This is a genomic window from Achromobacter sp. 18P8.1.1, from assembly GCF_057799415.1.
Genome location: NZ_JBYOKH010000004.1, coordinates 1 through 54,861 on the forward strand (window position 1 = coordinate 1; position 54,861 = coordinate 54,861).

Annotated in this window: 57 protein-coding genes (1 of these 57 only partly in view); 35 read left to right on the plus strand and 22 right to left on the minus strand. The window is 66.0% G+C overall.

Annotation, left to right across the window (positions count from 1 at the left end; all coding sequences use genetic code 11):
- The first annotated feature begins 66 nt into the window (after nt 1-66).
- The 5 genes from AC27VE_RS04315 to AC27VE_RS04335 all read left to right on the plus strand — a co-directional run bounded on the left by AC27VE_RS04315 (nt 67) and on the right by AC27VE_RS04335 (nt 4,956).
- Nucleotides 67-693 (plus strand): c-type cytochrome, encoded by a 627-nt coding sequence (locus AC27VE_RS04315; protein ID WP_427960121.1) that lies wholly within the window; start codon nt 67-69, stop codon nt 691-693.
- A 334-nt stretch (nt 694-1,027) separates the two neighbouring features.
- The gene (locus AC27VE_RS04320; protein ID WP_006222102.1) at nt 1,028-1,411 is read left to right on the plus strand and encodes a hypothetical protein; all 384 of its coding nucleotides are present in this window, start codon (nt 1,028-1,030) and stop codon (nt 1,409-1,411) included.
- Between the two features lie 197 nt (nt 1,412-1,608).
- Nucleotides 1,609-2,322 (plus strand): MgtC/SapB family protein, encoded by a 714-nt coding sequence (locus AC27VE_RS04325; protein ID WP_488703141.1) that lies wholly within the window; start codon nt 1,609-1,611, stop codon nt 2,320-2,322.
- Nucleotides 2,323-2,367: 45 nt separating this feature from the next.
- Complete coding sequence (locus AC27VE_RS04330) at nt 2,368-2,772, plus strand: DUF2946 family protein (protein ID WP_488703142.1); 405 nt, start codon at nt 2,368-2,370, stop codon at nt 2,770-2,772.
- 48 nt (nt 2,773-2,820) lie between these two features.
- Complete coding sequence (locus tag AC27VE_RS04335; RefSeq protein ID WP_488703143.1) at nt 2,821-4,956, plus strand: TonB-dependent receptor; 2,136 nt, start codon at nt 2,821-2,823, stop codon at nt 4,954-4,956.
- Nucleotides 4,957-4,968: 12 nt separating this feature from the next.
- Here AC27VE_RS04335 and AC27VE_RS04340 read toward each other — a convergent pair whose 3' ends face one another.
- The 3 genes from AC27VE_RS04340 to AC27VE_RS04350 form a co-directional block, all read right to left on the minus strand.
- Nucleotides 4,969-6,072: a DUF748 domain-containing protein gene (locus AC27VE_RS04340; RefSeq protein WP_488703144.1), complete on the minus strand. Its 1,104-nt coding sequence runs from the start codon at nt 6,070-6,072 to the stop codon at nt 4,969-4,971.
- 233 nt (nt 6,073-6,305) lie between these two features.
- Nucleotides 6,306-6,488: a hypothetical protein gene (locus AC27VE_RS04345; RefSeq protein ID WP_088587384.1), complete on the minus strand. Its 183-nt coding sequence runs from the start codon at nt 6,486-6,488 to the stop codon at nt 6,306-6,308.
- Nucleotides 6,489-6,663: 175 nt separating this feature from the next.
- Nucleotides 6,664-7,575 (minus strand): EAL domain-containing protein, encoded by a 912-nt coding sequence (locus tag AC27VE_RS04350; RefSeq protein WP_488703145.1) that lies wholly within the window; start codon nt 7,573-7,575, stop codon nt 6,664-6,666.
- Between the two features lie 349 nt (nt 7,576-7,924).
- Here AC27VE_RS04350 and AC27VE_RS04355 point away from each other — a divergent pair, with 349 nt between their 5' ends.
- The gene (locus AC27VE_RS04355) at nt 7,925-10,054 is read left to right on the plus strand and encodes an FUSC family protein (RefSeq protein ID WP_488703146.1); all 2,130 of its coding nucleotides are present in this window, start codon (nt 7,925-7,927) and stop codon (nt 10,052-10,054) included.
- A gap of 132 nt (nt 10,055-10,186) precedes the next feature.
- On the plus strand, nt 10,187-11,023 hold the full coding sequence (locus AC27VE_RS04360; RefSeq protein ID WP_488703147.1) for a universal stress protein: 837 nt from the start codon (nt 10,187-10,189) through the stop codon (nt 11,021-11,023).
- Nucleotides 11,024-11,031: 8 nt separating this feature from the next.
- Here the strand turns inward: AC27VE_RS04360 and AC27VE_RS04365 are convergent, their stop codons facing one another.
- The 3 genes from AC27VE_RS04365 to AC27VE_RS04375 form a co-directional block, all read right to left on the minus strand.
- Nucleotides 11,032-11,988: a 2-hydroxyacid dehydrogenase gene (locus AC27VE_RS04365; RefSeq protein WP_488703148.1), complete on the minus strand. Its 957-nt coding sequence runs from the start codon at nt 11,986-11,988 to the stop codon at nt 11,032-11,034.
- 153 nt (nt 11,989-12,141) lie between these two features.
- Nucleotides 12,142-12,294 (minus strand): DUF3309 domain-containing protein, encoded by a 153-nt coding sequence (locus tag AC27VE_RS04370; RefSeq protein WP_006222114.1) that lies wholly within the window; start codon nt 12,292-12,294, stop codon nt 12,142-12,144.
- Nucleotides 12,295-12,343: 49 nt separating this feature from the next.
- On the minus strand, nt 12,344-12,505 hold the full coding sequence (locus AC27VE_RS04375) for a hypothetical protein (RefSeq protein WP_167389996.1): 162 nt from the start codon (nt 12,503-12,505) through the stop codon (nt 12,344-12,346).
- A gap of 187 nt (nt 12,506-12,692) precedes the next feature.
- Here AC27VE_RS04375 and AC27VE_RS04380 point away from each other — a divergent pair, with 187 nt between their 5' ends.
- Complete coding sequence (locus tag AC27VE_RS04380) at nt 12,693-13,760, plus strand: DNA topoisomerase IB (protein ID WP_488703149.1); 1,068 nt, start codon at nt 12,693-12,695, stop codon at nt 13,758-13,760.
- On the opposite strand, the gene AC27VE_RS04385 is transcribed toward AC27VE_RS04380, so the two are convergent.
- Nucleotides 13,746-14,009 carry a hypothetical protein gene (locus AC27VE_RS04385; RefSeq protein ID WP_488703150.1) on the minus strand — a complete coding sequence of 88 codons (264 nt, stop codon included), beginning with the start codon at nt 14,007-14,009 and terminating at the stop codon, nt 13,746-13,748. The genes AC27VE_RS04380 and AC27VE_RS04385 overlap by 15 nt on opposite strands.
- A gap of 147 nt (nt 14,010-14,156) precedes the next feature.
- Between AC27VE_RS04385 and AC27VE_RS04390 the strand changes: the two genes are divergently transcribed.
- On the plus strand, nt 14,157-14,489 hold the full coding sequence (locus AC27VE_RS04390) for a four-helix bundle copper-binding protein (RefSeq protein ID WP_006222115.1): 333 nt from the start codon (nt 14,157-14,159) through the stop codon (nt 14,487-14,489).
- Between the two features lie 76 nt (nt 14,490-14,565).
- Nucleotides 14,566-14,907 (plus strand): ElaB/YgaM/YqjD family protein, encoded by a 342-nt coding sequence (locus AC27VE_RS04395; protein ID WP_315129925.1) that lies wholly within the window; start codon nt 14,566-14,568, stop codon nt 14,905-14,907.
- Between the two features lie 26 nt (nt 14,908-14,933).
- On the opposite strand, the gene AC27VE_RS04400 is transcribed toward AC27VE_RS04395, so the two are convergent.
- Nucleotides 14,934-15,110 (minus strand): CsbD family protein, encoded by a 177-nt coding sequence (locus AC27VE_RS04400; RefSeq protein WP_006222117.1) that lies wholly within the window; start codon nt 15,108-15,110, stop codon nt 14,934-14,936.
- Between the two features lie 178 nt (nt 15,111-15,288).
- Between AC27VE_RS04400 and AC27VE_RS04405 the strand changes: the two genes are divergently transcribed.
- Nucleotides 15,289-16,176 (plus strand): SDR family oxidoreductase, encoded by an 888-nt coding sequence (locus tag AC27VE_RS04405; RefSeq protein WP_488703151.1) that lies wholly within the window; start codon nt 15,289-15,291, stop codon nt 16,174-16,176.
- Between the two features lie 4 nt (nt 16,177-16,180).
- Here AC27VE_RS04405 and AC27VE_RS04410 read toward each other — a convergent pair whose 3' ends face one another.
- Nucleotides 16,181-16,771, minus strand: a complete 591-nt coding sequence (locus AC27VE_RS04410) for a hypothetical protein (protein ID WP_315129923.1) — start codon at nt 16,769-16,771, stop codon at nt 16,181-16,183.
- A gap of 131 nt (nt 16,772-16,902) precedes the next feature.
- Between AC27VE_RS04410 and AC27VE_RS04415 the strand changes: the two genes are divergently transcribed.
- Both AC27VE_RS04415 and AC27VE_RS04420 read left to right on the plus strand, forming a co-directional pair.
- Nucleotides 16,903-17,184, plus strand: a complete 282-nt coding sequence (locus AC27VE_RS04415) for a hypothetical protein (protein ID WP_488703152.1) — start codon at nt 16,903-16,905, stop codon at nt 17,182-17,184.
- Between the two features lie 58 nt (nt 17,185-17,242).
- Complete coding sequence (locus AC27VE_RS04420) at nt 17,243-17,548, plus strand: DUF378 domain-containing protein (RefSeq protein ID WP_488703153.1); 306 nt, start codon at nt 17,243-17,245, stop codon at nt 17,546-17,548.
- 15 nt (nt 17,549-17,563) lie between these two features.
- On the opposite strand, the gene AC27VE_RS04425 is transcribed toward AC27VE_RS04420, so the two are convergent.
- Nucleotides 17,564-17,782: a hypothetical protein gene (locus AC27VE_RS04425; RefSeq protein WP_427957810.1), complete on the minus strand. Its 219-nt coding sequence runs from the start codon at nt 17,780-17,782 to the stop codon at nt 17,564-17,566.
- Nucleotides 17,783-17,913: 131 nt separating this feature from the next.
- Here AC27VE_RS04425 and AC27VE_RS04430 point away from each other — a divergent pair, with 131 nt between their 5' ends.
- The gene (locus AC27VE_RS04430; protein WP_427957808.1) at nt 17,914-18,282 is read left to right on the plus strand and encodes a hypothetical protein; all 369 of its coding nucleotides are present in this window, start codon (nt 17,914-17,916) and stop codon (nt 18,280-18,282) included.
- 50 nt (nt 18,283-18,332) lie between these two features.
- Here AC27VE_RS04430 and AC27VE_RS04435 read toward each other — a convergent pair whose 3' ends face one another.
- Nucleotides 18,333-19,712, minus strand: coding sequence for a sigma-54-dependent transcriptional regulator (locus tag AC27VE_RS04435; protein WP_488703154.1), 1,380 nt, complete (start codon nt 19,710-19,712; stop codon nt 18,333-18,335).
- Between the two features lie 208 nt (nt 19,713-19,920).
- Here AC27VE_RS04435 and AC27VE_RS04440 point away from each other — a divergent pair, with 208 nt between their 5' ends.
- A complete protein-coding gene (locus AC27VE_RS04440) occupies nt 19,921-20,922 on the plus strand; it encodes a sigma-54 interaction domain-containing protein (protein ID WP_488703155.1) in 1,002 nt (333 codons plus the stop codon).
- Between the two features lie 144 nt (nt 20,923-21,066).
- A complete protein-coding gene (locus tag AC27VE_RS04445) occupies nt 21,067-22,521 on the plus strand; it encodes an RNA polymerase factor sigma-54 (protein ID WP_488703156.1) in 1,455 nt (484 codons plus the stop codon).
- Nucleotides 22,522-22,615: 94 nt separating this feature from the next.
- Here AC27VE_RS04445 and AC27VE_RS04450 read toward each other — a convergent pair whose 3' ends face one another.
- The 3 genes from AC27VE_RS04450 to AC27VE_RS04460 all read right to left on the minus strand — a co-directional run bounded on the left by AC27VE_RS04450 (nt 22,616) and on the right by AC27VE_RS04460 (nt 26,935).
- Nucleotides 22,616-22,972, minus strand: a complete 357-nt coding sequence (locus tag AC27VE_RS04450; protein ID WP_488703157.1) for a hypothetical protein — start codon at nt 22,970-22,972, stop codon at nt 22,616-22,618.
- 162 nt (nt 22,973-23,134) lie between these two features.
- Complete coding sequence (locus AC27VE_RS04455; protein WP_488703158.1) at nt 23,135-26,146, minus strand: PAS domain-containing protein; 3,012 nt, start codon at nt 26,144-26,146, stop codon at nt 23,135-23,137.
- Nucleotides 26,147-26,218: 72 nt separating this feature from the next.
- Nucleotides 26,219-26,935: a DUF2325 domain-containing protein gene (locus AC27VE_RS04460; protein WP_315129916.1), complete on the minus strand. Its 717-nt coding sequence runs from the start codon at nt 26,933-26,935 to the stop codon at nt 26,219-26,221.
- 300 nt (nt 26,936-27,235) lie between these two features.
- Between AC27VE_RS04460 and AC27VE_RS04465 the strand changes: the two genes are divergently transcribed.
- Nucleotides 27,236-27,553 (plus strand): flagellar transcriptional regulator FlhD, encoded by a 318-nt coding sequence (locus AC27VE_RS04465; RefSeq protein WP_315129915.1) that lies wholly within the window; start codon nt 27,236-27,238, stop codon nt 27,551-27,553.
- 5 nt (nt 27,554-27,558) lie between these two features.
- Here AC27VE_RS04465 and AC27VE_RS04470 read toward each other — a convergent pair whose 3' ends face one another.
- Nucleotides 27,559-28,836 carry an MFS transporter gene (locus tag AC27VE_RS04470; RefSeq protein ID WP_488703159.1) on the minus strand — a complete coding sequence of 426 codons (1,278 nt, stop codon included), beginning with the start codon at nt 28,834-28,836 and terminating at the stop codon, nt 27,559-27,561.
- A 105-nt stretch (nt 28,837-28,941) separates the two neighbouring features.
- On the opposite strand from AC27VE_RS04470, the gene AC27VE_RS04475 reads away from it, so the two are divergent.
- Nucleotides 28,942-29,841: a LysR family transcriptional regulator gene (locus tag AC27VE_RS04475; RefSeq protein ID WP_424625312.1), complete on the plus strand. Its 900-nt coding sequence runs from the start codon at nt 28,942-28,944 to the stop codon at nt 29,839-29,841.
- Nucleotides 29,842-29,997: 156 nt separating this feature from the next.
- The gene (locus AC27VE_RS04480; protein ID WP_427960104.1) at nt 29,998-31,653 is read left to right on the plus strand and encodes a mucoidy inhibitor MuiA family protein; all 1,656 of its coding nucleotides are present in this window, start codon (nt 29,998-30,000) and stop codon (nt 31,651-31,653) included.
- Between the two features lie 22 nt (nt 31,654-31,675).
- On the opposite strand, the gene AC27VE_RS04485 is transcribed toward AC27VE_RS04480, so the two are convergent.
- Nucleotides 31,676-32,896, minus strand: a complete 1,221-nt coding sequence (locus AC27VE_RS04485) for an EAL domain-containing response regulator (RefSeq protein WP_488703160.1) — start codon at nt 32,894-32,896, stop codon at nt 31,676-31,678.
- 285 nt (nt 32,897-33,181) lie between these two features.
- Here AC27VE_RS04485 and AC27VE_RS04490 point away from each other — a divergent pair, with 285 nt between their 5' ends.
- Complete coding sequence (locus AC27VE_RS04490) at nt 33,182-34,309, plus strand: 3-deoxy-7-phosphoheptulonate synthase (RefSeq protein WP_006222136.1); 1,128 nt, start codon at nt 33,182-33,184, stop codon at nt 34,307-34,309.
- A 7-nt stretch (nt 34,310-34,316) separates the two neighbouring features.
- Here the strand turns inward: AC27VE_RS04490 and AC27VE_RS04495 are convergent, their stop codons facing one another.
- A complete protein-coding gene (locus AC27VE_RS04495) occupies nt 34,317-35,555 on the minus strand; it encodes an NAD(P)/FAD-dependent oxidoreductase (RefSeq protein WP_488703161.1) in 1,239 nt (412 codons plus the stop codon).
- Nucleotides 35,556-35,645: 90 nt separating this feature from the next.
- On the opposite strand from AC27VE_RS04495, the gene AC27VE_RS04500 reads away from it, so the two are divergent.
- From AC27VE_RS04500 to AC27VE_RS04535, 8 genes are all read left to right on the plus strand, one after another.
- Entirely contained in the window at nt 35,646-36,245 is a 600-nt protein-coding gene (locus AC27VE_RS04500) for a GNAT family N-acetyltransferase (protein ID WP_488703162.1), read from the plus strand.
- 121 nt (nt 36,246-36,366) lie between these two features.
- Nucleotides 36,367-36,852, plus strand: coding sequence for a hypothetical protein (locus tag AC27VE_RS04505; protein ID WP_488703163.1), 486 nt, complete (start codon nt 36,367-36,369; stop codon nt 36,850-36,852).
- Nucleotides 36,853-37,199: 347 nt separating this feature from the next.
- A complete protein-coding gene (locus AC27VE_RS04510) occupies nt 37,200-37,919 on the plus strand; it encodes a response regulator transcription factor (RefSeq protein WP_488703216.1) in 720 nt (239 codons plus the stop codon).
- A gap of 10 nt (nt 37,920-37,929) precedes the next feature.
- On the plus strand, nt 37,930-38,799 hold the full coding sequence (locus AC27VE_RS04515; RefSeq protein WP_488703164.1) for an HpcH/HpaI aldolase/citrate lyase family protein: 870 nt from the start codon (nt 37,930-37,932) through the stop codon (nt 38,797-38,799).
- A 179-nt stretch (nt 38,800-38,978) separates the two neighbouring features.
- The gene (locus AC27VE_RS04520; protein ID WP_081533934.1) at nt 38,979-40,610 is read left to right on the plus strand and encodes an ATP-binding cassette domain-containing protein; all 1,632 of its coding nucleotides are present in this window, start codon (nt 38,979-38,981) and stop codon (nt 40,608-40,610) included.
- A 109-nt stretch (nt 40,611-40,719) separates the two neighbouring features.
- Nucleotides 40,720-41,589 (plus strand): archaetidylserine decarboxylase, encoded by an 870-nt coding sequence (gene asd, locus AC27VE_RS04525; protein ID WP_427961943.1) that lies wholly within the window; start codon nt 40,720-40,722, stop codon nt 41,587-41,589.
- Between the two features lie 135 nt (nt 41,590-41,724).
- Nucleotides 41,725-42,951 carry an alpha-hydroxy acid oxidase gene (locus tag AC27VE_RS04530; protein ID WP_488703165.1) on the plus strand — a complete coding sequence of 409 codons (1,227 nt, stop codon included), beginning with the start codon at nt 41,725-41,727 and terminating at the stop codon, nt 42,949-42,951.
- A gap of 98 nt (nt 42,952-43,049) precedes the next feature.
- Nucleotides 43,050-44,222, plus strand: coding sequence for a metallophosphoesterase (locus tag AC27VE_RS04535; RefSeq protein WP_488703166.1), 1,173 nt, complete (start codon nt 43,050-43,052; stop codon nt 44,220-44,222).
- 5 nt (nt 44,223-44,227) lie between these two features.
- Here AC27VE_RS04535 and AC27VE_RS04540 read toward each other — a convergent pair whose 3' ends face one another.
- Complete coding sequence (locus AC27VE_RS04540; protein ID WP_006222146.1) at nt 44,228-44,698, minus strand: Lrp/AsnC family transcriptional regulator; 471 nt, start codon at nt 44,696-44,698, stop codon at nt 44,228-44,230.
- 92 nt (nt 44,699-44,790) lie between these two features.
- Here AC27VE_RS04540 and AC27VE_RS04545 point away from each other — a divergent pair, with 92 nt between their 5' ends.
- Complete coding sequence (locus AC27VE_RS04545) at nt 44,791-45,987, plus strand: MFS transporter (protein ID WP_488703167.1); 1,197 nt, start codon at nt 44,791-44,793, stop codon at nt 45,985-45,987.
- Nucleotides 45,988-46,000: 13 nt separating this feature from the next.
- On the opposite strand, the gene AC27VE_RS04550 is transcribed toward AC27VE_RS04545, so the two are convergent.
- Nucleotides 46,001-46,822 carry a MetQ/NlpA family ABC transporter substrate-binding protein gene (locus tag AC27VE_RS04550; RefSeq protein ID WP_315132193.1) on the minus strand — a complete coding sequence of 274 codons (822 nt, stop codon included), beginning with the start codon at nt 46,820-46,822 and terminating at the stop codon, nt 46,001-46,003.
- A gap of 165 nt (nt 46,823-46,987) precedes the next feature.
- Here AC27VE_RS04550 and rocD point away from each other — a divergent pair, with 165 nt between their 5' ends.
- Nucleotides 46,988-48,223 (plus strand): ornithine--oxo-acid transaminase, encoded by a 1,236-nt coding sequence (gene rocD / locus AC27VE_RS04555; RefSeq protein ID WP_488703168.1) that lies wholly within the window; start codon nt 46,988-46,990, stop codon nt 48,221-48,223.
- Between the two features lie 23 nt (nt 48,224-48,246).
- Nucleotides 48,247-49,185: an arginase gene (gene rocF, locus AC27VE_RS04560; protein ID WP_035212108.1), complete on the plus strand. Its 939-nt coding sequence runs from the start codon at nt 48,247-48,249 to the stop codon at nt 49,183-49,185.
- 25 nt (nt 49,186-49,210) lie between these two features.
- Here the strand turns inward: rocF and AC27VE_RS04565 are convergent, their stop codons facing one another.
- Entirely contained in the window at nt 49,211-49,951 is a 741-nt protein-coding gene (locus AC27VE_RS04565) for an IclR family transcriptional regulator (RefSeq protein ID WP_088587355.1), read from the minus strand.
- Between the two features lie 226 nt (nt 49,952-50,177).
- On the opposite strand from AC27VE_RS04565, the gene AC27VE_RS04570 reads away from it, so the two are divergent.
- Both AC27VE_RS04570 and AC27VE_RS04575 read left to right on the plus strand, forming a co-directional pair.
- Nucleotides 50,178-51,386 (plus strand): ABC transporter substrate-binding protein, encoded by a 1,209-nt coding sequence (locus tag AC27VE_RS04570; protein WP_088587354.1) that lies wholly within the window; start codon nt 50,178-50,180, stop codon nt 51,384-51,386.
- Between the two features lie 48 nt (nt 51,387-51,434).
- Complete coding sequence (locus AC27VE_RS04575) at nt 51,435-52,496, plus strand: alcohol dehydrogenase (protein ID WP_088587353.1); 1,062 nt, start codon at nt 51,435-51,437, stop codon at nt 52,494-52,496.
- A gap of 44 nt (nt 52,497-52,540) precedes the next feature.
- Here the strand turns inward: AC27VE_RS04575 and AC27VE_RS04580 are convergent, their stop codons facing one another.
- A complete protein-coding gene (locus AC27VE_RS04580; RefSeq protein ID WP_006222154.1) occupies nt 52,541-53,053 on the minus strand; it encodes an RES family NAD+ phosphorylase in 513 nt (170 codons plus the stop codon).
- A complete protein-coding gene (gene parS, locus AC27VE_RS04585; RefSeq protein WP_006222155.1) occupies nt 53,050-53,535 on the minus strand; it encodes a type II RES/Xre toxin-antitoxin system antitoxin in 486 nt (161 codons plus the stop codon). The genes AC27VE_RS04580 and parS overlap by 4 nt, the downstream gene beginning before the upstream one ends.
- Nucleotides 53,536-53,692: 157 nt before the next feature.
- On the opposite strand from parS, the gene AC27VE_RS04590 reads away from it, so the two are divergent.
- Together AC27VE_RS04590 and AC27VE_RS04595 are read left to right on the plus strand one after the other, a co-directional pair.
- On the plus strand, nt 53,693-54,070 hold the full coding sequence (locus AC27VE_RS04590; RefSeq protein WP_088587352.1) for a DUF423 domain-containing protein: 378 nt from the start codon (nt 53,693-53,695) through the stop codon (nt 54,068-54,070).
- A gap of 65 nt (nt 54,071-54,135) precedes the next feature.
- Nucleotides 54,136-54,861, plus strand: partial view of a DMT family transporter gene (locus AC27VE_RS04595; protein WP_088587351.1) — the 5' portion only. The gene runs 183 nt beyond the window's last position; 726 of the gene's 909 nt are visible here — the first part of the coding sequence; its start codon is at nt 54,136-54,138; the stop codon falls past the right edge of the window.

The window sequence follows — 54,861 nt, forward strand, 5'->3', positions numbered from 1 at the left end:
TCTGCGGCCGCTCCAGCGCCATCGCCAGCCCCGGCCGCAGCCACTCCGGTGCCAGGCCGAAGCGCATTGGACTTCAGCGCCTCGCGTCCTGACTGGGAGGGATTCCTGCGTGGGGCCGATCCCGAGGCCGGCAAGCAATTGGCGGCAAACGGCAAGCCCGGAGCCGGCGTCCAGGCCTGTATCGCCTGCCACGGGCCCGCCGGCATCACGCCCACCGGCGGCATCTTTCCCAACCTGGCCGGGCTGAGCCAGGAGTATCTGGCCAAGCAACTGGCTGACTTCCGCAGCGGGACACGGGTGCAGCCGCTGATGAACACGATCGCGCGCGCACTGACCGAGCAGGAAATCGGCCAGGTGGCAGCCTACTACGGCACTTTGGCAGGCCCGCCGCTGCATGTGGGCGAATTCGGCGGCGAAGCGGCGCGCAAGCTGGACCTGCAAGGCGACGGCGCGCGTGCGTTGCCCGCCTGCGCGAACTGCCACGGGCTGCGCGGCATGGGCGAAGGCCCCTTGCTGCCCAGGCTGGCCGGGCAATCCAAGGAGTATTTCACGGACCAGATGACCGCCTTTCGCAATGGCTCGCGCCAGAACGACGACGTGGGCGTCATGCGCGCCTTCTCCCAACGTCTGACAGACAGCGAGATCGAGGCGCTGGCCTTGTACTACGCCGGCCCCCCGCCCAAACCGAAGTGAAGCCCCACCCGCCTTGCGCAATCCGCAGGGCGGGCAATTTTTACTGGTGTTTACCCTAGCCCGGCGCTATACTCGCGGCACTTTCAACCACCTAGAGATCACTGTGGACAACGACGGATGTAGTCGAAAACCGACTGCTCGCGCCGCTTGACGCAGGATCCGCGGAATCTCCCTTCCGCGTGAGTCCTGCGTTCAGCCAGGACTTGGGCTTTCAGCCCCTCTCCCCTTAAAGCTTACCGACGCGATACGCGGGCCTAGTTGCGCGCGTGCCTTGCCGGTCAGGCGGCGCATGCCTGTGGACCTTCCACCGTACTCCCCTGTCAAGGAGACGACCATGCGCATCAAGAAATTCTTCCCCTTCCTGGATCGGGCCCATGACGCCCGCGCCGAAGGCCCGGTGTCGTTCGGCGCCCTGCCGGCGCACGCGCCCGTCACGCCGGTCTATCAATTCACCATCGTCAGCCTGAGCGCCACCCTCAACACCCTGAGAAAGCAGCTGTACTACGAGTTGCAAGCCCTGGACCTGCGGGTGATCGCCGTGCGCATTTCGCGCGCCGAATCCGATCAGTTGGCGTCCACGGTCGTCACGCTGCATTGCCCACCGCACCTGCGCAGCCTGCTCAGCGCCGTGGCGCTGCGGCTGGGACAAAGCCCGGATGTGCGCCGCGTGCACTGGGAAAACGAAACCGGCGCGTCCATCGCCGTGCTGCCGGCCTGAAACCCGGCTTTCCTGGCAAGGAGATTGTCATGAAAGACCCGTACAAAGTCCTGTTGCTGGCGCGCGTGCTGGCCCTGGTGCTGATCTGGCTGGTCGGCGCGGGCCTCGTGCTGGCCTCGGTCTGGCGCCTGCCCTGAGCGCGCCTGGGGGCCCGCCGAGCCCCGTCGAACACCCATAAGCTGAATAGGGGCAAGACCATGAAGAACTTCGAAAACATCCAATTCCTGACCCTGGCCAACACGCTGGTCAGCCTGCTGACTGCCTTCGTGCTGGGCTCGATCGTCGGGTTCGAACGCCAGTTCCGGCAACGCACGGCCGGCCTGCGCACGAACGTGCTGGTGGCGGTGGGGGCCGCCATCTTCGTCGACATGGCGTTCCGCGTGGCCGGCGCGGACGGCGGCGCGCGCGTGATCTCCTACGTGGTGTCGGGCGTGGGTTTCCTGGGCGCCGGCGCGATCATGCGCGAAGGCGGCAGCATCCGCGGGCTGAACACTGCGGCCACCTTGTGGGGCTCGGCCGCCATCGGCGCCTGCGCGGGCGCGTCGCTGATGCTGGAGGCGGTGGCGGCCACGGCCTTCGTGCTGGCGGCCAACACCTTGCTGCGCCCCGTCGTCAGCTACGTGAACCGCCAACCGCTCGATTCGCAGACTTCCGAAGTCACGAACGTGATTCACGTCATCGCGAACGTGGAACATCGCCAGGCCGCGATGACCGTGCTGGAGGAGGTGCTGGAGGCCGAACAGCTGCCGCTGTCGGAACTGAAGATCGACCAGTTCGGCGAGAACGAGGTCGAAATCGAAGCCGCGCTCAGCGAGGCGTCGGTCGACGAACTGGATCTGGACCGGGTGACCGCGAGCATCGCCGCATCGCCCGCCGTGCGCACGGCGTTCTGGGCCGCACGCACGGTGTGAACCTGGGGACGGCTGCGGCGAAACGCTCTAGAATGGGCGCCGACCATGCGTACCCCTCTGCCTACTTTCCACCGCGGCAACGCCGGCCTTTGGCTGGTGCTGATGCTGTTCGTGCTGAAGGCGATGGTGCCGCAGGGTTTCATGCCGGCCACGCACCAAACCGGCACGCTGATCCAGCTGTGCTCGGCCGCGGGCCCCATCTGGGTGGCCGGGCCGTCCAAACAGGACAACGCGCCGGACGAACGGCACGCGGCGCAAGCCGCCACCTGCCCCATGGGCATGGCGCTTGCCGCGGTGGCCCTGCCGCCATCGCCCGTCATGCTGCCGGCGAAGTTGGCCGTCATGGCCCATCCGCTGGCCGCGCGCGCCCCGCCCGGCCCGGTTCTCGCCTCCGTCACCGGCGCGCCGCTAGGCGCCCGCGCCCCACCCACTGCCTCGGTATCCCGCTAGATCCTGCGCCGCCCCTGCGCGGCAATTTTTAGCTTACCGAGAGCACTCATGCCTTTTTCTTCCGCCAGGACGCATCGCGTCCTGAAGCGGCGCGTGGCCATTTGGACCGCGCTCGCCTTCACGCCCGCGCTGCACGCGCAAACCGCCCCGGTCGCTACGCTGCCGGCCATTTCCGTATCCGGCGACACGGTCGCGCCGACCTTGCTCGAACATGCCGCGACCGGCACCTTGCTGGGCCTGACCCCGTTCGAAACGCCTGCCAGCATCGACATCATCAGCAACGAACAGCTGCGAGCACGCGGCGCCACCACCGTCACCGACGCCATCACCCAGGCGGCAGGTATCAGCGCCATGCGTCATCCGGGCAATGGCGGCTCATCCCTGTCTTCCCGCGGATTCACCGATTCGAACTCCGTCGCGCAACTGTATGACGGCGTGCGCCAGTACGGCGGCGTGGGACAGACCTTCATCTACGACCCCTGGGCGGTGGACCGCATCGAGGTGCTGCGCGGCCCCGCCTCGGTGCTGTACGGGGAAGGCGCCATTGGCGGCGTCGTCAACGTGATCCCCAAGAAGCCCACGCGCGGCCCCATCGAAAACGAGCTGATGACGACGCTGGGCACGCACGACACCCAGCGCTTTGGTTTCGGCAGCGGCGGCGCGCTGGATGACAAGTGGTCGTACCGGCTGGATGTCAGCGGCAACCACACGAATTCCGGGATCAGCCTGGGCGATTCACGCGACGCTGCTGTCACCGCCGCCCTGCGGCTGGACGTATCGCCGGAACTGAACTTCACGCTGACCCAAGCCTACGCCTGGCAGGAACCCACCCGCTACTTCGGCACGCCGCTCGTCGACGGCACGATGGATTACGGGCTGGCCAAGCAGAACTACAACGTGGCCGACAGCAAGATCATCTACCGCGACAGCCGCACGGAATTGAAGGCCGAGTGGTCGCCCAACGCCGCCACCACCGTGCGCAGCCGCCTGTACTACATCGGCAGCAACCGCGACTATCGCGATGCCGAAAACTACGCGTGGACGCCGGCCGGCCAGATCCTGCGCAGCGGCTATACCGAGATCGGCCACGACCAGGAGCAGACCGGCATGGTCACCGACGCCTCGTTCGACGGCCATCTGCTCGGACTGGCGAACAAAGTGGCGGTGGGGGTCGAGCTGAACCGCGCCTCGCTCAAGCACACCAACAATTCGCCCTATTCCGGCACGTCGCTGGTGGATCCGTACGACGTCGATCACGGACGCTTCATCAATGTCGCCGGCACGACGCCGCGCTATCGCAATACGGCCAGCCAGTACGCGCTGTTCGCCGAAGACCGGCTGATGTTGACGTCCCGCTGGTCGGTGCTGGGGGGCTTGCGCTACGACCACATCGACCTGAAACGGCGCGATCTGGTCGCTGACGAGACGGCCTTCCGCAGCACCTACACCAACGTCGGATGGCGCTTGGGCACGGTCTACGACGTGCTGCCCACCTTGTCGGTCTATGGCCAATACGCGCAGGCCGCCGATCCGATCGGCAGCCTGCTGTTGCTGTCGCCCGCCAATAAGGACTACGAGCTGTCGCAGGGCAAGCAGATCGAGATCGGCGTGAAACAGACGTTCTGGGACAACAAGGGCCAATGGACGCTGGCCGCCTATCACATCACCAAGAACAACCTGGTCACGCGCGACCCCAACGACCCCGCGCTGCGCATCCAGGTGGGCGAGCAATCGTCGCGCGGCCTGGAGGCCACGCTGGGCGTGGAACTGTCGCCCGCATGGCGAGTGGACCTGAACGCCGTGGCGCTGCGCGCGCGCTACGACGACTTCAATGAATCGGTCGGCGGCGTGGCAGTGTCGCGTAACGGCAATGTGCCGACCGACGTGCCGGAACGCGTGGCCAACGCGTGGGTCAGCTGGAAGTTCGCCCCACAATGGACGGCCAGCGCTGGCGTGCGCTACGTAGGCAAGCGCTATGCAGACGCCGCCAACCGGCTGGAAATGGCGGGCTACACCACGACCAACCTTGCGCTGCAATGGGAGCCGCGGCGCGACCTGAGCCTGGCGCTTCGCGCCTTCAACGTGTTCGACCGCCAGTACGCCGAAACCGCCTACTACAACCAGACGCAGTGGCTGGTGGGCGAAGGCCGGCGCGTGGAGCTCAGCGCCAACTACCGGTTCTGAGGCAGGGGCGCACTAAGGGCTGAGCAAGTCCGACAAGGCGTTGCCCAATTCCTTGACCGCGCCAGTCACGCCTTCGGCCGCGCCTTCCGCGCCCACGCCGATGGCGCGGCCAAAGCCTTGCGCCACCTGTGCGGCAAAGCCCCGTCGGACCGAGAACTTGGGATTGTCCAGGCTGCCTTGAAGTTTGAACTGGAAGCGCAAGGCGCCGGTCTTGTCTTTCATGGCGGCCAGCACCGCCTTGCGCGGCAACGAAAACAGGGTGCCGTCGCCGCTGAACTTCAGGTCACGCAGCGCGACGGTGCCCGAGGCCTGCAATTCGCGCTTGGCGATGGTGGTATTCATATCCAGATCCATCGCACCGCCAGTCAGCGACCCCGCGTCCTTTTCCGACAGGTAAGGCGCGGCGTGCCGGATGTCCATATTGCGCACGGCCACTTTCATGTCAGCGTCCGTCCCGCCGACTTGCAACCAGCCCTGCGCGCGCACGGTCGACTCCCCATTGCGGTTCTCTTCCAAAGTGCCGCTGAACTCCATATCGCTGTGCGTGCCATCCCCCGGGACCGACAACGGGCTCAAGCGGGCCTGGACGTTCTTGAATGGAATGCGATGCGGCGGCTTGGACACCGCGGCGTCCTCGAAATCCAGCCGCCCGTCACGCAGGATCAACTCCGCGACACGGATCGTGCGATCTGCACGCGATTTGCCGTCGCCGCCGGCGCCTGCGTGCAGCGCCGCTTGCAAGGCGGGGGCAATCTGCATTTCGCCATCGGCGCCGCGCACGACCGCAAAATCGAAGCCTTCGACCACGACGGCGTCGAACACGGCCTCATGGCGCAAAAAGGCCGACCATTCCGGTTCCAGCACAACGCGTTTGGCGCTTGCGCCCGCTTGGCCCGGGGCGCCGGACACCTTCACATCAGTCAGCACGACCTGCCGCCAGCCGACCTGCACGTTGCCTACCTGGCCCCGGGGCCCCAGCATGCTTGAAATCCGCTGTTCGGCGATGCGGGTAGCGGCAAACGCCAGCACCCCGGCCAACGCGGCAAGGACAAGCAGCACGGCAAGGGTGGTGCCCAAGGCCGATCTCCGGCGCGGCGCGGCAGCGTTCAAGCTCATTGCGGTTCCTGTTTCGTGATGCCGGGGGGGCGCAGACTGCGCATCGCGCAGCGTCAAACTGCAGGCCTCACCCGGGATGGTCAGCGATACGGCGCCATTATTCAATGGACGAAATGGATGATGGCAGCTTATGCCCCCTTCGCGCAAACGGCCCCGTCCACGCCATTGAAAGCGCGGACGGGGCCGTTGGGATTCGCGCTGCCGGCTTGCGGACTCAATGCGCGATCAGGGGGTCAGCGCTGCGGCTTGCCGGGCTGGCCGGGTTGCTGGCCGCCCTGCTGGCCCTGGCCTCGATCGGCATTCTGGCCAGATTGGCCGGGCTGCTGGCCGGGCGACTGATTGCGGTCCTTGGGGTTTTCCTGGGCCTGTTGCTTTTGCGGCTGCTTTTGCTGGTCGGGCTGATTCTGATTGGACATTACAAGTCTCCTGATAGGCGGAAAAGGCTCCGCTACATCGGGAGTAGCAACTGGCGTGCCCAACGGCCGTGGCCACAAGCATCCAAGGGGAAACAGATCGCAGTCCCCGTTTTTCGACCGGTAAGTCCTGGCCCTGCTGGAAGAAATTGCGCAAGCGGCGACGCGCCTGCGAGCGCTACTGCGTGATGACGCGGGCGGGGAAAGCCGGTTCGGTTTCTTTGGCGCCGCCGTCGAAAGCCTCGATCCAGGACGAAGCGTAATTGGCGGGCGCGGCCAACGGTTCGCCGCCGTCGCGCTGGGTGCGTAGCCGCACCATCAAGGCGTCCAGCGGCATCGGGCGCCCGAGGGCAAACCCTTGTCCGTAACGGCAGCCGGCCGCCCGTAAGGCGGGGATGTCGGCGACGTTCTCCACCCCTTCGGCTACGACGCGCCAGCCCAGACGCGTGGCTAGTTCCGCGGCAGTGCGCAACACTTCAAACGCCACGGCGCTGCGCCGCATGCGCGTCACGAAATACTGATCGATCTTTACTTCGGACAAGGGAATGGCCGATAGCAACTTCAGCGAGGCATGGCCCGTGCCGAAGTCATCCAGGCTGACCTCGCACCCCGCGTCCTCCAGTTTCATCAACGACGCGCGCAAGACATCCAATTCGCGGATGGGCTGGTCTTCGGTCAGCTCGACCCGCACCAGCGAAGCCGGCAGCTCGGCGGTATAGATGAGATCCAGCAGGAAATCCACGGCGCTTTCGTCGGACAGCGTGGTCGCCGGCGCGTTGATGGCGACCGGCACCGCAATGCCCGCGCGCCGCATCGTCAGCAATATGTCGATCACGCGCAGGCAGACGCGCTCGAACAGCAGTTTGTCCAAGCCCATGCGGTTGATCGCGGGAATGAATTCAGCAGGCATGACGATACCCAGGCGGGGATGCTGCCATCGCGCCAACGCTTCGGCGGATACGATCCTGCCTGTCATCAGGTCCACCTGCGGTTGCAACAGCACCCGCAGGCCATCCTTTCCTGCCACCATGGCCGCGATTTCTTCGTCGCTGACCACCGAGCTTGTGGAAGCCTCGTGATTGGGCGTCATGTCTACGCTCCTCGCGTGCCCCTGGGTAAGGCCTGCGCTGTCCGGGCGCAGAAAGAGGCACATTGGGACATGAGTATTCACCATCGGCTTACCGCGATGCGCCGGCCGTAATTTCCGGCGCATTGAACCGCCAAATGTTTTTTTATGCGATTTCGAGCAATTGTTCCAGGCAAATTTGCGCCTAAGACGCAGTAAAGTCACACAAATGAAACTATTTGTATGGACTCATCCAGATTCATGAATCTGACACCCAGTGGACGACGATGGCGAGGCAGATATAACCGCCTTGTCGACATGGTAGGGTTTGCGTCTTTCGGCCTTCGGGTCCCACTGCAGCTTGATGAATAGCGTGACGAATTTGCTTACCCGCTGGCGTGCTTCCTTGCGCAATGTCTTGTGGCTGGACGCGTTGCAAGCCGCCGCCATCAGCGCGGCACCCGTGATCCTGGCCGTGCTGGTGCACGAACCCCGCCTGGGCTGGACCGCGATCGCCGCATTCTGGGCCTGCTTTGGCGATCCGGGTGGCCCCTTGCGACAACGTGCCGGCTCCATGCTGGCGCTGGGCCTGATCGGCGGCCTCTTCTGCTTCCTTGCCAGCGCTAGCGCCAGCCATCTATGGCTGCTGCTGCCGCTGACGTTTATCTGCTGCACGTTCGGCGGCTTGCTGCGCGTGCTGGGGCCGGCGGCGGCCATCGTCGGCACCTTGCTGTCCGCCGGCTTCGTCGTAGCCGCCGAATTGCCCGCGCCCACGTTGGCCGAAAGCCTGTCGTATACCCTCTTCTTCCTGGCGGGTGCTGTCTGGGCCATCCTGATGACCGCGCTGGTATGGCGCCGACGGCCCTGGAAGGACGCCACGCACGCGGTCGCGCATTGCTACCGCGGGCTGGCGGACTTCGCCGACGCGCTGGCCCGCATGTATTCGGGCCTGACCCCGGCGGCCGGGCCCCAAGCCTGGACTGCCGTCACCAAACCGCAGCGCAGCGCCCAGCGCGCCGCCTTGGAGGCCGCCCGCGTCCGCATCCGCGAAGTGCAGGAATCGCGCCCTTCACGCCGCGCGCGCGCCAACCAGCTGACCTACCTGCTGGACAGCGCCGAAGACAGTTTCATTGCGCTGGTCGCCTGCGCCGACCTGCTGGAATCCCACGCTCCGCAATGGCTGGGGCGCAGCGCCGGCGCGCACCTGTCGCATGCGCTGCACCGCTACGCCAGCGTTTGCAATGCGATTGCCAGCACCTCGGACGTCAGCGACCCCAAACAGGCGCAATGCCTGCGCGAGCGTCTGGCCCACTATGGCGCCGGCCTGCATGACCTGCGCGGCGGCGCCATGGCCTATGCGCCCGATCTGGCCACGATGGTGCCCGTACTGGACCGCCTGCTGCACACGGCGCAAGCCGTCACGCAAGCGCTGTTCGACCAGGGCGATGCGCCTGCCGCGCCCGCCCAGCAAGGTCGCGGGACGTCTCGCGCACGGCAGGCGTGGCGCACACTGCGCCAGAACCTGGGGGTGGAATCCGACGCCTTCCGCCACGCCTTGCGCGTGGGCGTCGGCGCCACCATCGCCGTGGCCTTGTCCAAGACATTCGCCGTCAACCATGGTTATTGGATGTCGCTGACGCTGGTCTTCATCCTGCAGCCCTATTTCGCCACCACCTGGCAGCGCACCCTCGAACGCGTCACCGGCAGCGTCGCCGGCGCCGTTGGCGCATCGCTGCTGGGCCTGCTGTTGAGTACGCCGCTGTCGGTGGCATTGGCCGTCCTGCCCATTGCGCTGGGCACCTTCGCCGCGCGCACCATCCATTACGCGCTGTTCACCTTCTTCCTGACGTCGCAGTTCGTGCTGGTCAGCCATATCCAGCAACCGGAAATCTATGAACCCACGCTGGCGGCGCTACGCGCCTTCAACAGCGTGCTGGGCGGCATCCTGGCGCTGCTGGTGGGCGTTCTGGTGTGGCCGGAAAAAGAGCCGCGGCAACTGGCCGGCGCCCTGACACGGGCGCTGGATCGGCACGCCGCGTATGCGCTGGCACTGACTCGGCAAAAAAGCGGCGCGGCCTCGTTGCCGGATGAAAGCAGCATCGTCACCTTGCGCCGCCAAGCCTGCCTGTCGGCCGATAATGCCGAGGCCTCATTGCAGCGACTGCAACAGAATCCGGTGCACCGCGAGCGCAACGTCGACACCGCGGTGAACCTGCTGAACGCCATGCGGCGTATCACGGCAGCCGGCACAGTGCTGGAGATCCAGCCCGCCCTGCCCTCCGAGGCGCCTGCCGCAGCTGCCCTGCGCGACTATGGCTTGGTGCTGGCCCACGCGCTCCATCCGCAGGATCACGGGGCGGACCTGCCTCCCCGCCAATGGGCCGTGCCGGCCGCCATCGCCGCAGCCGACCCGGCCTTGGCCGAGCCGCTGGACCGCATCGCCCAGCAGGCGCGCCAGGTGCGCCAATTGCGCGACCGCATCGAGAAGGATCCACCCCAGTAGGCCGCCGCGGCGGGCCCACGGGCCATCTTTGCGCCGAATCCAGGTATCTGGAAGCCGCTTGATGCGCATCAAGGGCCGGCCCCTCGGAAAGCGTAACCATGTCGCTATGGGACGCTTACTGAGGAGACCCGCATGTATCGCCGCATTGCCGTACACCTGGACCACGGATTCGACTGCGAACGCCGCACCCGGCTGGCGCTGTCGCTAGCCAAACGCCACAAGGCCGAACTGGTCGGCATCTACGCCAGCGCGGCGCCGCCCCAGTATTACTACGGCGAATCCGTGTTGATGTCCCGCACGCTGAACGTCATGAAGGAACTGCAGGCGCAGAACCGCGCCGCGGTGCAGAACGCATTCCTGGATGCGGCCGCCGCCGCCGATGTGCCAGCGGTGGTACGCGCCGGAGACACCGCGCCCAGCGTCTGCGTGGCGCTGCACGCTCGCACCAGTGATCTCGTCATCGTCAGCCAGTTCAACCGCGACGATGTCGAAGCCGCGCATGAATCCGAATTCGTCGAGCAGATGCTGCTGACGGCCGGTCGCCCTGTGCTGGTGCTGCCCTCCAGCGGCGATTTCCCCACCGTGGGCGACCGCGTGCTCTTCTGCTGGGACGGCAGCCGCGAAGCCGCCCGCGCCTTGGGCGACGCCACGCCGGCGCTGCGCCTGTCGTCGCACCTGATCGCGCTGACCATGGACGAAGGCGGATCCTCGCAGAAAGACGAAGCCACGCCGTTTGAAGACCTGGCCACGTATTGCGTCGCCCATGGCATGCCCGCCCCGGACCACGTGCGCCGCGACATCAAGGGCGTCGGCGTGGGTAGCACCATCCTGAATGCCGCCGCCGACCATAGCGCGGACATGATCGTGATGGGCGCCTATGGCCACAGCAAGCTGCGCCAATGGGCGATGGGCGGCGCCACCGCGTCCATCCTGAAGAGCATGACCGTCCCGATCATGTTCTCGCACTAAGCACGCGGCTAGGCCGCTTCGGCTTGCGCCTCCACCACCGGCGTCAGCACGGGCTTGCCGCTGAAATGCGCCGTGGCGTTCTGCAGAAACAGCGCCACGGTTGCCGCCACCGCCTCGGGTGAACGGCCCGCGCTATGCGGCGTCAGCACCACATTGTCCAGTTGCTTCAAGGCATCCGGGACTTGCGGTTCACCATCCACCACATCCAGCCCTGCGCCTGCGATGCGCTTTTCAGCCAGCGCGGAGATAAGCGCAGCGGTATCCACCACACTGCCGCGCGCAATGTTCACCAGATAGCCGTCGGGGCCTAATGCGTTCAGTACGTCGGCGTTCACCAGATGTCGGGTGCCCGTGCCCCCGGGGGTGGCCACCACCAGGAAGTCAGAGTCCGCGGCCAAGGCGCGCGGCGTGTCGAAATAGGTGTACCCGGTTTCGGGACGCGCGCGACGGTTGTAGTAACCGACGCTCATGCCGAATCCGTTGGCGCCACGCTTGGCGATTTCAAGCCCGATGGTGCCCAGGCCAAGAATGCCCAGGCGCTTGCCCGTCACTTGCGGCCCCATGAAGCCGCTCCAGTGGCCCTGCCGCACCCAGGCGTCCGCTTGAGGCAGATGGCGCGCCACGCCCAACAACAGCGCCATCGCGTGGTCGGCCACCGACACCGCATTTGCGCCCGGGCCGTTCGTGACGATGATGCCCCGCGATGCGGCGGCGGCCAGATCGATGTTCTCAAAGCCCACCCCGAGCGAACAGACCAGCTCGAGTTTCGGCAAGGCAGCCATTTCATCGGCGCGCAACCCGGTGGCGCCGCGCGTCAGCACGATGCGGATGTCCTCGGCATGGGCCTGGATGGCTTGCGCGCGGGCTTGCGCCGTCGGCGCATAGATGGCTTGAAAGCCGTGTTCTTCAATCGCGGGCAGGAAACCCTGCACGCTGTCGATCAAAATCAATAAGGGAATGGTCATGGAGGCGTTGCCGGATAGGCGGATGGCTGCGAAAAGGCGGAGAAATCTTACGCCTCGCCACGCACCCGCGCTATCGGCCGTCCAAGGGACGGCCATTCCCGGAAAAACCGACGGGCCGGCCGGCGCCGCGAGGCGCTCAGCCGGCCGTCAGCGTTATATCCGTCCCATCAGCAACATCACGATCAGCACGATCACGACAATGCCCAGCAAGCCACTGGGGTAATAGCCCCAGCCCTTGCTGTGCGGCCACGCGGGCACGGCACCGATAAGCAGCAGGATCAGAATGATCAGCAGAATGGTCGACATGATGACTCCTCGTCGTTATTGATTCGAATTGTTCAGCGGCATGCGGGCATCAGCGTTTGGGAGGATCGATTTCCCTGATCGGCGGCGACAGCGGCGGCAGATCGACTTCCGGTTCGTCCGTATCCGGTTCTACCGGCAGATCCCCGGGCGGCGAGCCGGGCGGGATCGGATCGGGTTTGGGCGGCACGTGTAGCTGTAACGTGGGTTGCATGGCACTCTCCTGTAGGGATCCTTGCCGGGACGGGACGTTGGGTCCCGGCCCGCAACGATCGATTCGCTGATGTTGTTGCTGCCGATTGCCTCAGCAAGTAGCGTGCCTGACCCTCATGTTTCCCGGATATCGCCGCCGTCGGGCACGTTGCTTGCTGCAGGCGCCGCCGACGCCGTTGGAGATCAGCATGGACGCCCGCATATCGCCCCCCGAGCCCGTAGCGCTGGTCTACGTTGACGACACGCAGCCAGGCTACCGCCGTGTGCGCGTGAACGGCAGCACGTTCCATTACGTGGACGCGCAGGGAAAACGCATCAAAGATGACGCGGAAATCGCCCGTATCCACGCGCTGGTGATTCCTCCCGCCTATGAAAACGTCTGGATTTGTCCCCTGCCCCATGGCCACCTTCAGGCCACCGGCCGCGATGCGCGGGGCCGCAAGCAATACCGCTACCACCCAGACTGGGCGGCATTGCGCGACGCAGACAAGTATCAGAACCTGCTGGCGTTCGGCCAGGCCCTGCCGCGCATCCGGCGCCAGGTTGACCGGCACATGCGCGCGGCCGGGTTGGCGCAAGACAAGGTAATCGCAACGTTGGTGAAGTTGCTGGAGACCACGCTGATCCGGATCGGCGCACGCGAATACGCGCGGTCCAACAAGTCTTACGGCCTGACGACGCTCAAGCGCCGGCATACGACGGTCGCGGGCAGCAGCTTCCGGTTTCGCTTCCAGGGCAAGAGCGGCGTGCCGCACGACGTGACGGTGAAGGATCGCCGCGTGGCCCGCATCATCCGCCGCTGCCTGGAAATTCCGGGCCAGCAGCTCTTCCAGTACCTGGATGAAGACGGCGGCAAGCACCCCGTGGATTCCGGGGCGGTCAATGCCTATCTGCGAGCCGCCGGCTCGGGCGACTTCACGGCCAAGCATTACCGCACTTGGGCGGGCTCGGTGCTGGCGTACGCCGCGTTGCAGGCTCGCCCATTCGAAAGCGAGGCGCAGGCCAAGCAGACTCTGGTGGACGTCATCAAGCAGGTTTCGCAACGCCTGGCGAACACGCCCGCCGTATGCCGCGCCTGTTATGTCCATCCCGCCCTGCTCGAGGCCTATCTGGCGGGCACGCTGCCGCCGAAATCGCGGGCGCCGGACGCGCCGCGTGGCCTGGACGCGGACGAGCGGCGCCTGCTGGCATTCCTGCGAGGCTTGCCCGGCGGTGTAGACGGCACCGGCCCCGCCGGCGCATCAAAAAAGGGATGAACGAGCGTTCTTCGCCCGAGGTTGCGGCGCGGCGCCGTCTGCCCAGTTCGATTCGGTTTGATTGTCGACCACCGCGCGTTTGTCGCGCGCAGCCTCATCCGGGCTAGAGGCGTCTGGTTTGACCGGTTGTTTCGGCACATCGACGGGGCCGCTCGGCGGCAGTATCTTAGCGTTGTCCTGCGCGCCGGCTTGCGCGGACCGGCCCGCACGATCAGAGGCGGCGGACGACGACGGGGAGCGGTTTTTCATTGGTATCTCCTGCCAGGTTTCGATTTTCCATCCTACGGCCAGCGGCCGCGATAAAGCACTCGCAGTACCTTCAAATTGCAAGCGGATGTGCCCGGGCCGGCCGGGCATGCCTTTGCCGACGGCCACGGGAACTCACAAGGAGATGCAATGCGAGACCCAAACTTCGAGCAATGTGTGCAAGCCTGCTATGAATGCGCGGTGGCTTGCGACCAGTGCGCCGCGACCAGCCTGGAAATCAATGCTACGCGCATGAAGCGCTGCATCAGCCTGGCCACGGACTGCGCCAGCGTGTGCCGCCTGTGCGCCGCCATGCTGGCCCGCAACGGGGAGTTTTCTACCGCGTTATGTACTTTGTGCGCCTTGGTTTGCGATGCCTGCGCGCGGGCATGCACGCCGCATCAGGACATGGAGCACTGCCAGATCTGCGCCGGCGCTTGCCTGGCTTGCACGCTGGCCTGCCAAGACATGCTCGAGGCCTAGCGCCCCGACACGCCACGCGGCCGTACGGGCCGGTCCGCGCTGGTGGAATCCCCGCCCGATTGCCAGGAGCTTTCTGATGGCCTCTACGAACACACCTCTGCCTTCCGACTTTCCCGAGAACGGCCCGGACAATCGTGGGTCGCGCAGACGCGCGCGCCATCCGGAAAGTTGGATCGATGAAATCGAGGCGACGTTGCGCGACGCCGACCCGACGGATCTGGACGCGCTGAAGGCCCGGCTGTCGGACCAGTTAACCGCCACGCGGCGCAGCCTGCGTGACGCCTCGGAGAATGCGGGCGACCTGATGCGTGAAACGATCGACTGCACCGAGGAATACATCCATGCCCGGCCATGGCAAGCGGTCGGACTGGTGGCCGGCGCAGCTTTCCTATTCGGCGTCATCGTCGGACGCCAATAGCCGCGCCAGCCGGCCCGTGCCGGGCGTCAGCCCGGCTTTTGCGCCTTTTCCTTGGCATCCCCGTAAGCGGCCTGCGTCTTGCCGGCCACCTTCTGCGCGGTCCCCTTCAGTTCGGTGGACGTGCTGCCGGTGGCCTTGCCGGCGACTTCCTTCGCCTTGCCGACGGCTTCGTTGACTTTGCCCTTCACCTGGTCCTTGTTCATGGCTCTCTCACTTTTCATCGCGTGGTTGGAATAACGGCGCCTGGGACGACGCCCACGGCAGGCCCCGCAAGCCGCGTGCCCAAAGCTCCACCCCTGTAATAAAACGCTGTGCCAGGAACAGCAATTGCGTCCTTGAACCCCACCGCGCGCCTTGCGCGCCAGCTTCGAGGAGCATCGCATGAGCAAAACCCCCAGCGCCAGCACCGGCGACCGTCCCCATCCCACCCCGCCCATGCCGGGTCAACATCTTGAGAAGCCCGGCAACGAAGCCGATATGGCGCTCAAGCCCCAATATCAGGCCCCCGGCTATTCAGGCAGCGCCAAACTGCAGGATATGGCCACCCTTGTCACCGGCGGGGATTCGGGTATCGGCCGTGCCGTCAGCGTGCTGTTCGCGCGTGAAGGCGCGGACGTCGCGGTCATTTATCTGAATGAACACAAAGACGCGGAGGACACCCGGCGCGCGGTCGAGGCCGAAGGCCGGCGCTGCCTGCTGATTCCGGGCGATGTGCAGGACGCGACCTTCTGCAAGGACGCCGTGGCCCAGGTGGTAAAAGCCTTCGGCAAGCTGGACGTCCTGGTGAACAACGCGGCCTACCAGCAGCACACCGATACGCTGACCGAGATCAGCGACGACAAATGGGACAAGACGCTGCGCACCAACATCACCGCCTACTTCTACATGGCCCGGGCGGCGTTGCCCCATCTGAAGGCGGGCGCCTCCATCATCAATACGGGCTCAGTGACGGGACTTCGCGGCAGCGCCAAGCTGCTGGATTATTCGTCCACGAAAGGCGCGATCCATGCCTTTACCCGTTCGCTGGCGGCGAACCTGGCGGACCAGGGGATCCGCGTGAACGCCGTGGCGCCTGGCCCCGTCTGGACGCCCCTGAACCCGGCGGACCAAAGCCCTAAGGCCATCAAGGAATTCGGCAAGCACACCGACCTGGGCCGGCCGGCACAACCCGAAGAAATTTCTCCCGCCTATGTATTCCTGGCGTCTCCCGTGTGCGCCAGCTACATCACCGGTATCGTGCTGCCCATTACAGGCAGCGCCGGCGACTGACCCGTCAGGTGACGGAGGTGGGTGCCTCGACGTGCTGGGGCGGCGTCAAAGGGTCGAAATCCTCCCACTTCCCGTTCAACCAGCGCCCCTGTGCACGTTCGATGTCGCGGCCGCCGGATTCGCGCAATACCTGCCGCGCCAGCGCCTCCTTCCCCACTGGAACATGCAGCGCCAGCATCACGCCGGCCGGGCGAATGGCAGGATGCATTGCTTGCGGGTGGAGCGTGGACTTCCCCCGGCGCTTGTCCCGCCCGACGATCCACAGCGCGCCCGCCAACGCGCCCAGGTAGGCGCCTACGCCCGCTGCAGCGATGACGATGAAGATAGATGCCGCAATCTGTGCCGCGATCAGGCCGCCCACCAGCGCAAACAGCAATCCCAGCGCCGATGCGCCTGCCACGGCGCCCAGGTGGCCACCCTTCGCATCGGGGTCTGCCACCCGATCGCCGCCCAAGGGATAGCGCCCGTGCTCGCCTGCGGAGTTGATATAGAACGTATGCACGTCGTCTTCCGTGAAACCCTCGGCAAAGAGCTTCTGCGCGGCCACGGTGGCTTGGTCGAATGTCTGGAAACGTGCGGCGACAATCAAGGACATGACGTTCTCCCGGATGGATGTATGACTTGGCGCAGCAACTCGCATGCCCGTCACGCGAAGGCACGGCGCTTGCTGTAGGGCGTGCGCACACCCGTCCGGGTGCTGCGCTTCACCCCTACCCGGAGACCGCCATGCCCCGCACCCCCGCCCCCGATTTTCCCGTTGGCTTGCCGGACCCGAACGACAATGGCCGCCCCGATCTGGGTCCCAGCGATTCATCCGATTCAGCCAGCGACCTGCCGCCCGGCCTGGCGCATTCCGATAGCGATTCGCAGGCAACCGGTGAACGCGAAAGCGTCGAACCGGATGTCCGCGACGACGATGGCAGCGACATCGCGCCGGACCGCGTTACCGGCGCCGACGAGGCCGGCATTTCCCGTTCAGCGCCCAATCCGGTGCGCAATGGCGGCTGACTCCCTGTCGGCTGAGTCCGAACCCGCACGCGCGCCCCTCGGATTCGGTGGGGGCACAGTGGCCACGACCCATGACAAAACCCTGGACGTTTCTGGCGACAGTGAATTTTTTTCTAACCCTGGCGCAGAAACTGCCGCAAGCGGCGATCCACGCGGGCGTGAACTGTCGCGACTCGATTGGCTGGCGCTGATCGCCGTCGTGGCGGGCGGGTTGAACTGCGGCCTGATTGCCGCCGTCAACCTGGACGTATTCGCGAAAGTCCTGCCGTACACGGTGGCGACCCGCGCCGTGCAAGGGCTGATCGGCTTGGCCGCCCTGCATTGCGTGGTGCTGCTCTTCCGCTTGGCGGAGGCCCCGGACTGATCGGGGCCTGGCACCTTATTTTCCGCCCGGCCGCTTGCCGGGATACTCCCCTCCCTCTTCGAATTGCGGCCCCTTGGTGTTGGGCGTCTTGTCCGCCGGCCGCTTGGCCGGCGGATTCTTGGCGACCTCGGGCTCGTCCGCGCCGAACTGGCCGCTACGGTGGGCGGCGTCCGTCTGGTCGTTCGGTGTGTTCGCCTCGGGCTTGGCCGGCTTCTGTGCAGTGGGCTGTGTCATCTTGCTCTCCATGTTGCCGTTGATGCGCGGATGGGCGGCGCAAGCGGCGTGCCCGGGGGGCCGGGAACGCCGCTTGCTTAGGGGGTGTGCAGGCCCGCCTCACACCGGGCCCTTACCCAAAGGAGTCAGTCATGAATCTGTCCAGAACCGTTTGCCCCGCTATCGCCCTGTGCCTGTCCGCCCTGGCGTTCCAGGCCTCCGCGCAAACCACGCCGGTACGCAGCAGCGACCAGATCGACAACCAGTACAAGATGGATAAAAAGCAATGCGACGGTATGAAGGGCAACCAGAAGGACGTCTGCCAGCAGCAGGCAGAAGCCAACCGCGACAAGGCGAAGGCCGACGCCAAGGCTGGCAAGGAAAAGGCGGAAGCCAATCATGACGCCGCCAAAACGCGCAACGATGCCGATTACAAAGTCGGCAAGGAAAAGTGCGACGCGATGTCCGGCAACGCCAAGGACGCTTGCGTCGCTGACTTGAAGACCCGCTACGGCAAGTAATACCCCCCGGCGGAAGGCGCGCGCCGGGCCCTAGCCCGGCCGCGCTACCCTTACCCCGCGTCGCGGGCTTCGCCTGATCCGGCCTCGCCGGGCATGACGTACCCTGCGGCCGCGTATTCCTCGAGACGGTTGTAGAGCGTCTTGGGGCTGATGCCAAGCATCGCCGCGGTTTGCTTCTTGACGCCATTGCAGCGTGCAAGCGTGGCCAGAATCAAGCGCCGGTCGGCCTCGGCCAGGGTCTCGCCCACCGGCACGCTGACCTGTCCGGTCGCTGCATCGCCACCCGGCGAGACGTGCGGCGCCAGCATATCCACATCCAACACGTCGCCGTCGGCCATGATGAAGGCGCGCCGCACAAAGTTCTTGAGCTCGCGTACATTGCCCGGCCATTCGTATTGCATCAGCGCCTCGGCGGCCTGCGGCGAGAACACCTTGTTCTTGCCGGTTTCCTGGTTTTGCGCCTGCAAGAAGCGCTGCGCCAGGAACAGGATGTCGTCGCCGCGTTCACGCAGCGGGGGCAGTTCGATGGGGAAAACGCTCAGGCGGTAATACAGGTCTTCACGCAGCTTGCCATCCTGCACGGCCTGTTCAGGATTGCGGTTGGTCGCGGCAACGATGCGGATGTCGCAGCCGATCTCCCGGTTGGTCCCCACCCGCATGAACTGTCCGGTCTCCAGCACCCGCAGCAGCTTGACCTGCAAGTCCAGTGGCATTTCGGTCACTTCGTCCAGAAACAAGGTGCCGCCATCGGCGCGCTCGAAATAGCCCTTGTGCTGCCGGTCGGCCCCGGTAAAACTGCCGCGTTCGTGGCCGAACATTTCACTTTCGATCAGGTTGGGCGAGATGGCGCCGCAGTTCACCGCAATGAACGGGCGCTGGCGACGCGTGCTGAGTTCGTGGATCGCGTGGGCGGCGAGCTCTTTGCCGGTGCCGCTTTCGCCGATCAGCAAGGTCGTGACATTGGTGGGCGCGACGCGCCCGATCTGGCGGTACAGCGCGGTCATGCAGTCTGACGCGCCATACAGCTTGCCGAAGCGTCCGGCTTCCTCGAAGGGCATGCCAGGCAGGTCACCGCCGGCATTGGAGACAACGCGCGTCAGGATGGCGTTCAACCGTTCCATGCAGATCGGCTTGACCAGGAAGTCGGTGGCCCCCAAGCGCAACGCCTGGACGGCATAGTCCACCGTGCCATGCCCCGTCATCACCACCACTTCCGCGCTGGCTGCGGCGACATTCTTGAAAATGTCCATGCCGTTCCCACCGGGCAGCCGGACGTCGGTCAGCACCAGGTCCGGCGCCTGCCGCTCCAGCTGTATGAACGCGTCCTTGACGCTAGCCGCCACCGCAACCGAGAAACCGCTGTCGCGGCCCAACTCGGCCAAGGTCTCTCGTATCGCGTCGTCATCGTCGACGATCAGCAAATGAGGCATTAACTTCTCCATAGGGCGATACGCGGCAGGACGTCCGCGCCGCGCATTCTTATAGCAATGAGAATAGTCACTCTGGCGGCGCCATGCGTAAACATTCGATACTGTCCACTAAAGTTTTCGAATACTTGCAACTGGTCGCATTCCTGCGCCCACCCCGCCACTACGATTAGTGAATCGCGATAGCCCCCCGGCGGGCCGAGGTATCAGCATGGCAAATCGCACTACCACCGGGCGTGAGGACGCGGTTGTGTCCCCCGCCCCCCCGATGGACGTCACCGGCCTGTCGCCGGTCATGCAGAAGCTGGGCGCCCAGTTGCAACTGGCGGCATCCACGGATGCCAGCGTCTTCATCGTGGGAGAAAGCGGCGCCGGTAAAGAAATCGTTGCGCGCGCGATCCATGACGCCAGCGAACGACGCAATCAGCCTTTTGTCGCCGTGAACTGTGGCGCCATCAGCGGCACGCTTGCCCATGCCGAACTGTTCGGCCACGAAAAGGGCAGTTTTACCGGCGCCCTGGCCCAGAACGCAGGCTATTTCGAATACGCCAGCGGCGGCACCCTGTTCCTGGACGAGGTCACCGAAATGCCGCCTGACATGCAGGTGCATTTTCTGCGCGTCCTGGAGGCAGGGACTTACCAGCGCGTGGGGGGTTCAGACCTGCTGCGTGCCAATGTCCGCATCATTTGCGCCAGCAACCGGGATCCCGCGGCCTCCGTCGCCGAAGGCCGCATGCGCCAGGACTTCCTTCACCGTTTGCTGGTCATCCCGCTGCGCGTGCCGCCTTTACGCGAGCGCGGAGACGACGCGCTGATCCTGGCGCACCGGTTCCTGGAGACGCTCAACGCCCAACACCGGACGCAGAAGACGTTTTCCAAGCCGATGCTGGAGGCGATCCTGCAGCACGACTGGCCCGGCAACGTCCGGGAATTGCGTAACGTCGTGCAGCGCGCGTTCATCCTGTCTGATACGCAACTGGACACCGATCTGCTGGCGCGCGTCCCGGCCCGCCAGCGAACGGAAATGCGCGACGGCGCGTTGAGCTTCCCGGTGGGCATGCCGCTGGGCCGGGCGCAACGCGAATTCATCCTGGCTACGCTCGCGCATCATGACGGCGACAAGCGACTGGCCGCGGACACGTTGGGCGTCAGCCTGAAGACCCTCTACAACCGACTGGACGTCTACGACAAGGAAGGCTTGGCGGACCGCTGAGCAGTTCTTACCGCCGGCTTGTAATAGCGTCTCCGCCGGCAGCCGCCCTCCTCCCGATACTCGCCCGCAAACCCACCTGGCATGGAGTTTGCTTGAGTATCAAGGATGCGCCGCCTTCCGGCGGCTCCCGGCAAGGAGACTCGATTGGGCCACCCTACGCAAGAATTGCGCCTGCGACAGCAGATGACGCTGGCGCCCCGGCTTCAGCAGTCCGTCAAGCTGCTGCAAATGTCGGCGCTTGAATTCACGACCGCGGTGGAGCATGCGCTGGCCACCAATCCCTTTCTTGAAGATGGCGACGAGCAGGATAGCGAGACCGCCGACAATGGGCCGGACATGCGGCCCGTCGGCCACGGCGAGCACGCTGATGCGCCGGCGGAGCACACGACCACCCCAAGCGCTGACAACGAAGAAGCGCCCCCCGACGCCCCCGCCTATTCCGGCGACTATCCCATGCCGTCGTCCGGCTCCGGCGAAGGCAAGGACCTGGGCCAATGGGCCAGCGCATCCCTATCGATGCGGGAGCGCCTGTCGCAGGATCTCGGCAACTATCACCTGGAGCCCCGTGATCGGCTGTTGGCGGAATTCATCATCGATGCCCTGGATGACGACGGCTATCTGCGCGTTCCGCTGGGCAGCCTTTGCAGTGCGGATCGGCCTGAATTCAATCCCCCGCCCAATGACGGGGAATGGACGGCCGCGCTGCGCCTGGTGCAGCAACTGGATGCGCCCGGACTGGGCGCACGAGACCTCACGGAATGCCTGACCCTGCAACTCCTGGCAGCGCGGGCAGTCGACGCGGCAACCCGCGATCTGGCGCTGCGCATCGTGCGCGAGCATCTGGACCGCCTGGGCAAGAACGACTGCGTGGGACTACGCCGTCTGCTGGAATGTTCCGACGACGCGCTGCGCGAGGCGTGCGCGCTGATCCGCAGCCTGGATCCCAAACCGGGCGCCCGCTACAGCGCGGAAGCGCCGGTGTACGTCGTGCCGGATGTGTTCGTGGATAAATGGCACGCCCGCTGGCGCGTGCTGCCCAACCGAAATGCGATGCCGCAAGCGCGCCTGCACCGCACCTATGCCGACCTGTTCCGCCGCGCCCGCCTGGACGACCGCAGCCCGATGGCTCAAGAGTTGCAGGAGGCGCGCTGGCTGGTGCGCAATGTGGAACAGCGCTACACCACCATCCAGCGTGTCGCCGAGGCCATCGTCAAGCGGCAGCAGACATTCTTCGAATACGGCGAGGTGGCGCTGCGCCCGCTGATGCTGCGGGAAGTGGCCGACGATCTCGACATGCACGAGTCCACGGTATCGCGAGCAACCGTCGGCAAGTACATGGTGACGCCACGCGGCGTATTTGAATTCCGCCACTTCTTTTCCCGAGAACTGGCCACCGAATCGGGCGGCTCATGCTCGGCCGCCGCCGTGCGGGCGCTGATCAAGGAAATGGTCGACGCCGAAGACCCCACCATGCCCTTGTCCGATGTGGCGTTGACCCAGCAACTGGCGGCCAGCGGCATCCTGCTGGCGCGTCGCACCGTCTCCAAATACCGCGGGCAACTGCGGGTGCCGCCGGCGGAGCTGCGCCGCCAGCACTAGCCGTTGCCGGTCGGTACCGCACGCAAAGAAGGCTTCCCTGCGGAAGCCTTCTTTTTATGGCTGCCCCTTACGGGCAGCCAGGCCTTGGGCGCTCTTACTTCGAACCGCCCGTGTTCGGGTACCCCGGAGGGGGTGCGGCGCCAGCGGCCGGCGTGCGCGGCACATTGTCGTTGGCTTCGCGAGGACGCTTGGGCGTTTCATCGGAGTGCTTCTTGCCCGAAGACATGGTGCCGCTATGTTGCATCGCGGGCGCGGTGGTCCCCGTAGAGGGCGTCGCATTAGGCGCAGGCGCCATCTGACCCGCCGGCAAGGGGCGGTTCGGCTGGGCGGCGGAGGCGTCATTCGGCGTGGAAGACGGCGTAGTCGGGCTGGCCGACTGGGCCATCGCGGCGCCGGCGGACGTCAGGCCCGTCAGCAGTACAAAAGCGCAAGTCATGGCACGGGTTTTCATAGTCAGACTCCTTGGTTGGAATGCATGGACTTGTACGCAAGTCCCGTTCCCGTCCCTTGGATAGCCCTCCCGCTGCCCGCCTGCCTGCGTAACCCCCCGCCCGGCGCGTCCGGACGGGTATTTTTTACCTGCCTTTGCAACCCTGGCATCCCATCGCCCGCGCTACGCCTGGCCTGCGCCACCCGGCACCGCGTCGCGGGACTCGGCCAGCATGTGTTGCACCCTTTCACCCAACGCATCCAGCGAGAACGGCTTCACGATCAGTTCCATCCCCTGTTCCAGGAATCCCCGGTCATGCGCCGCACTTTCGGCGTACCCGGTCATCAGCAGCACTTTCAACCCGGGATGCGCCGCCCGCGCGGCATCCGCCAACTGCCTGCCGTTCAGAGCCGGCAGCCCAACGTCCGTCACCAGCAGATCGATGCCCGAGGTGCCCAGCACCAGCTCCAGTCCGGCCTCTCCATCGGCCGCGGTCAGCACTCGCATGCCCAGTTCGGCCAGGCATTCGTGCACCATGTCGCGCACATTGTCGTCGTCTTCCACCAGGACTACCACGGACGGCCGCCCGCCGCCCGGCACCTGCTGGGCAGAAGGCTCCTGCCGTGCTGCGGCATCGGGCGCGCCGTCGTACCGAGGCAGGAACAGCCTGACCGTCGTCCCCTGGCTGACTGCACTTTCCAGCGTGGCCATGCCGCCGGCCTGTTTGGCAAAACCATAGATCATCGAAAGCCCCAAGCCCGTGCCTTCCCCCAACGGCTTGGTGGTGAAGAACGGATCAAAGGCATGGGCCAACACGTCTGGCGGCATGCCGCAACCAACGTCCGACACCGAGACTTCCACGAAGTCGCCGGCTTTCAAGCCGGGAAACTGGCGCAAACGCATCGCATCCATGGACTGGTTCGATCCGGCGATGGTCAAAGCGCCGCCATTGGGCATGGCATCGCACGCGTTGATCACCAGATTCAGCAAAGCGTTCTCGAACTGGTTCTTGTCGCATCGCACCGTCCAGAGTGCCGGATCCAGATCGAAGAGCAGGCGTACGCGCTCGCCCGTGTAGCGATGGAACAGGTCCGCCATCGACTGCAGCGTCGATGCCACGGTGAACGGCTTGGGGTCAATGGGCTGGCGCCGCGAAAAGGTCAGCAACCGTTGCGTCAAATGCGCCGCCCGGTTCGCGGAGTCCATCGCCACGTTGATGAAGCGCTCGGCCTGCTCGGGCGTGTCGGCGTCCAGCTTGCGCTTGATCAGGTACAAGGCGCCGGTAATGCCCTGGAGCATATTGTTGAAGTCGTGCGCAATCCCCCCCGTCAGGCGCCCGACCGCTTCCATCTTCTGCGACTGCCGCAACGCCTGCTCGGTATCCCGCAGCATCTCGGCCTGCGCCTTCAGATCAGTATCGTCCCGGCCTGTCATATATAGGCTGTCTTGCGACCACGACATGCTCCAGGTGATCCAGCGATAGGTGCCGCCGCGTGCCAGCAACCGGTTCTCCATGTGCCGCACCGCTTGCGCCGGGTCCGCATGCGCGGCCTTCGCAATGGCGGTGCGCGTGGCCGCCTGGTCGTCCGGGTGCACCAGCTCGGCCAGCCCCATGGAGATGAACTGCTCCGGAGTCCAGCCCAGGATGGGGCGCACCGCGGGATTGACGCTGACGAAGCGCTCTTGCGCGTCGACCACGGCAAGCAGCTCCGGCGACAGGCGCCAGATGCGATCCCGCTCGGCAATGGCGTGTTCGACCCGTTGCTCGAGCGTCCGAGCGTATTGCGACCGCTCGACGGCATCGCACATGCGTTCCGTGACTTCTTCAATGAAGGTAAGATCGCCGGCCTTGAGCCGGCTGGTGGACTGCGGGCGCACCACCAGCGCGGCCCCCTGCCGCCCCCAGCGGCGCATGGGCACCACAATCGCAGAGGGCCGGACTTCGCCGCCTGGATCGGCCAACAGCGGTTCCACGTAGGCGGTGCGGCCCTTGCGCAGCGCCGCCTTGAACTCTTCCCCGAACTGCCCGGGCCCAAGCGCCGGCTGCGTGGCCCGGTCCCCCTCGGACCGCCAGCACGTGGACGGCGACACCGCCGCCGCATCGTCGCCGGGCCAGTCCACCACGGCCACCAGGCCCAGTGAAAGATGCTGGCCCAGCCCTTCGCAGGCGGCGCGTTCGATTTCCAACTGGTGATGCAGTTCACGCATGCGGTCGCCCAAGGACAGCAGGAAATTCTTCCGGTGCTGCCCCTCCCACAGTTCCGTCTCGGCCGCCTTGCGTGCGGTAACGTCCAGGAACAACGCCATCATGCGGTCGTCGCCGTCCTTGCGTGCGCGGGCCTCGTACCAGGCCTCCTTGGGCGCCGGCACGGCGAACTCGAACTGGGTCGGCTCACCCGTTTCCACCACCTGGGCGAACGCGTCCATGATCTGGCCGGGCACCCCCGGGATCATTTCGCGCAGCGTATGGCCCAGCGTGTCGCCTTCGCGCATGCCGCTTTGGCGCTCGAAGGCCGGGTTCACCTCCAGAAAACGGAAGTCCACGATGCGCCCGCTGTCGTCGCGCAGCGCCTCGCTCAGGAAGAAGGCTTCCTGCATGCCGTCGAACATGGCGCGCCAGCGCTCGCCGCTCGCGCGCAGCGCGGCGTCGGTCAGGTGACGCTCGATGGCCAACGCGGCACTGCGCGTCACGAGCGCAATGGCGTCGATATCGTCGGCCGAGGGCGAGCGCACGGCGCTGTAATAGTTCGAGAACACGCCAAGCAGGCGCCCGTCCGGCGCCTTGATCGGCGTGGACCAGCACGCCCGTAATCCGTGGGCCAAGGCCAGGTCTCGCCAGCGCTCCCAATCGGGATGCGAGGCGATGTCCTCCACATAGACCGCACTGCCGGCATACGCCGCCGTGCCCCAGGACGCCATGTGCGGCCCGATCGGCGTGCGCTGCACGGCCACGTTGAACGCGGCAGGCAGGCTGGGTGCCGCCGCATGCAACAGGAACGTCCCGGTATCGTCGATCAAGGCGATCGCCGCACGTAATTCGACGCTGGATTGCGCCTCGATAGCGTGCAGCACGTGCTCCAGCACGTGCGGCAGCGGCATGCCTGCGGCAATCCGCTGCAGCATGATGCGTTCGTCTTCCAGACGGGCAAGCGTATCCGTCCAAGGGAGGGCTACGCGATCTTGTTTTTTCAACATGTTTGCCCCTTTGCCAACGCCTACTGTATTGCGGGGCGGCGTCGCCTTGCGGAAACGCTCGGTAACGCGACGCTACCGTTCCTGCTCGAACGCAGGCTCCCCGTCCAGACGCAAGGCGTTCAGCGCCTCGGGCTTGTCGACCAGCACGCACTGCTTGCCGGTGCGGGTGCAGTGGTCCTTGACGCGCCAGTATGCACCGTGGCTGACGCACCCCGTCTGGCAAATGACCAGGTCGGCTGCGACCAGGCTGGCTTCCAACGTCGCGCCGTCCGCGTCGCCTTCGCCACTGTGGCCCAGGTAACGGCCGCCGGCAAGTTCAACGACCTTGCGCGTCAACATCAAGGCCATGGCGTCTTCGCCCACGCAGAGCACGGATTTCTGGCGCAGGGCCACCGCCGTCACGGCCGGTGGCGACGCCACGGCTTCTGCCAACCGTTCGACGGGTCGCGCCCGCGCCTGGCTGGCGCGGTCCTGCCAGGCCAGCCGCTCGCGCATGAGGCACTGGATGCGTTCCATCAGTTGCGTGACCCGCCGCGCCAGCGCCACCCGCTTGGGCAGGCCCGGTATGGATCCTTCCAACGCGCGATGGTCTTCGCGCGCCCAGGCCAGCGCGGTATCCCGCTGGATCACTGCGGCGCGCAGGCGCATCGCTTCGGCTTCCAGATGCAGGATCCGCGCCGCCTGCGCACTGAGTAGCTGGCTGCAATGCGATTGCGCCTGGCCGTAAGCGGCAAGCAGCGCCGCATGTTCACGCTGCAGCGTCTGGCGGTCTAGGGAAGAGGAAGTCATCGCAGGCCTCGGTTGAAACAGCTACCAGGGCGCTACGTGCAGGAGAACCCCGCAACGCGCCACTTGGCATGCGGGCAATTATAAATGAGAATGCGTCGTTTTTAGAAAATGACCTTATATCCGAAGCGCGCACAGGGAAATCCATAACTGACGCGTCCGAATCGCTTAAATATGATCGACAGACTCTACCGGCTCGCAAGCCCGCCCCGGGCTTGGAATAGGCGTTCCCACGAGGACGCCACGCGCCCTTCCGCTCCGGCCGCGGCCGACGGGCGGAATCATCGAAGTCAGGGATGCCCGATGCCGAATTCCACCGAACTTCTGCGCGATATCCACGAGACCAACCTGATGTATCTGCTGCTGTTGCAGCGCCTGGCCCGCACCGGCAATGCGCCGGCGATGGCCGGCCTGCAGATATCGGCGCATGCCTGCCAGTGGTTGGCCGCCCTGTCCCACGACGACCTGATCAAGATGTCGCGATGCAGCGTGCTGCTGGCGCAGCTTGACCTGGCGCCGCACCTGCTGCTGTCGGCGCTAAGCCAGGGCATCGACGCCACCCTTGCGGCGCGAACGGTCGCCGCACGGCCCCCCGAACCGCAGGCAGCCCGACTGCCCTAGCACCCTCAGGAGGACTCGCCGACGATGGCCGTTGCGCGCTTGGTGCTGCCGCCCGTGCGCCAGGCGAGCCCCGCGCTGATCACGAGCGCCAGCGTGAGCAGGCCGCCCGCCATCGCCGCCACGCCCGGCCATTGGCTGGAGACCCAGAAATGGCCGCCCCAGGCGCCCAGCACGCTGGACCCCACGTAGTACACCAGCAGGTACAGCGACGCTGCCAGCGCCTTGTAGCCGCGCGCCATCTGCCCGACCCACCCGCTGGCCACCGCATGCGCCGCGAAAAAGCCGAACGTGAAGAGGACGATGCCGGCGATCAGCACGGGCAACGAGTCCGACAGCGTCAGCAGCAGGCCGGCCAGCGCCAGGCCCGTGGCCGCGGACAGCATCGTGCCCCGGCCATGGCGGTCGGCAAGCCGGCCGAAGAACGTCGACGCGAAAATTCCCACCAGATACACGACGAAGATGAAGCCAATGAAGGTCTGGCTCAGCGAAAACGGCGGCAGCAGCAGCCGGAAGCCCACATAGTTATAGAGCGTGACGAATGCGCCCATCAGCAAGCCGCCCATCGCGAACAACGCGCACAGCGGGCCGTTCTTCAGATGGGCGCTGACGCCAGCGCGCACGTCGCCCGCCACGCCCGCCCAGCCCCGGCCGCGTTGCGGCGCAAAGCGGCGCGAAGGCGGCAGCAGCCAGACGAACAACACGGCGGCCACAATGCCCAGCAAGCCCAGCGTGCCCATCGCCGCCCGCCAGCCGAAGTGGTCGGACACCAAGCCCGTGATGACGCGGCCTGACAGGCCGCCGAAGGCGCTGCCGCTGATGTACAGGCCCATGACGAAGCCCAGCGTGTCCGGTTCGACCTCTTCGGCCAGATAGGCCATCGCCACCGCCGGCACGCCGCCCATCGCCACGCCTTGCAAGGCGCGCAGCGCCAGCAGGCTGTGCCAATCCGGTGCCACCGCCGCGATCGTGCCCAGCACGGCCGACGCGACCAAGGACAGCGCCATCACCCGCTTGCGCGGCAGCGATTGCGAGAACAGCCCCACAAAGAAAATCGCCACGGCCAGCAGCCCCGTGCACAGCGACAGGACCAGGCTGCTTTGCGCGGGCGACACGCCGAACGCGTGGGTGAACAGCGGCATCAGCGGCTGCACGCAATACAGCAGGGAAAAGGTGGAAAAGCCGGCAGCGAACAGCGCCCATTGCGCACGGCGCAACCCGGGCGTGCCCCGGGCAAGATAGTCGGTGGGGGCCGGGAAGGAAGGATTGGCGGAGGGGGTAGACATCAGGATTCTCGAAAGGCATCGGGCGTAGAGCCCGCCCCATCAAAGTAGACTTTTCCCCTGCATATGTCCAATATATGAAACTCACAGAGCCCATACTTTAAACCGATGGAACTCCGCCACCTGCGCTATTTCACCGCCGTCGCCGAAGAACTGCACTTCACCCGCGCGGCCGCCCGTCTGGGCATCGGGCAACCGCCGCTCAGCCAGCAGATCCAGCAGCTGGAACGCGAAATCGGCACGCCGCTGTTCCTGCGTCTGCCGCGAGGGGTGGAAATGACCGAGGCCGGCGTCCAGTTCCTGGAGGACGCCCGCGCCATCCTGGCAAGCGCCGACCGTGCCATCGACACCGCCCGCCGGCTTGGCCGCGGCGAACGCGGCGCCCTCACCGTGGGGTTCACCGCATCGGCCGTGTTCCACCCTTACCTGCCGCGCGCCATCCGCGCCTTCCGCGACCGCTATCCCGATGTGCGCGTCACGCTCACGGAGGGCAACACCATTTCGCTGTTGCGTGGCCTGCGGCTGGGCGAGGTGGACGTCGCCTTCGTGCGTCCGCCCTACCTATTGGACGCCGAATTCGAATCCGAGCGAGTGCTGGACGAGCCGATGCTGGTCGCCCTGCCGCCCGACCATCCCTTGAGCCGCCTGGCCAGCGTGCCCATCGCAGCGCTGGCCGACCAGGATTTCGTGCTGTATCCGCGCCCCATCGGCGCAGGGCTGTACGACGCCATCCAATCCGCCTGCCAGCGGGCGGGATTCGCCCCGCGTGTGATCCAGGAGGCGCCGCAGATGGCGTCCATCGTCAGCCTGGTCGCCGCCGGCGTCGGGATCTCGGTCGTGCCCGCGGCGATGCGCCACATGGGCGCCGAAGGCATCGAGTACCGGCCCATCGCCGGCGACGCCCCGCACGCCTTGCTGGACATGGCCTACCGGCGCCACGACCGTTCGATCGCGGCCGTCAACGCCGTCGACATGTTGCGTCGCCTGGCCCACCCCGAACGGGCTTGAGCGCCGGCGTAAAAATGGGGCGGTATCGCCCTGTCGCTTTTGTCATCTTCTGTAAAGCCGGCTAGGAAGACGCGGAGTAAATTGTCGCGCTATCGGCGATCCGTCCCTGAACCGGGCCGCAGCCTTGCCGACCTCAACCTTCCTACAGGTGACTTAGTGCGACGTACCCTTCTGGCCTTGGCCATCGCAACGATTCCCGGCTTGGGCGCAGCCGCCGGGTTGGCTTCCTCGATTGGCGCAGTGACGGTCTATCAAGACCGCGCGGTGGTGACCCGGTCGGCCAGCAGCGAGCTTGCCGCCGGCGAACACGAACTGGTGCTGGAGAACCTGCCGGTCACGTTGCAGGAGAGTTCGCTGCAAGTGTCGGCCAAGAGCACCGGCCAAGCCTCGCTGCTGGACGTCAAGGTACGTGACGCCTACCAGGCCGACACCGCCAACGAACGGGTCCGCGCGCTGCAGGAGCAATTGCGCAAGCTCGAGGCCCAGCAAGCCGAACTGGACGACGAAGCCGCCGTGCTGGACAACCAGCGCGAGCTGGTCCTGATGATGCAGCGCGGCGCGACTGAACCCGCCAAGGAGGGCGCCCGCCTGACCCTGGACGAATTGAAGGCGATCCAGACGCTTAGCGCCGACAGCCTGGGCAAGACGCTGGCCAGCCTGCGCCAGGTCGCCGAACGCAAGACCGTGCTGGAACGCGAAATAGAAGCGCTGCACGACCAATTGAACGTCCTGCAAGGGCAGTTGAGCCGCCGCACCAAGACGGTCACGCTGCGCGTGAACCTGGCGCGTGCGGGCAAGGTGGACCTGGCGGTGTCGTATGCCGTGGGCGGCGCCCGCTGGACGCCTGCCTATGATGCCCGGCTGCGCCCGGCGGACCGCAGCGTGGACCTGGGCTACTTCGGCGTCATCAGCCAGAACACCGGCGAAGACTGGAAGAACGTCAAGCTGACCTTGTCCACCGCACGGCCTTCGCTGGGCGGCGGCGCGCCGCCCCTGCAACCGTGGATCATCGATGTGGCGCCCCCGCCTCCGCCGCCTCGGCCGCCCCGCCCCGTCGCCGCGCCGGCCCCCGTCACGAGCGAGATGTCGATGAAGCGCTCGCGCCCGAGTTCAGCCGCCGAAGCCTACGCCGACGCCGCCATGGCCGAACCGGCGCCCGAAGCCGTGGAAGTGTCCACCGCCCAGATGCAGAACGAGGCGACCAGTGCCTCGTTCCAGATCAAGAATCCGGCCACCCTGCCCTCGGACAACTCGTCGCAACGTGTCGCCATCGCAACCGCAAAGCTGCCGGCCACGCTGCAATACCAGTCCACCCCCGCACTGCGCGAGGCCGTCTTCCTGACCGCGCAAGCCAGCAACAATACGGACTTCCCGTTCCTGGCCGGCCCGCTGAATACCTTCCTGGATGACGCTTTCGTGGCATCAAGCCGCATCAAGGCGGTCATGCCTGGCGAAAAGGTCGAACTGGCCATGGGCGCGGACGATGGCATTTCCATCAAACGCCAGTTGGTGAACCGCTTTACTGAAAGCACGGGGTTTTCAGGCAGCGGCAAGCGCGTGACCTATGAGTACAAGATCACGGTCAAGAACAATAAGGCCACGAAGGAACAGCTCGTGTTCAAGGACCGCCTGCCGGTCTCGCGCAACGAGAAGATCGTGGTCAAGCTGCTGTCGCCCGCCGACCGCGACGTCAAGCGCGAAGAAGACGGCAAGCTCGCCTGGGAATGGGAACTGGAACCCGGCAAATCGCGCGAGACGGTGCTGAAGTTCTCGGTGGATTACCCGGGCGACGTCGACGTATCCGGCATCTGAAACGGGCCGCTGCCGCCCGGCCTCAGTGCCGGCGGCAGAAATCGATGAACGCTTCGGCATCCAGCGGGATGGACAGCCCGTAGCCCTGCGCGACGTCGCAGCCGAGCTCGCGCAGCAGCTGCACGTCCCGGTCCTGCTCCACGCCTTCGGCCACCACGCGGCGCCCCAGCACGCGGCCCATTTCGATGGCCGCGGCCACCACCGCCCGCGAGGCCGCTTCGCGATGCATGTGCACGATGAAGTCTCGGTCGATCTTCAATTCGGTGAACGGCATGGCGGAAAACAGCCGCATCGACGCGATGCCTGCGCCGAAATCGTCCATCGCCAATTCAAAGCCCCGCACCCGCAGCAGGTTCAGCACCGACGACAGCGCCAGCCAATCGTTGACGGGTTCGTCCTCGGTCAGTTCGATCTTCACCAGGCGGGCCGGCAGCCCCGCCTGCGCCACGCGCTTTTCCAGCAGCGTGGGCAAGTCGCGGGAGCACAGCGTGGACGACGAGGCATTGATGGCGATCGGCACGGCGATGTCCTCGGCATGCATGCGCTGCAATACCTCGATAACCCGGTCTACAACCCGCAGGAACAGCATCCGGTCCATACCCAGGCGATGCGCGGCCGGCACGAAGTCGGCCGCGGAAATGGGGCCCAGTTCGGGGTGATCCCAACGCGACAGCGCTTCGGCGGCCAGCACCTGGCCCGTCACCAGGCTCATCTGCGGCTGCAGCACCACACTCATGCCCAGGCCGGTGATCAGGGCGCGCCCGAGTTCGGCCTCGATCACGTCGCGCCGCACGGATTGCTGGCGCGGCGAAATCACGTCATCGGCGGACAGCAGCGCCGTCTTGATCGCCTGCTGCATGGACGTGCGCGATACGGGTTTGGACAAGGCCTGCGCCGACGGACAGCCCGCTTGCAGCGCAAGCCGCACATGGGACTGCAGCAGCTCGTCACTCAGGCTGCTGATCCAGATGATGGGCGGCATGGCTTTGAGCCGCCCGACGTCGACCAGGCGCCGCAGTTCATTGGGCAGATGCGTGCCGTCGCCATCGCCCATGACGATGTCGCTGATCACCAGATCGTAGAACTGGCGGCCCAGCGCGCCCACGGCTTCCGTGCTGCTGCCTACTCCGGCGACCCGGCGATATCCCAACGCCAACAGCATGTTCTGCAGGTAAGCGCGCTCGACCGGGTGGTCTTCAACCAGAAGAATCCGTCGAGCCGCTCCGGCGTCGGTTTTAGGCATTACGTTCCGTCCTAGCTTATAGGGCGGGCCCTTGCAGGCGGCCGCTTGAAATCCGTGGACTCCATCCTACGGCATCTGCAGCCGATCTGTCGTCATCAAGAACGGTTTAGTGCCATTTCCGTGCCGATAGGCTTAGGTTTTGGAGCGTCTTCCGCCGATAGGCCCGCCTCCGTTCGGCCGCCCTCAACGCCCGGACTCGGCCAGACGGCCCCCACCGCCCGGCGCATCGCTGCGCCGCCGGTGCGATAATGGCTGTCTTTACGCATCTACGGCACGGAGCATCCCTTGACCCGCATTGACGACCCCCAGCACGACCGCGAGGTCGGCACGGCCGACTCGACCCAGGACAACACGCGCACCGACGACACGCGCATCAGCGCCGTGCGTCCGCTGATTTCGCCTGCGCTGCTCCAGGACGAACTGCCCGTTTCCCCTGCCATCCAGACCCTGGTCGAAGACAGCCGCACCCAGATCGCCGACGTGCTGCATGGCCGCGACGACCGCCTTCTGATCGTGGTCGGCCCCTGCTCCATCCATGACCATGGGCAGGCGATGGAATACGCCCGCCAGTTGCGCGCCGCCGTGGACCAGCACAAGAAAGACCTGCTGATCGTCATGCGCGTCTATTTCGAAAAGCCCCGCACCACCGTCGGCTGGAAGGGTTATATCAACGATCCGCGCCTGGACGGCAGCTTCCGCATCAATGAAGGCCTGCGCCGCGCCCGCGAACTGCTGTTGGACATCAGCGGCCTGGGATTGCCGATCGCCACCGAGTTCCTGGACCTGCTCAGCCCGCAATACATCGCCGACCTGATCGCCTGGGGCGCCATCGGCGCGCGCACCACTGAAAGCCCCAGCCACCGCCAGCTGAGCTCGGGCCTGAGCTGCCCGTTGGGCTTCAAGAACGGCACCGACGGCGGCGTGCAGATCGCCGCGGACGCCATGGTGGCCGCCAGCGCCAAGCACGCCTTCATGGGCATGACCAAGATGGGCATGGCCGCCATCTTCGAAACCCGCGGCAACCAGGACACCCATGTGATCCTGCGCGGCGGCAAGCAAGGCCCCAATTACGACGCCGCAAGCGTGGACGCCTGTTGCGCCGCCCTGCGCGCCGCCGGCCAGCGCGAACAGGTCATGATCGACTGCTCGCACGCTAACTCGAACAAGTCGCACCTGCGCCAGATCGACGTGGCCAACGACATCGCCGCCCAGCTTGCCCAAGGCGATGCGCGCATCACCGGCGTCATGATCGAAAGCCACCTTGAAGAAGGCCGCCAGGACTTGAAGCCCGGCCAGCCGCTGCGCCGCGGCGTATCGATCACCGACGCCTGCCTGGGCTGGTCCCAGACGGAACCGGTGCTGGACACCCTGGCGCTCGCCGTGCGCAAACGCCGCGAAAAGGCCTCGGCCTGATCCTGCGTCAGCGGCGCAAGCCGTAAGGCGCCGGATCCATATCCGGCGCCTGCCCCGTGATCAGGCTGGCCAGCAGCTTGCCGGTCACCGGGCCAAGCGTAAAGCCGTGATGCGCATGGCCGAATGCCATCCACAGCCCGGGGTGCCGGAGCGCGGGCCCGATCACCGGACGCATGTCCGGCATGCAGGGGCGGCAACCCATCCACGGTTCGCGCTCCACCGCCGCGCCCAAGGGCAGCAACTGCCCGGCCAACACCCGCGTCCGCTGGACCTGGATGGGCGACGGCGGCGCGTCGCGCGCCGCGAACTCCGCCCCCGTCGTCAGCCGCACCCCCAACGTCATCGGCGTTACGACGAATCCGCAGTCGATATCCGCCACCGGGTGCGATAAGGTCGCGCCGTCCTCCAGCGCGAAGTGCTGGTGATAGCCCCGCTTGACCGCCATTGGAATGCGATAGCCCAATGGACGCAGGACATCGGGCGACCACGGCCCCAACGCCACGACCACGTCGCGCGCTTCGATCACTCCATCCTCGCCCTGCACCTGCCAGCCTTTGCCCGCGGCTGGCTTCAGGCTGCGTGCGTCGCCCCTGGCAAGTTGCCCGCCACGCTGCTGGAACAAGGTGGCGTAGCCCCGCGTCACGGCGCCCGGATCCGACACGTTGACGGGGTCCAGCCAATGGACCGCGCCCACCATCCGCGCAGACAGCGAGGGCTCCAGCGCCGCCAGCGCCTGCCGGTCCAATACGCGGTAGTTCAAGCCGTAGGGCGTCAGCGCGTCGGCCTCGGCGATGGCGCGCGCCAATCCGGCTTCGGTGCGCACACCGTCGATCCAGCCGTTGCGGCGGAACAGGTGCGAGATCTGCGCGTCGTCCTTCAAGGCATCATGCTCGGCCACGCTGCGCTCGATCAGCGGCAGCATCGCGTCGGCCGCACGGGCCAGCCGCGCCGGCGACGAATGCCACCAGTAGCGCAGCAGCCAAGGCGCCACGCGCGGCAAGAAGCGCGGGTGATAGCTGACGTCCGGCGTGTTGTTCCGCGCATAGCGCCACAGGCTGCGCCAATCGCGCGGAAACGCATAGGGTATGACGCTGGCGCGCTCGATCAGGCCGGCATTGCCGTAACTGGTTTCCTCGCCCGGACCGCGTCGGTCCAAAAGCACCACGGAACGGCCGCGCGCCACCAGATGCAGCGCGGTGCTGACCCCAACGATGCCCGCCCCAAGAACCACGACGTCTGTTTTCATGCGCCGGATTCTGCGCCACGCGCCCGCGTTCGGCAAGCCTGAGGCAAGCGTAGAATCCAACGCTGCACACGGCCGCTCCCGGACTTCGACATGCCCCTTCCCTTGCTGCAACCCGTCACGCTTGAAGGCGGCGTCGTCCGCCTGGAACCTCTGGCGATCGAGCACGCCGACGCGTTGGCCCACGTCGGCCTGCATCCCGAGCTTTGGCGCTTGCAGCCCGAACCCATCGCCACCGCCGACGACATGCGGCGTTACGTCGAGCGCGCGCTGGCCGGGCAGCGCGACGGCGCCTGTCTGCCTTTTGTCATCGTGCAGCAAAGCTCTGGGCAGATCATCGGCACCACGCGCTACATGGACATCGCGCTGGCGCACAAACGGCTGGAAATCGGGGCAACGTGGCTCACGCCTGCCGTCCAGCGTTCTGGCGCCAATACCGAAGCCAAATTCCTGTTGTTGCAGCACGCTTTTGAAACAATTGGTATCATACGCGTCGTCTTCAAGACGGAGCTAAGCAACGCGCAGTCGCGTCAAGCCATTCTCCGGATCGGCGGCGTCGAAGAGGGTGTGTTCCGCAAACACCTGATCGCGCAGTCGGGACGCACCCGTGACATGGTCTATTACGCCATCCTCGACGAGGACTGGCCATCGGTGAAGGCACGCCTGAAGGCGCGCTTGCACCGGCCGCAATAGCGCCGCGCGCATTACGCTCTTTTCGCAGCCGGTTTCCGCGTTCACTAGAACCGGGGGCCGTTATCGCAGGACCGGCGGGTCGCGGGCGCCCAATACCCACACCGCCATTTTCAAGTCAGGTATGGACTCTTCTCCCCTCCTCCCGGCCGCAGACTCCCAGGCGCGCCACACCATATTTCTCTACACGGAAGAACAGCGGGGCAACCAGTTGGTCGAGTCGCCGGTCATCGGCATGCTGTCCGACGTGTCGGGCTCGGACAAGCTCGTGGTGGTGCAGGACCCGCACAGCGGCCTGAAGTTCATCTATCGCGTCGACCACGAAAGCAGCAACCTGGACGCCGCCGCCATCACCGAGCACGAACCAGCCTCGTTCAACGGCAAGACCTCGGTGCAGATCAATGCGATGTCGTACCGCCTGGGCACCGTCGAGAACGCCATGAAGCTGCTGCGCGGCAAAACGCAATGGATCCAGGACAAGGGGGCCGTGCTGTCGGTGCTGCTGCAAAATGCCGCCGCCCGCAAGACGCGCTTCTCTGCCGTGCGCATTGAGCGCGACCGCATGCGCAAGGTGCCGCAGGGCGTACCCGTGGAATACCTGCCTACATAAATAGGATGGAGCCAGACGGGCGTGTCTTATCCACAATTTCTGTGGATAAGACACGCCCGTCTGCACGATGGCTGGCCGTTCAAGCGACCGCGCACGGGGCTGCGCATTTTTTGACCAGACCAGGTTTCTTTCGCAAGCGGATGACATCCCGCACGCGTGCCGCACCGCCACAAACGGGGAAGTGATATTCTCCGCAAGCGCCGACGATACAAAACGTATCGCGCCCCTTGGCCGGCGCACCCGCCCGCAGCGGACTCCCCCCAAATAAGAAGCCGTAGCATGACAACAGCGAAAAGCGTGCTTGCCGTTGGAGCGCCTCGCGTGCAAGCGCGGTGGCCTACGACGCCGTGACGATCATCATCGTCGACGACCATGGAGACTGGCGCGACACCATCGCCGAATACATCCAGGACCTGGGCCTGGACAAAGCCATCCTCACCGCAGGCTCGCTGGCCGAGCTGGATCAGCTATTGCTGACCGTCACGCCCGGCATCCTGGTGCTGGACGCCATGCTTCCCGACGGCGACGCACTGACCCGGGTGTCGCATCTGCGCACGACCTATCCGTCAATGGGCATCATCATGCTGACGGGCCGCCTGCTCAGCGAAGACAAGGTGTCGGGCCTGAGCCTGGGCGCCGACCACTATCTGACCAAGCCCGTCAACCTGGCTGAGTTGGGCGCTACCCTGGTGTCGCTGTCGCGTCGGCTGCGCGTCGTGCCGCCCGCCGATGCCAACGACGCGCAGTCCGATGCCTGGCGCTTCGATCCTTCGCGCCGGACACTGATGTCGCCCAACCAGGTCTGCGTCGACATCACCGATACCGAAAGCCGGCTGATCGGCGCGCTGATCCAGGCCGCACCGCTGCCCCTGTCGCGCGGCCGTCTGGTCGAAGCCCTGGGCGCCAGCGCCGACGCTTACGACACCCACCGCCTGGATGCGCACATGCACCGCCTGCGCCGCAAGCTGCGCGCGCAAGCCGGCGGCGACATGGGCATCCGCACCGTGTATGGCGTAGGCTATGTCTGCACCACGCCAGTACAGATCGTCGGCAACCTCAAGCCCTGATACGCCTCTTATGACGCAACCTATCCGCCCTCGCCGCTCCGTTCTCTACATGCCCGGCGCCAATGCGCGCGCGCTGGATAAAGCGCGCAGCCTGGACGCCGATGTGCTGATCCTGGATCTGGAGGACGCCGTCGCGCCCGACGCCAAGGCCGCGGCCCGCGAACAAGTCGCGCGCGCCTTGCGCGAAGGCGGCTACGGCCGTCGCGAATGCATCGTACGCATCAATGCGCTGGACACACCATGGGGCCAGGACGACGTCGCCGCCATCGCGCAAGCCGGCGCGCAAGCGGTGTTGCTGCCCAAGGTGCAATCCGCCGGCCAACTTGCCGCACTGGCGCAGGCGTTGGACGCCGCCGGCGCGCCACCCGATCTGCCGTTGTGGGCCATGGCGGAAACCCCGCTGGGCTTCCTGCGCCTGGATGCGATCGCGGGCGGGCATCCGCGGCTGGCTGCCATCGTGGTCGGCACCTCCGATCTGGTCAAGGACCTGCACGCACGCCACACGCCGGCGCGCGAAGAAACGCTGCTGGCGCGTTCAATGGCCGTGATGGCTGCCCGGGCGCACGGCCTGGCGGTGCTGGACGGCGTCCACCTCGACCTGCAGGACGACGCGGGCCTGGCCGCCGCCTGCCGCCAAGGACGCGACCAGGGCTTTGACGGCAAGACGCTGATCCACCCCAAACAGATCGCCGCCGCGAACGACGCGTTCGCGCCCACCGAAGCGGAACTCGCCACTGCCCGCAAGCGCCTGGACGCCTGGCGCGCCGCGCAAGCCGCGGGCCAGGGCGTGGCCGTGGTCGATGGCGCGCTGGTGGAAAACCTGCACGCGCACGAGGCCGAACGCCTGTTGGCGCTGGCCGCCGCCATCACGGTACAATAGCGCCCACGACTGGACGGCGGCTTCGATTGGCCGCCCTTCTATTTCGCCTTTCGCGCCCGACTGCACCCATCAGTTCGCCAGCCTCGCGCGCGATCCCGCCCCGGTTCCCTTTTTTGCGCCGCGCCTTGTGGCGGGAGCCTTGCCGCGCGCCTGACGCGCCACCCCCAGCCACACGATTCATGATCCGCTTCCAACAAGTTTCACTCATGCGCGGCGTCAAGCCCTTGCTAGACAAGGTCGACCTGCTGCTGAACCCCGGCGACAAGATCGGCCTGATCGGCGCCAACGGCGCCGGCAAGTCGAGCCTGTTCGGCCTGCTGCGCGGCACGCTGCACGCAGACCAGGGCGACCTGGACTACCCGTCCAGCTGGCGCATGGCCTATGTGGCGCAGGAAACCCCCGCGCTGGACCGCCCCGCCATCGAATATGCGATCGACGGCGACGTCACGCTGCGTAAACTGGAAGCGGAACTGGCGGCGTTGGAAGCCGAACCGGAAAGCGCCGAGAACGGCCTGCGCATGGGCGATATCTACGCCGCGCTGGCCGACGCCGATGCCTATACCGTGCACTCGCGCGCCGAACAACTCTTGACCGGCCTGGGCTTCACCCAAGCGCAGATGCACCTGCCGTTGACGAGCTTCTCGGGCGGCTGGCGCATGCGCCTGAACCTGGCTCAGGCGCTGATGTGCCCGTCCGACCTGCTGCTGCTGGACGAGCCCACCAACCACTTGGACCTGGACGCGATCATCTGGCTCGAAGACTGGCTCAAGCGCTATCCGGGCACGCTCATCGTCATCTCTCACGATCGCGATTTCCTGGATGGCGTGGTGAACGTCATCGTCCACATCGACGAACGCAAGCTCAAGCGCTACTCGGGCAACTACTCGTCGTTCGAGCGCCAACGTGCCGCCCAGCTGGAATTGGCCCAGGGCATGATGGAAAAACAGATGCGCCAACGCTCGCACCTGCAGTCCTTCATCGACCGCTTCAAGGCCCAGGCCAGCAAGGCCCGCCAAGCGCAGAGCCGCATCAAGGCGCTGGCCCGCATGGAAGAAGTGGCGCCGCTGCGCGCGGCCGCGGAATTCTCGTTCGAATTCCGCGAACCGCTGCGCGCGCCGAACCCGCTCTTGACGATGGACAAGGTCAGCGCGGGCTATCGCGTCGAAGACGAAGACACGCAAGCCGTGTCCGACAAGATCATCGTGTCGGGCATCAATTTCTCGTTGCAGGCGGGCCAGCGCATCGGGCTGCTGGGCATCAACGGCGCGGGCAAGTCCACCTTCATCAAGACCATCGCCGGCGACCTCGAATCGCTGGCGGGCGACACGCAGTTCAACAAGGGCCTGTCCATCGGCTACTTCGCCCAGCATCAGGTCGAAATGCTGCGCCACGACGAATCGCCACTGTGGCACATGATGAAGATCGCGCCCACCGTGCGCGAACAGGAACTGCGCAACTTCCTGGGCAGCTTCAACTTCAACGGCAACATGGCCACCAGTTCCATCGCCCCGTTCTCCGGCGGCGAAAAGGCCCGGCTGGCGCTGGCACTGATCGTCTGGCAACGCCCCAACCTGCTGCTGCTGGACGAGCCCACCAACCACCTGGACCTGGAAACGCGCGAAGCACTGACCACGGCGTTGGCGCAATTCGAAGGCACGCTGATGCTGGTCTCGCACGATCGCCACCTGCTGCGCGCGACCACCGATGAGTTCATCATCGTGGCCGATGGCGCCGTCAGTCCCTTCGACGGGGACCTGGACGATTACAAAGACTGGCTGTACAAGACCAAATTGGCGGCCAAAGCCGCCTGATCGCGTTACAATCCCGCGAATTGCCCGCACCGGTCTTCAATCGGACTTGTGCGGGCAACCTTCAACCACGTCCCGCTGTTCGCGGGACGCGTTTTTTCAGCGCTCGTAGATGACGATCAAAGACCAAGTATTCCTCGCCAGCCAGTATCTTGCGCCCCACCACCTGGTGTCGCGCTTTTTCGGATACGCCTCAGACTGCCGGGAACCCGCGGTCAAGAATTGGATGATCTCGCGCTTTGTCCGCAAGTACGGCGTGGACATGCGCGAAGCCGTGCAAGAAGATCCGCTGGCCTACGAGTGCTTCAACGACTTCTTCACCCGCGCGCTGAAAGACGATGCGCGTCCGCTGGACGACGAGCCCGGCTCGGTGCTGTGCCCCGCCGACGGCGCGATCAGCCAGATGGGCGCGATCGAACAAGGCCGCATCTTCCAGGCGAAGGGCCACAGCTACGGGCTGGTCGATCTGCTGGGCGGCGACACCGAGCGCGCCGCGCCCTTCCAGGGTGGCCAATTCGCCACCGTGTATTTGTCGCCCAAGGACTACCACCGCGTGCACATGCCGGTTGCCGGCACGCTGCGCGAAATGGTGCACGTGCCTGGCCGCCTGTTCTCGGTCAACCCGCTGACGGCCCGCAACGTGCCGCGCCTGTTCGCCCGCAACGAACGCGTCGTCTGTCTGTTCGACACCGAGCACGGCCCGATGGCCCTCATCCTGGTTGGCGCGATGATCGTCGCGTCCATCGAAACCGTGTGGGCGGGTCTTGTCACCCCGTACAAGCGCCGCGTCAAATCCGTGCGCTACGACGACCTGGCGCGCGCGCCGATCCATCTGGCGAAAGGCGCCGAAATGGGCCGCTTCAAGCTCGGCTCGACGGCGATCGTGCTGTTCGGACCGAACAAGGTCCGCTGGGCTGACACGCCGTCGGTACTGGGCCCCGTGCGCATGGGCGAACTGCTGGCATTACCCACTCAGGGCTGAACGCCGATCCAAATGCGGCGAGCCTTCTTGGCCGCCGCACAAGCAATTTCGCTTTTAGCGAATAAGACTTTCCTTATTTATTCGCTTTCAGCGATGAGGTGGCGTTGTTAGATTACGGGCTTTTACCGGCCCGCCATGACATTCACCGCCCTGCCCGTCACCGCGCCCAATGGCGCTGCCACACGCCAGCCCCTGCCGCGCGCGCTGGCCCGCATGCTGTCCCTGGACGACTTCGAAGCGGCGGCGCAGCGGCGCCTGCCCCGGCCCATCTTCGGCTATGTGGCCGGTGCCGCCGAAGACAATCAATCCCTGCAAGACAACCGCCACGCATTCGCACAGTACGCGTTCATGCCGCGCGTGCTGGTCGACGTGTCCCGGCGGACGCAGCAGACTGAACTGTTCGGACGCCAGTACGCATCGCCCTTCGGCATTGCCCCGATGGGCATCAGCGCCTTGTCGGCGTACCGCGGCGACGTCGTGCTGGCGCGCGCCGCGCGCGAGCAGAACATCCCCGCCATCCTCAGCGGCACTTCGCTCATTCCCCTGGAAGACGTCATCCGCGAAGCGCCCGGCACCTGGTTCCAGGCCTACCTGCCCGGCGACCCCGCGAAGATCGATGCACTGGTCGAGCGCGCCCGCCGCGCGGGCTACGAAACCCTGGTGCTGACCGTGGACATACCGGTCTCGGCCAATCGCGAAAACAACGTGCGCACGGGATTCTCCACCCCGCTCAAGCCCAGCCTGCGTCTGGCCTGGGATGGGCTGACGCGGCCGCGCTGGCTGGCCGGTACCTTCCTGCGCACGCTCATGGCGCATGGCATGCCGCACTTCGAAAACTCATTTGCGACGCGCGGCGCCCCCATCGTATCGGCGTCGGTGCTGCGCGACTTCACCGCCCGCGACCACCTCAGCTGGGAGCACGTGGCGCGCATCCGCAAGCAATGGCCCGGCACCTTGATCATCAAGGGCATCCTGCATCCGCGGGACGCGGCACTCGCCCGCCAACATGGCGCCGACGGCGTCATCGTGTCCAACCACGGCGGCCGCCAATTGGACGGCGCGATCTCGCCGCTGCGCGCACTGCCCGGCGTGGTCGCGGCCGCCGGCGGCATGACGGTCATGATGGACAGCGGCGTGCGCCGGGGTGGCGATGTGCTCAAGGCGCTGGCCCTGGGTGCTAGCTTCGTCTTCGTCGGGCGGCCGTTCAACTACGCGGCCGCCGTGGGCGGACAGGCGGGCGTCAGCCATGCGATCGACCTGCTGCGCGCCGAGGTCGACCGCAACATGGCGATGCTGGGCATCAACAACGTCCGTGAGATGGACGCCAGCCTGCTATGGCGGGACGGCCCGGTCGGGCCTTAACGCAAACGGGCACGAAGCGCCGCGCGCACCCGGCATAGAATGGCGTTTCCCTTGCTACCCGTGCGCCGGCCCCGAAACCGGCGCGCCTTGTGCCCGCCGTGTCCCTACGCCAATCCTCGTTTTTCCTGCGCTTCCTGACCCTCGGCGCGCTAGCCCACGTCTACGTGGGCGCACGGCTGATTCCAGATGCGCTGCTCAGCAACGCGGGCGCCGCCGCCGCTACCATTGCCCTGATCCTGTCGTGCATCCTGATCCCCCTGGGAATGCTGGGTCGTTCGTCCGTGCATCCCCCTTGGGGCGACCGCATCGCATGGGTCGGCCTGATCGCGATGGGGCTGTTCTCGTCGCTGTTCGTGCTGACCGTGATCCGCGATGCCGTGCTGCTGATGACCTGGCTCATCAGCCTGGCGGCGGGCGCCGACCTGCCCTGGATCCGGCTGCGCAGCATCAGCGCGTGGTCCGTGGCGGGGCTGGCGGCCGCCGGCACGTTGCTAGGCTTCTACAACGCGCGCCGCCGGGCGCGCGTCGTCGACGTGGACGTACCGATTCCGGGCCTGCCGCAGGACCTGGACGGCTTCACCATCGTGCAGATCAGTGACATCCATGTCGGCCCGACCATCAAGAAGCATTACGTGCAGGCGATCGTCGACGCCGTGAACGGACTGCTGCCCGACGTGATCGCCGTCACGGGCGACGTGGTCGACGGCAGCGTCGAGCATCTGGCTGCGCAGGCCAGCCCGCTGGGCACACTGCGCGCACCATTCGGCGTGTATCTGGTCACCGGTAACCACGAATATTATTCAGGCGCCGCGCCCTGGGTGGCGGAGTTCCGCCGCATGGGGCTGCGCGTGCTGATGAACGAACACGCCGTGATCCATCCTTCGGGCCTGCCCGTGGTGGTGGCCGGCGTCACGGATTACAGCGCCGGCGCGTTCGACCCGCAGCAACGCAGCAATCCGAAGGCCGCACTGGCGGGTGCGCCCGCGGACGCCTGCGCCAAAATCCTGCTGGCCCACCAGCCTCGCAGCGCCGCCGCGGCCGAACCGCTGGGTTACCACCTGCAGCTGTCCGGCCACACCCATGGTGGGCAGTTCTTTCCGTGGGGCTTTTTCGTGCGCTTCCAGCAGCCGTTCACGGCGGGCCTGCACCGCCTTGGCAAGATGTGGGTGTACACCAGCCGCGGCACCGGCTATTGGGGCCCGCCAAAGCGCTTGGGCGCCCCGTCGGAAATCACGCGCTTGCGTCTGCGCACGGCGCCTCTGCGCAGCTAGCGCCCTCAGGCCCCCGCGTCGGGCGTCGTGTCCGGCAGCGGCCCGCGTTCCAGGTAGCTGGTCAGCGCGATATCGCTGGTGGTGTTGGTGATGCCGTCGATCTTGTGAATGCGCGCCAGCAGCAATTCCAGCGCCTGGGTATCGCGCACCCGCACCTTCAGCAGCATGGCGCTTTTGCCGGTGATGGTGTGGATCTCTTCCACTTCGGTCAATTCCGCCAGGCCCAGCACCTGTTGCGTGATGCTCCAGTTGTTGGTGTCCACGTGCACAAAAGCCAGCAACGGGCGGCCGATGCGCGCGCCGTCCAGCTTGGCGGCGATGCCCTTGATCAAGCCGTCGCGCTTCAGGCGCTTGACCCGTTCGTGCACCGCGGGCGCCGAAAGGTTCAGCATTTTGCCCAATTCGGCATAGCTTGGCGTGGCGTCGTCCGCCAGCAGCGTTAATAGTTTTCGGTCGCGGTCGTCCAGGTCTGGCATCGGAATCAGGTTCTGCCTTACGGCATTCGAACTTTTATGGAATAAGGAAATATCAGCGTTAACCCTTATTTTATTCCAATAAAATTCGCGGCATGCAGAATCGTAGCAATCGCAATACCCGCACGCCCCCTTCCGTCCCCGCATTGATGTTCGCCGTCAGTGTCGTGGGCTCCAACGGGCTGGCGCTCAGCCCCATCTTGAGCGATGTGGCGCGTTCGTTCTCGACGTCCGCGCTGACCATCAGCACCGCCATTTCCGCCTATGGCGCCGCCACGGCGGCCAGCGCCTTCTTCCTCGCGGCGCGCATCGACCGCATCGGCATCCGCCGGGCATTGCTGGGCGCGATGGTGGCGCTGATTGCCGCCCTGATCCTGTCGGCCGCCGCGCCACACTGGATCGTGCTGACCCTGGCGCAAGCCCTGGCCGGCGGCGCCGCCGGCGTCATCCTGCCCGCGGCCTACGGTTCGGCATCGCTGGTCGCGCCACCCGGCCAGGAGGCCCGCACGCTCGGCCGCGTCATTGCCGGCTGGTCGGTGTCGTTGGTGGCCGGTGTGCCGCTGTCGGCCCTGATCTCGGACGCCGTGGGCTGGCGCGCCACCTATGGCGTGCTTGCCCTGTGCGCCGCGACTGCCCTGCTGGGCCTGCGCAAGCTGCCTGAGCGCCGCGCCGAAAACCCCGCGCCGTTGCGCCTGTCGCGGCTGCTGGCGCCCTTGTCCTATCGCGACGTGCCGGTGCTGCTGCTGGCTTGCCTGGCGTTTTCGTCGGCGTTCTACGGCGTGTACGCCTTCCTGGCGGACCACGTCCGCACATTGCTGGCGCTGTCTGCCGGGCAAGTCGGTTTCATCGCCTTTGCCTACGGCGCCGGCTTTCTGCTGGCCGGCATCGCGGGCGCCCCGCTGATCGAACGGCTGGGGCCGCGTCGCGCCTTGCCGCTGGCCCTGGGCGCGATCGCGCTGGTCTATCTGGCGCTGCTGCCTGCCGCGCATGCCCTGGCCGCCGTGCTGGCCATCGCGGCGTTCTGGGGCGCCGCGTCGCAACTGAGCCTGAACCTGCTGGTGCTGCTGCTCTCGCGGGCACGCCCCGATGAGCGGGGCGCAGTGCTGGGCCTGAACACCTGCACCACCTATCTGGGCGCAAGCGTCGGCACGGCGATCGCCGGCACGCTGTATACGCACGCCGGGTTCGAAACCTTGGGGCTATGCGCCTCGGCGGCCGTCGGCATGGCCGCCATCGGCCTGCATTGGCGGTTGAACGGGCGCCGGGCCGCGCGCGGCGAAGCCGCCGCCTGACCGGCGCGCCGGCTTACCAGGGGAAGCTGATCAGGTCGCCGTACAAGCGCTTCAGGGTGCTTTTGACTTCCGGCGAGTTCTGGTAGATCGCAATGAACTTCAGCAGCCGGGGATCCTGCGCCTTGTCCGGCGTCGTGACCCAACGGATTGCATAGCGGCGGATGCTGACGGGGTCGGTGTTGTCGAAGGCCAGCCCGTCTTTTTCATTCAGGCCGGCCTGCTTGGCGAACGTCGTATAGGTCACCGAGGCCGTCACATCGTCGAACGTACGCGCGGACTGCGAACCTTCGATCTGCACGAACTTCAACTTCTTGGGATTGGACACCACGTCTTCCAGCGCGGCCTCATGCGCCACGCCTGGCTTCAGCTTGATCAAGCCGATCGACTCCAGCAACAGCAAGGCCCGCCCGGTGTTCACGGGATCGTTGGGCACGGCGATCGTGGCCCCGTCCGGCACCGTGTCGCCCTTTTTCAGCTTCTTGGAAAACAAGCCGATCGTGGTGGAGTAGCCGTAAGCGATGGGCGTCAGGTTCGCGCCGCGCCGCTGGTTGAAGAGTTGCAGGAAGGGTTCGTGCTGGAAGAAATTCGCGTCGACCGAACCGTCCGCCACGGCGATGTTGGGCAGCACCCAGTCGTTGAATTCCACCAGTTTGACGTCCAGGCCTTCTTTCTTTGCCTGCGCAATGGCCAACTCGGTCGCTTCGTTCGCCACACTGGGAATCACGCCAATGCGCAAGGGCTTGTCCTGCGCCATCGCGGTGGCGGACGCCGCCAGGCCCAGGGCCGCAACGGCAGCGCCGCGCGTCAGTTTGAAAAGCAGGTGCTTGAGAAGCATGAAGAGTGTCCAGAAGTCTTGGAAAGCTGGCCCCGCGCCAGCGCTGGCGATATTGTGCAGCAGCTTGCGCGCTGATCCCCGAAAGGCCTTTGTCACGCAATGGCAATGTCTGGACGCCGGGACTAGCGCTAAGATGGTCGCAATCCGTCCCTTCCGGGAGGCCTCATGAATTCCGTGCTGACCACCCTGCCCGGCGCCCGGGCCGCCGCCCGCCGCCGCGACCAGATCGAAGACCAGCTGGGCGCCCACAACTACCATCCCCTGGATGTCGTCATCGCCCGCGGCAGTGGCGTCTGGGTCTATGACGTGGATGGCCGCAAGTACCTGGATTGCCTGTCGGCATATTCCGCCGTCAACCAGGGGCACTGCCATCCCCGCATCCTGGCCGCCATGGTCGAACAGGCGCAAACCCTTACGCTGACGTCCCGCGCCTTCCGCCACGACCAGATGGCGCCATTCTACGAAGACCTGGCCCGGCTTACCGGCGCGCACAAGATCCTGCCCATGAACAGCGGCGCGGAAGCTGTCGAAACCGCCATCAAGGCGGTACGCAAATGGGGTTATGAGGTGCGTGGGGTGCCGCAGGACCAGGCCGAGATCATCGTCTGCGCCAACAACTTCCATGGCCGCACATTGGGCATCGTGGGCTTTTCCACCGACCCCGACGCCTACGGCAGCTACGGCCCCTTCGCGCCCGGCTTCAAGATCGTGCCCTTTGGCGACTTCGACGCCTTCGATGCCGCCATCACCCCCAACACCGTCGCCTTCCTGGTCGAGCCCATACAAGGCGAGGCCGGCGTGGTGATGCCCCCCGCCGGCTACTTCACGCGGGTACGCCATCGCTGCACCGAGCGCGGCATCACGCTGATTCTTGACGAGATCCAGACCGGGCTAGGCCGCACAGGCAAACTGCTGGCCGAAGAGCACGAAGGCATCGAAGCCGATGTCACGCTGATCGGCAAGGCGCTGTCGGGCGGCTTCTACCCGGTGTCAGCCGTGCTGTCCAACGCCGACGTACTGGGCGTGTTTCAGCCGGGCCAGCATGGCAGCACTTTCGGCGGCAATCCGCTGGCCTGCGCCGTGGCCCGCGCCGCGCTGCAAGTGCTGACCGACGAAGGCATGATCGAGAACGCGGCGGCAGTCGGCGCCTATTTCCTGGAACGGCTGCGCACCCTGCCCGGTCCCGTGCGCGAGGTCCGCGGACGCGGCCTGATGCTGGCAGTGGAACTCGAGCCCGATGCGGGCGGCGCGCGCCGCTTCAGCGAACGCTTGCAGGCACGCGGCATGCTGGTCAAGGATACCCACGGCCACACGCTGCGCCTGTCGCCGCCGCTCATCGTCACGCGGGAACAGGTCGACTGGGCATGCGACCAATTGGCCGCGGTACTATCCGCCTCTTGAAGAACCCACCGGAGCCCGCCCACGTGCAGAACACCGCCACCTTGCCTACCCAAATCACCCTCATCGGCGCACCGACGGACATCGGCGCCGGTGCGCGCGGCGCATCCATGGGCCCGGAAGCCTTGCGCGTGGCCGACCTGGGGCCCACGATCGAGGCCCAAGGTTTCCAGGTGACCGACCGCGGCAACCTGTACGGCCCCGCCAACCCCTGGCTGCCGCCTGTGGACGGCTACCGCCATCTGGAAGAAGTCGCGGCATGGAACCGCGCGGTGCACGATGCCGTATACGCCGAGTTGGCCGAAGGCCGTCTGCCCGTGCTGCTGGGCGGCGACCACTGCCTGGGCATCGGCTCGATCAGCGCCGTGGCGCGCCACTGCCGCGAAGCGGGCAAGAAGCTGCGCGTGCTGTGGCTGGATGCCCATGCCGATTTCAATACCAACGCGTTGACGCCCACCGGCAATGTCCACGGCATGCCCGTGGCCTGCCTGTGCGGCTACGGTCCCGAGCAGATCACGGGCATGTCCGGCCAGACCCCAGACATCGAACCGGGCTGGGTCCGCCAGATCGGCATCCGCAGCGTGGACCAAGGCGAAAAGCGGTTGGTGCATGAAGCCGGACTGGAAGTGTTCGACATGCGCTATCTGGATGAAATGGGCATGCGCGCCACGATGGAAGCCGCGTTGGCCGGGCTGGATGCCGACACCCACTTGCACGTGAGCTTCGACGTGGATTTCCTGGACCCCGAGATCGCCCCCGGCGTGGGCACGACGGTGCCCGGCGGCCCGACCTATCGCGAAGCGCAGCTGTGCATGGAAATGATCGCCGACACCGGCCTGATGCGCTCGCTGGACGTGGTGGAACTGAACCCTGCCTTCGACGTGCGCAACAAGACGGCGGAACTGGCGGTGGATCTGATCGAAAGCCTGTTCGGCAAATCGACGCTGATGCGTCGCGGCCCTTGAATCTGGGCTTGATGGCCCCCCGGGGCTAAACTGCGCGCGCCCGGCGGATCGCTTCCGCCGCCGCGTGCAGATGACGCAGGTTCTGGTCGCGCTGTTCCCACACCCGCGGCGTGGGTCCGGCCATGCACAGCGCGTACCATTCCCCGCCCAGATCCAACGCGACCGCCAGTCCGGTCAGGTCGGCCACGCTTTCGCCCACGTTGGCCGCCCACCCTTGCGCCTGAACCTGTTCCACCTCGGCCCGCAAGGCGTCGCGGGTAACCAGCGTGCGTTCGGTGTAGCGCGTGTAGTCCGGCGCCGCCAGCAGGCCATCCCGATCCGCCGGTGCGAGCCGCGCCAGGATGGCTTTGGCGACCGAACTGGTGTGCATCGGACGGCGCTCCCCCGGGCGCGCCGCGTAATGCACCGGGTGGGTCGATTCCACCACGTCCAGGAACACCACGGCGCCATCCTGGATCTTGCCTAGCATCACGGTTTCATTGGCCGCGTCGCGCAAGGCAACCAGATGCGGCCGCACGGCCTCCAGCCAGGGATCGCCTGCCTGGATCTGCCCGCTCAAGGCGTGCAGCTTGGCGGTCGGGTAATACCCCCCGCGTCGGCGCACTTCGTACAGATAGCCGCGCGCGACCAGCGTGCGCACCAGCGCCAGGCAACTCGACATCGGGGCGCCCAAACCCTGCGCCAATTCCGTTAACGGCATCGGCCGCCGCGTCTGTGCGAACAGCTCGATCAGTTCCAGCGTCCGCACGACCAGTTTCACTTCCATGTGTCGACCCCTGTTCGGATTTGCCTTCAGAAAATTCGTAAATCTGCTAGGTCATCCACTAAGTTGACTTTTCATATGAGCGAACCTAAATTCTTGCACAGGAATTTATATTCACCAATAAGAAATGAAGTTCAGCCGGCTGGAGAACTGGCGCCTCGGATAGCGGTACCGCGTCATCACCACAATTCCAATAATCGGCCCCGACCCGGGCCGGGGAGACAGACAGATGCGTATCAAACCCCTGCTGGCGGCCCTTGCCGCCGTGATGGCCGCGTCCGCGGCCCAAGCCCAATCGGATGTTGTTCGCCTGGGCGTGTCCAATGACCGTTCAGGCATCTATTCCGACCTGGGCGGCCTGGGCTCCGAAATGTCCGTGCGCATGGCGGTCGAGGATTTCGGCGGCAAAGTGGCCGGCAAGACCGTGGAAGTGATCGGGGCCGATAACCAGAACAAGGCAGACGTGGCCTCGGCGCTGGTCCGCCGCTGGTTCGATACGCAAGGCCTGGTCGCCGTGGTGGACGGCGGCGCCAGCTCCGCAGGCCTCGCCGCCCAAGGCGTCGCCAAGGAGAAAGGCGGCACCGCGCTGATCAGCGGCGGCTTTGCCGGCGACTTCAGCGGCAAGCAGTGCAGCAACCTCAGCACGCAATGGGCGCCCGACACCTATGCGCTGGCCAACGCGGTCGTCAAGAGCGTGGTGGAAAGCGGCGGCAAGTCCTGGTACTTCATCACCACCGACTACGTCTTCGGCAAATCGCTGGAAAGCAATGCCACGCGTTTCGTGCAGAACGCGGGCGGCAAGGTGGTGGGCAGCACGCGCCACCCCTTGGGCGCCATGGACTTCGCCTCCTTCCTGGTGCAGGCGCAGTCCTCCAAGGCCGATGTGGTGGGCCTGGCCAGCGCAGGCGGCGACCTGGTCAACCTGATCAAGCAGGCACAGGAGTTCGGTCTGACCGGCGGCAAGCAGCGCATGCTGACCTTCCTGACCTTCATCAACGACGTGCAGGCGATGGGCCTGCCCGTCGCCCAAGGGCTGACCTTCCCCACCGGCTTCTACTGGGACGCCGACGAAGACACCCGCGCGTGGACGCAACGCTGGCAGAAGAAGATGGGCGTCACGCGCCCGCCTTCCATCGTGCAGGCCCTCAGCTACGTCGCCACCACGCACTACCTGCAAGCGGCCCAGGCCGCCGGCACGTTCGAGGGCGCCGCGGTCAATCAGAAGATGCGCGAGTTGCCCATCACAACCAAACTGATCAAGAATGCCCGGATCCGTCCTGAAGACGGCCGCGTCATCATGGACCTGTATCTGGTCGAAGTGAAGAAGCCCGCCGAGTCCAAATATCCCGGCGACTTCTACCGTATCCTGTCTACCGTGCCTGGCGAAAAAGTGTTCGTGTCGCTGGCCGACAGCGAATGCCCGCTGGTAAAGAAGTAGCGCCCCTCGCAGTGCCCCGGCCATAAGAATCACTAAAGGAGACATCCCATGAAGTGCTATTGCGTCGTCAACTTCCGCGAACCCTTGCAGGAAATGAATCAGCCCACGCCCACCCCGCAAGGGACGCAGGTGCTGCTGAAGGTCCGTGCGGCGGGGGTTTGCCACAGCGATATCCACTTGTGGGAAGGCGGTTATGACCTGGGCCAGGGCCGCACGCTGTCCTTGAAGGACCGCGGCGTGTCGCTGCCGCTGACGATGGGCCATGAAACCGTGGGCGCCGTCGTCGCGGCAGGCCCCGAAGCCTCGGGCCTGTCCGGCGACCGCAATTACCTCGTCTATCCGTGGATCGGCTGCGGCAAGTGCCCGTCCTGCGTATCAGGCATGGAAAACCACTGCTCCGCGCCGGCCTGCCTGGGCGTGCACCGCGCCGGCGGCTACGCCGACCACATCGTGGTGCCGCATCCCAAGTACCTGATCGACATCGGCGACCTGGACCCGGCGCAGATCGCGCCTTACGCGTGCTCAGGCCTGACCACCTATTCGGCGCTCAAGAAGATCGGCGCCAACATCTACCGCGAACATCCGGTCGTGATCTTCGGCGCTGGGGGCTTGGGCCTGATGAGCCTGACCCTGATCAAGGCGCTGGGCGGCGCGGGCGCCATCGTGGTCGACATCGATCCCGCCAAGCGTCAGGCCGCGCTGGACGCGGGCGCACTGGCTGCCATCGACGGCGCCGCGCCCGACGCCGCGCAGCAGATCATCAAGGCGGCTGGCGGCAAGCCCGTCCAGGCGGCGATCGATCTGGTGGGCGCACCCGCCACCACCTCCCTGGCATTCGACTTCCTGACCAAGGGCGGCAAGCTGATCATCGTGGGCCTGTTCGGTGGCGCCTCGTCGTGGCCGATCGCACTGATCCCCATGAAGGCCATGTCCATCATCGGCAGCTACGTGGGCAACCTGACCGAACTGCAAGAATTGATGGAACTGGTGCGCGCGGGCAAGGTGCCGCCGATGCCGGTGCACCGCCACGCGCTGGCCGAAGCCGACAGCGTGCTGTCCGCGCTGCGGGCCGGCAAGGTGGTGGGCCGCGCCGTGCTGACGGTGGATTGACGCGCCAAGGCCGCAGGCAAACCGCGCTGCGCGGCCGGGCTGGATCAGCCGGGCCGCAAGCGCGGGTCGTAGATGAACCGTTCGCGCCGCACCACCACGATGTGTTCCGCATCCGGATGCGCGGGATTGATCAGCAGATTACAGTCGGGCACGCCGCGATACGGCACGATGGCGCTGGGCAGTTCCAGCAGCGCCGACACGCCGGAGGCCACCCAGTTGTCGCCCACGGCCTGCGAGGCTTCCGCGAACGGCACCGCCTCCCAGAAGGGATAGTCCTCTTGCAGTTGGCCTAACGTCAGGACCTGCCGGGCCTCATGAATGGCGCGTGGCACCGCCAGTTCGATCAGATACCGGTTGGCCTGTTCGGACGCGCGGGCCGCGAAATGCACGACCGTTTCCAGCACGGCCAACGCCACGCTGGACGAGGCATACACCACCGCCGTGCCCGGGCTGTTGTAGCGCCCCCCCACAGCGGCCGCGCCGGCTCCGCTCAAATCGTCGGCGCGGTACTTGCCGGCCGTCGTGCCAATGCGCCACAGCGAGACGAACTCCGTCATGCGTAGACGCCGGCCGCGGCGCGCGCCAGGGTGTCTTCCACGATCCGGCTGCTGGCGTCAGACGTCAGCAGCGACAAGGGCTTGACGTTGCCCAGGGCCGGCACCGGCGTGTTCAACCACAGCACCGCCTCTTCGTCGCTGCCCAGCACCTGACGGGCCACACGTGCCACACGGGCCACCCGGGCCAGACGGTCCGATTCACCCAGCGGCAGCATCTGGCCTTCGCGAGTCCAGCGCGACAACGACGCCGCCTTGACCTCGGTGATGGCCATGATTTCCGATTTGGGCACTTGCAGGAAGTCGGCAGCGTCGTCCACCATCTGCGCGGGCAGGCCCCGGCGCACGTCGCGCGCGATGTCGCTCAACGGGCTGTCCACCAGTTCAAGGAACAACTGCTTGGCCCGGGCCGCCGCGTGCCGCGGAGGACGCTTGGCAGAAGCGCCGCGCTTGTCGGCCGCCTTTCCAACGATGGCGATAGTCATGATGCCCCCAGACAGAGTTCCAAACAGAATTTATAATATCCCATTTGGAACATCGATTTCAAGGCGACTTCTGGTCGATGCGCGCGCGCCTCCGGTATGCACCGGATTTGGGCATATCATAGGCGGCGTTACACACGATCACAGACAAGGACAGGCAATGACGGACCGGCAGCTCACGATACTCGCGGCGTTGAACCTCATGGTAGCGGTGGGTGCCGGCGCTTTCGGCGCGCATGGACTCAAGCGCATGCTGACCCCGGAGCTGCTGTCCGTCTGGCAGACGGGCGTGATGTACCACCTGATCCACGCCCTGGGGCTGTTCATCATTGCGCTGCTGGGCGCCCGCTTCGGCTCGCCGCTGCTGTCGGCGGCCGGCCTCGTCATGTTCGCGGGCATCGTGCTGTTTTCCGGCAGCCTGTACATCCTGTCCCTGACGGGCACCCATTGGCTTGGCGCCGTCACGCCCATCGGCGGCGCCGCCTTCCTGGCGGCTTGGGCCATGGTGGCGCTGGCCGCCTACCGCGCGCAGGGCTGATACCCCCCGCCCGCACGTCCCCTTTTCCCCATGGCGGCAGGAACCGCCGCCCTTGCAGGTTTCAGATGTCTTCCTCAACCGTATTACCCGCCGCCCGGGACCATTCCGCCGCCGCAGGCATCGCCTGCGTGGTGGGCGGCATCTTTTTCCTGACGCTCAGCGACGCCAACGCCAAATGGCTGGGCGCCCACTACAACCCGCTGCAGATCCTGTTCCTGCGCGCCTTGATCGCGCTGCCCTTCGTGACCGCGCTGGCCTTGTGGCTGGGCGGCCGCCGCGTGCTGCGCACCACCCATCCGGGCCTGCACCTGACCCGCGGCGCGATCAACGTGGTGTCCGCCTGTTGCTTCTATCTGGGCTTGCGCGCGCTGCCGCTGGCTGAGGCGACCGCCATCGCGTTCGCCGCGCCGCTGTTCGTCACCGCGCTGTCGGTGCTGATCCTGAAGGAACGCGTGGATGGCAAGCGCTGGCTGGCGGTGTTGGCCGGCTTTGCGGGCGTGCTCATCGTGGTGCGCCCCGGCTCGGCCACGTTCCAGGCGGCAACGCTGTACCCGCTGACGACCGCCCTGCTGTATGCCGTGATGATGATCACCGCGCGCGGCATCAACCGCGGCGAAGGCATGCTGACGACGACGTTCTACATCGTGCTGGGCCAATTGGTGTGCAGCGCGGTTGCCCTGCCGTGGGTCTGGCAGACGCCCGCCACGGAGCATCTGCCCTACTTCTTCGGCATTGCGCTCTTTAGCACCTTGGGCTTGGCGCTGATCACGCAGGGTTTTCGGATTGGCCCG

Excerpts from the sequence above, each read along its gene's own strand:
- AC27VE_RS04465 (WP_315129915.1), top strand. The coding sequence starts at position 27,236 with ATGCCGAATTCCACCGAACTTCTGCGCGATATCCACGAGACCAACCTG.
- rocD (WP_488703168.1), top strand. The coding sequence starts at position 46,988 with ATGAATTCCGTGCTGACCACCCTGCCCGGCGCCCGGGCCGCCGCCCGC.
- AC27VE_RS04385 (WP_488703150.1), bottom strand. The coding sequence starts at position 14,009 with ATGAAAAACCGCTCCCCGTCGTCGTCCGCCGCCTCTGATCGTGCGGGC.
- AC27VE_RS04520 (WP_081533934.1), top strand. The coding sequence starts at position 38,979 with ATGATCCGCTTCCAACAAGTTTCACTCATGCGCGGCGTCAAGCCCTTG.
- AC27VE_RS04540 (WP_006222146.1), bottom strand. The coding sequence starts at position 44,698 with ATGCCAGACCTGGACGACCGCGACCGAAAACTATTAACGCTGCTGGCG.
- AC27VE_RS04380 (WP_488703149.1), top strand. The coding sequence starts at position 12,693 with ATGGACGCCCGCATATCGCCCCCCGAGCCCGTAGCGCTGGTCTACGTT.
- AC27VE_RS04515 (WP_488703164.1), top strand. The coding sequence starts at position 37,930 with ATGACGCAACCTATCCGCCCTCGCCGCTCCGTTCTCTACATGCCCGGC.
- AC27VE_RS04345 (WP_088587384.1), bottom strand. The coding sequence starts at position 6,488 with ATGTCCAATCAGAATCAGCCCGACCAGCAAAAGCAGCCGCAAAAGCAA.
- AC27VE_RS04410 (WP_315129923.1), bottom strand. The coding sequence starts at position 16,771 with ATGTCCTTGATTGTCGCCGCACGTTTCCAGACATTCGACCAAGCCACC.
- AC27VE_RS04460 (WP_315129916.1), bottom strand. The coding sequence starts at position 26,935 with ATGACTTCCTCTTCCCTAGACCGCCAGACGCTGCAGCGTGAACATGCG.
- AC27VE_RS04505 (WP_488703163.1), top strand. The coding sequence starts at position 36,367 with ATGGACTCTTCTCCCCTCCTCCCGGCCGCAGACTCCCAGGCGCGCCAC.
- AC27VE_RS04590 (WP_088587352.1), top strand. The coding sequence starts at position 53,693 with ATGACGGACCGGCAGCTCACGATACTCGCGGCGTTGAACCTCATGGTA.
- AC27VE_RS04455 (WP_488703158.1), bottom strand. The coding sequence starts at position 26,146 with ATGTTGAAAAAACAAGATCGCGTAGCCCTCCCTTGGACGGATACGCTT.
- AC27VE_RS04405 (WP_488703151.1), top strand. The coding sequence starts at position 15,289 with ATGAGCAAAACCCCCAGCGCCAGCACCGGCGACCGTCCCCATCCCACC.
- AC27VE_RS04475 (WP_424625312.1), top strand. The coding sequence starts at position 28,942 with ATGGAACTCCGCCACCTGCGCTATTTCACCGCCGTCGCCGAAGAACTG.
- AC27VE_RS04435 (WP_488703154.1), bottom strand. The coding sequence starts at position 19,712 with ATGCCTCATTTGCTGATCGTCGACGATGACGACGCGATACGAGAGACC.
- AC27VE_RS04450 (WP_488703157.1), bottom strand. The coding sequence starts at position 22,972 with ATGAAAACCCGTGCCATGACTTGCGCTTTTGTACTGCTGACGGGCCTG.
- AC27VE_RS04335 (WP_488703143.1), top strand. The coding sequence starts at position 2,821 with ATGCCTTTTTCTTCCGCCAGGACGCATCGCGTCCTGAAGCGGCGCGTG.
- AC27VE_RS04365 (WP_488703148.1), bottom strand. The coding sequence starts at position 11,988 with ATGACCATTCCCTTATTGATTTTGATCGACAGCGTGCAGGGTTTCCTG.
- AC27VE_RS04360 (WP_488703147.1), top strand. The coding sequence starts at position 10,187 with ATGTATCGCCGCATTGCCGTACACCTGGACCACGGATTCGACTGCGAA.
- asd (WP_427961943.1), top strand. The coding sequence starts at position 40,720 with ATGACGATCAAAGACCAAGTATTCCTCGCCAGCCAGTATCTTGCGCCC.
- AC27VE_RS04565 (WP_088587355.1), bottom strand. The coding sequence starts at position 49,951 with ATGGAAGTGAAACTGGTCGTGCGGACGCTGGAACTGATCGAGCTGTTC.
- AC27VE_RS04400 (WP_006222117.1), bottom strand. The coding sequence starts at position 15,110 with ATGAACAAGGACCAGGTGAAGGGCAAAGTCAACGAAGCCGTCGGCAAG.
- AC27VE_RS04430 (WP_427957808.1), top strand. The coding sequence starts at position 17,914 with ATGAATCTGTCCAGAACCGTTTGCCCCGCTATCGCCCTGTGCCTGTCC.
- AC27VE_RS04485 (WP_488703160.1), bottom strand. The coding sequence starts at position 32,896 with ATGCCTAAAACCGACGCCGGAGCGGCTCGACGGATTCTTCTGGTTGAA.
- AC27VE_RS04580 (WP_006222154.1), bottom strand. The coding sequence starts at position 53,053 with ATGACGGAGTTCGTCTCGCTGTGGCGCATTGGCACGACGGCCGGCAAG.
- AC27VE_RS04330 (WP_488703142.1), top strand. The coding sequence starts at position 2,368 with ATGCGTACCCCTCTGCCTACTTTCCACCGCGGCAACGCCGGCCTTTGG.
- AC27VE_RS04415 (WP_488703152.1), top strand. The coding sequence starts at position 16,903 with ATGCCCCGCACCCCCGCCCCCGATTTTCCCGTTGGCTTGCCGGACCCG.
- AC27VE_RS04530 (WP_488703165.1), top strand. The coding sequence starts at position 41,725 with ATGACATTCACCGCCCTGCCCGTCACCGCGCCCAATGGCGCTGCCACA.
- parS (WP_006222155.1), bottom strand. The coding sequence starts at position 53,535 with ATGACTATCGCCATCGTTGGAAAGGCGGCCGACAAGCGCGGCGCTTCT.
- AC27VE_RS04320 (WP_006222102.1), top strand. The coding sequence starts at position 1,028 with ATGCGCATCAAGAAATTCTTCCCCTTCCTGGATCGGGCCCATGACGCC.
- AC27VE_RS04575 (WP_088587353.1), top strand. The coding sequence starts at position 51,435 with ATGAAGTGCTATTGCGTCGTCAACTTCCGCGAACCCTTGCAGGAAATG.
- AC27VE_RS04325 (WP_488703141.1), top strand. The coding sequence starts at position 1,609 with ATGAAGAACTTCGAAAACATCCAATTCCTGACCCTGGCCAACACGCTG.
- AC27VE_RS04375 (WP_167389996.1), bottom strand. The coding sequence starts at position 12,505 with ATGCAACCCACGTTACAGCTACACGTGCCGCCCAAACCCGATCCGATC.
- AC27VE_RS04350 (WP_488703145.1), bottom strand. The coding sequence starts at position 7,575 with ATGACGCCCAATCACGAGGCTTCCACAAGCTCGGTGGTCAGCGACGAA.
- AC27VE_RS04390 (WP_006222115.1), top strand. The coding sequence starts at position 14,157 with ATGCGAGACCCAAACTTCGAGCAATGTGTGCAAGCCTGCTATGAATGC.
- AC27VE_RS04440 (WP_488703155.1), top strand. The coding sequence starts at position 19,921 with ATGGCAAATCGCACTACCACCGGGCGTGAGGACGCGGTTGTGTCCCCC.
- AC27VE_RS04500 (WP_488703162.1), top strand. The coding sequence starts at position 35,646 with ATGCCCCTTCCCTTGCTGCAACCCGTCACGCTTGAAGGCGGCGTCGTC.
- AC27VE_RS04550 (WP_315132193.1), bottom strand. The coding sequence starts at position 46,822 with ATGCTTCTCAAGCACCTGCTTTTCAAACTGACGCGCGGCGCTGCCGTT.
- AC27VE_RS04370 (WP_006222114.1), bottom strand. The coding sequence starts at position 12,294 with ATGTCGACCATTCTGCTGATCATTCTGATCCTGCTGCTTATCGGTGCC.
- AC27VE_RS04570 (WP_088587354.1), top strand. The coding sequence starts at position 50,178 with ATGCGTATCAAACCCCTGCTGGCGGCCCTTGCCGCCGTGATGGCCGCG.
- AC27VE_RS04395 (WP_315129925.1), top strand. The coding sequence starts at position 14,566 with ATGGCCTCTACGAACACACCTCTGCCTTCCGACTTTCCCGAGAACGGC.
- AC27VE_RS04425 (WP_427957810.1), bottom strand. The coding sequence starts at position 17,782 with ATGACACAGCCCACTGCACAGAAGCCGGCCAAGCCCGAGGCGAACACA.
- AC27VE_RS04545 (WP_488703167.1), top strand. The coding sequence starts at position 44,791 with ATGCAGAATCGTAGCAATCGCAATACCCGCACGCCCCCTTCCGTCCCC.
- AC27VE_RS04340 (WP_488703144.1), bottom strand. The coding sequence starts at position 6,072 with ATGAGCTTGAACGCTGCCGCGCCGCGCCGGAGATCGGCCTTGGGCACC.
- AC27VE_RS04470 (WP_488703159.1), bottom strand. The coding sequence starts at position 28,836 with ATGTCTACCCCCTCCGCCAATCCTTCCTTCCCGGCCCCCACCGACTAT.
- AC27VE_RS04495 (WP_488703161.1), bottom strand. The coding sequence starts at position 35,555 with ATGAAAACAGACGTCGTGGTTCTTGGGGCGGGCATCGTTGGGGTCAGC.